47 protein-coding genes, 1 tRNA gene, 2 pseudogenes and 1 riboswitch (1 of these 51 running past the window's edge) are annotated in these 57,311 nt (G+C 70.9%); of the genes and pseudogenes, 21 read left to right on the forward strand and 29 right to left on the reverse strand.

All coding sequences use genetic code 11. From position 1 onward, the window contains the following. Positions 1-534: 534 nt before the first annotated feature. The 8 genes from ACZ60E_RS40425 to ACZ60E_RS40460 all read right to left on the reverse strand — a co-directional run bounded on the left by ACZ60E_RS40425 (position 535) and on the right by ACZ60E_RS40460 (position 9,982). A complete protein-coding gene (locus ACZ60E_RS40425) occupies positions 535-1,920 on the reverse strand; it encodes an NAD(P)/FAD-dependent oxidoreductase (protein WP_366788086.1) in 1,386 nt (461 codons plus the stop codon). Between the two features lie 460 nt (positions 1,921-2,380). Further along, on the reverse strand, positions 2,381-3,325 hold the full coding sequence (locus ACZ60E_RS40430; RefSeq protein WP_469447227.1) for a Ppx/GppA phosphatase family protein: 945 nt from the start codon (positions 3,323-3,325) through the stop codon (positions 2,381-2,383). 239 nt (positions 3,326-3,564) lie between these two features. Beyond that, positions 3,565-4,086: a DUF501 domain-containing protein gene (locus ACZ60E_RS40435; RefSeq protein WP_469447143.1), complete on the reverse strand. Its 522-nt coding sequence runs from the start codon at positions 4,084-4,086 to the stop codon at positions 3,565-3,567. Positions 4,087-4,115: 29 nt separating this feature from the next. Then, complete coding sequence (locus tag ACZ60E_RS40440; RefSeq protein WP_107015644.1) at positions 4,116-4,592, reverse strand: FtsB family cell division protein; 477 nt, start codon at positions 4,590-4,592, stop codon at positions 4,116-4,118. A gap of 90 nt (positions 4,593-4,682) precedes the next feature. Next, positions 4,683-5,969, reverse strand: a complete 1,287-nt coding sequence (gene eno / locus ACZ60E_RS40445) for a phosphopyruvate hydratase (RefSeq protein ID WP_384810512.1) — start codon at positions 5,967-5,969, stop codon at positions 4,683-4,685. A 483-nt stretch (positions 5,970-6,452) separates the two neighbouring features. Beyond that, complete coding sequence (locus tag ACZ60E_RS40450) at positions 6,453-7,160, reverse strand: transglycosylase family protein (RefSeq protein WP_384810511.1); 708 nt, start codon at positions 7,158-7,160, stop codon at positions 6,453-6,455. A gap of 4 nt (positions 7,161-7,164) precedes the next feature. Beyond that, positions 7,165-7,335, reverse strand: a riboswitch (cyclic di-AMP (ydaO/yuaA leader). Positions 7,336-7,554: 219 nt separating this feature from the next. After that, positions 7,555-8,457 carry a LysM peptidoglycan-binding domain-containing protein gene (locus ACZ60E_RS40455; RefSeq protein WP_384810509.1) on the reverse strand — a complete coding sequence of 301 codons (903 nt, stop codon included), beginning with the start codon at positions 8,455-8,457 and terminating at the stop codon, positions 7,555-7,557. A 229-nt stretch (positions 8,458-8,686) separates the two neighbouring features. Beyond that, on the reverse strand, positions 8,687-9,982 hold the full coding sequence (locus ACZ60E_RS40460; protein ID WP_469447145.1) for a cytochrome P450 family protein: 1,296 nt from the start codon (positions 9,980-9,982) through the stop codon (positions 8,687-8,689). A gap of 171 nt (positions 9,983-10,153) precedes the next feature. On the opposite strand from ACZ60E_RS40460, the gene ACZ60E_RS40465 reads away from it, so the two are divergent. Further along, positions 10,154-11,374, forward strand: coding sequence for a globin domain-containing protein (locus ACZ60E_RS40465; RefSeq protein ID WP_469447147.1), 1,221 nt, complete (start codon positions 10,154-10,156; stop codon positions 11,372-11,374). A 186-nt stretch (positions 11,375-11,560) separates the two neighbouring features. Here the strand turns inward: ACZ60E_RS40465 and ACZ60E_RS40470 are convergent, their stop codons facing one another. The 5 genes from ACZ60E_RS40470 to ACZ60E_RS40490 form a co-directional block, all read right to left on the reverse strand. Next, a complete protein-coding gene (locus tag ACZ60E_RS40470) occupies positions 11,561-12,547 on the reverse strand; it encodes a nucleoside triphosphate pyrophosphohydrolase (RefSeq protein ID WP_469447148.1) in 987 nt (328 codons plus the stop codon). 57 nt (positions 12,548-12,604) lie between these two features. Beyond that, a complete protein-coding gene (locus ACZ60E_RS40475) occupies positions 12,605-13,252 on the reverse strand; it encodes a SurA N-terminal domain-containing protein (RefSeq protein ID WP_384810502.1) in 648 nt (215 codons plus the stop codon). Positions 13,253-13,391: 139 nt separating this feature from the next. Continuing rightward, positions 13,392-14,873, reverse strand: a complete 1,482-nt coding sequence (locus ACZ60E_RS40480; RefSeq protein ID WP_384810600.1) for a serine/threonine-protein kinase — start codon at positions 14,871-14,873, stop codon at positions 13,392-13,394. A gap of 38 nt (positions 14,874-14,911) precedes the next feature. After that, complete coding sequence (locus ACZ60E_RS40485; RefSeq protein ID WP_469447150.1) at positions 14,912-15,511, reverse strand: hypothetical protein; 600 nt, start codon at positions 15,509-15,511, stop codon at positions 14,912-14,914. A gap of 143 nt (positions 15,512-15,654) precedes the next feature. Further along, positions 15,655-17,709: an N-6 DNA methylase gene (locus ACZ60E_RS40490; RefSeq protein WP_469447152.1), complete on the reverse strand. Its 2,055-nt coding sequence runs from the start codon at positions 17,707-17,709 to the stop codon at positions 15,655-15,657. 210 nt (positions 17,710-17,919) lie between these two features. On the opposite strand from ACZ60E_RS40490, the gene ACZ60E_RS40495 reads away from it, so the two are divergent. Further along, a complete protein-coding gene (locus ACZ60E_RS40495; RefSeq protein WP_469447154.1) occupies positions 17,920-18,645 on the forward strand; it encodes a hypothetical protein in 726 nt (241 codons plus the stop codon). 76 nt (positions 18,646-18,721) lie between these two features. Continuing rightward, entirely contained in the window at positions 18,722-19,468 is a 747-nt protein-coding gene (locus ACZ60E_RS40500) for a hypothetical protein (RefSeq protein WP_469447156.1), read from the forward strand. A gap of 133 nt (positions 19,469-19,601) precedes the next feature. On the opposite strand, the gene ACZ60E_RS40505 is transcribed toward ACZ60E_RS40500, so the two are convergent. The 3 genes and pseudogenes from ACZ60E_RS40505 to ACZ60E_RS40515 all read right to left on the reverse strand — a co-directional run. After that, on the reverse strand, positions 19,602-20,345 hold the full coding sequence (locus tag ACZ60E_RS40505) for an N-acetyltransferase (protein ID WP_469447158.1): 744 nt from the start codon (positions 20,343-20,345) through the stop codon (positions 19,602-19,604). A gap of 134 nt (positions 20,346-20,479) precedes the next feature. Next, positions 20,480-21,196 (reverse strand): HNH endonuclease family protein, encoded by a 717-nt coding sequence (locus ACZ60E_RS40510; RefSeq protein WP_384810491.1) that lies wholly within the window; start codon positions 21,194-21,196, stop codon positions 20,480-20,482. 221 nt (positions 21,197-21,417) lie between these two features. Continuing rightward, a pseudogene (locus ACZ60E_RS40515) lies at positions 21,418-21,999 on the reverse strand (SCO6745 family protein); the annotation flags it as partial. Between ACZ60E_RS40515 and ACZ60E_RS40520 the strand changes: the two are divergent. Beyond that, positions 21,997-22,104: pseudogene (locus ACZ60E_RS40520) on the forward strand (TetR family transcriptional regulator); the annotation flags it as partial. The pseudogenes ACZ60E_RS40515 and ACZ60E_RS40520 sit on opposite strands and share 3 nt — an antisense overlap. A 102-nt stretch (positions 22,105-22,206) precedes the next feature. On the opposite strand, the gene mfd reads toward ACZ60E_RS40520, so the two are convergent. From mfd to ACZ60E_RS40535, 3 genes are all read right to left on the reverse strand, one after another. Next, complete coding sequence (gene mfd, locus ACZ60E_RS40525) at positions 22,207-25,767, reverse strand: transcription-repair coupling factor (protein WP_469447160.1); 3,561 nt, start codon at positions 25,765-25,767, stop codon at positions 22,207-22,209. A 450-nt stretch (positions 25,768-26,217) separates the two neighbouring features. Next, positions 26,218-28,791, reverse strand: a complete 2,574-nt coding sequence (locus ACZ60E_RS40530; RefSeq protein ID WP_469447162.1) for an ABC transporter permease — start codon at positions 28,789-28,791, stop codon at positions 26,218-26,220. Then, the gene (locus ACZ60E_RS40535) at positions 28,788-29,576 is read right to left on the reverse strand and encodes an ABC transporter ATP-binding protein (protein WP_384816491.1); all 789 of its coding nucleotides are present in this window, start codon (positions 29,574-29,576) and stop codon (positions 28,788-28,790) included. Before ACZ60E_RS40535 ends, ACZ60E_RS40530 begins: the two co-directional genes overlap by 4 nt. 545 nt (positions 29,577-30,121) lie before the next feature. On the opposite strand from ACZ60E_RS40535, the gene ACZ60E_RS40540 reads away from it, so the two are divergent. From ACZ60E_RS40540 to ACZ60E_RS40550, 3 genes are all read left to right on the forward strand, one after another. After that, entirely contained in the window at positions 30,122-31,645 is a 1,524-nt protein-coding gene (locus tag ACZ60E_RS40540) for an MFS transporter (protein WP_384816497.1), read from the forward strand. A 236-nt stretch (positions 31,646-31,881) separates the two neighbouring features. After that, positions 31,882-32,349, forward strand: coding sequence for a DUF485 domain-containing protein (locus ACZ60E_RS40545; RefSeq protein WP_469447164.1), 468 nt, complete (start codon positions 31,882-31,884; stop codon positions 32,347-32,349). Positions 32,350-32,375: 26 nt separating this feature from the next. Beyond that, positions 32,376-33,953 (forward strand): sodium/solute symporter, encoded by a 1,578-nt coding sequence (locus ACZ60E_RS40550; RefSeq protein WP_469447229.1) that lies wholly within the window; start codon positions 32,376-32,378, stop codon positions 33,951-33,953. A 48-nt stretch (positions 33,954-34,001) separates the two neighbouring features. Here the strand turns inward: ACZ60E_RS40550 and ACZ60E_RS40555 are convergent, their stop codons facing one another. The 3 genes from ACZ60E_RS40555 to ACZ60E_RS40565 form a co-directional block, all read right to left on the reverse strand. Next, the gene (locus ACZ60E_RS40555) at positions 34,002-34,907 is read right to left on the reverse strand and encodes a cellulose-binding protein (protein ID WP_469447166.1); all 906 of its coding nucleotides are present in this window, start codon (positions 34,905-34,907) and stop codon (positions 34,002-34,004) included. Between the two features lie 77 nt (positions 34,908-34,984). Then, entirely contained in the window at positions 34,985-37,771 is a 2,787-nt protein-coding gene (locus ACZ60E_RS40560; RefSeq protein ID WP_469447167.1) for an SUKH-4 family immunity protein, read from the reverse strand. A gap of 7 nt (positions 37,772-37,778) precedes the next feature. Then, positions 37,779-38,774, reverse strand: a complete 996-nt coding sequence (locus ACZ60E_RS40565) for an SMI1/KNR4 family protein (protein ID WP_384815497.1) — start codon at positions 38,772-38,774, stop codon at positions 37,779-37,781. Positions 38,775-39,022: 248 nt separating this feature from the next. Between ACZ60E_RS40565 and ACZ60E_RS40570 the strand changes: the two genes are divergently transcribed. After that, a complete protein-coding gene (locus tag ACZ60E_RS40570) occupies positions 39,023-39,526 on the forward strand; it encodes a YwqJ-related putative deaminase (RefSeq protein ID WP_384815500.1) in 504 nt (167 codons plus the stop codon). Between the two features lie 121 nt (positions 39,527-39,647). Then, on the forward strand, positions 39,648-40,151 hold the full coding sequence (locus tag ACZ60E_RS40575) for an SUKH-3 domain-containing protein (protein ID WP_384815501.1): 504 nt from the start codon (positions 39,648-39,650) through the stop codon (positions 40,149-40,151). Positions 40,152-40,175: 24 nt separating this feature from the next. On the opposite strand, the gene ACZ60E_RS40580 is transcribed toward ACZ60E_RS40575, so the two are convergent. Then, complete coding sequence (locus tag ACZ60E_RS40580; RefSeq protein ID WP_384815503.1) at positions 40,176-41,513, reverse strand: sensor histidine kinase; 1,338 nt, start codon at positions 41,511-41,513, stop codon at positions 40,176-40,178. Between the two features lie 259 nt (positions 41,514-41,772). Here ACZ60E_RS40580 and ACZ60E_RS40585 point away from each other — a divergent pair. The 6 genes from ACZ60E_RS40585 (at position 41,773) to ACZ60E_RS40610 (ending at position 46,849) form a co-directional block, all read left to right on the forward strand. Beyond that, positions 41,773-41,844 (forward strand) — tRNA-Gln (locus ACZ60E_RS40585). Between the two features lie 117 nt (positions 41,845-41,961). After that, positions 41,962-43,455, forward strand: coding sequence for a bifunctional UDP-N-acetylglucosamine diphosphorylase/glucosamine-1-phosphate N-acetyltransferase GlmU (gene glmU, locus ACZ60E_RS40590; RefSeq protein ID WP_469447170.1), 1,494 nt, complete (start codon positions 41,962-41,964; stop codon positions 43,453-43,455). Between the two features lie 126 nt (positions 43,456-43,581). After that, positions 43,582-44,553, forward strand: coding sequence for a ribose-phosphate diphosphokinase (locus ACZ60E_RS40595; RefSeq protein WP_107015616.1), 972 nt, complete (start codon positions 43,582-43,584; stop codon positions 44,551-44,553). Positions 44,554-44,964: 411 nt separating this feature from the next. Beyond that, positions 44,965-45,546 (forward strand): 50S ribosomal protein L25/general stress protein Ctc, encoded by a 582-nt coding sequence (locus ACZ60E_RS40600; protein WP_384815509.1) that lies wholly within the window; start codon positions 44,965-44,967, stop codon positions 45,544-45,546. Between the two features lie 118 nt (positions 45,547-45,664). Beyond that, positions 45,665-46,276, forward strand: a complete 612-nt coding sequence (gene pth, locus ACZ60E_RS40605; RefSeq protein ID WP_469447172.1) for an aminoacyl-tRNA hydrolase — start codon at positions 45,665-45,667, stop codon at positions 46,274-46,276. Positions 46,277-46,351: 75 nt separating this feature from the next. Beyond that, positions 46,352-46,849 carry a hypothetical protein gene (locus ACZ60E_RS40610; RefSeq protein WP_384815515.1) on the forward strand — a complete coding sequence of 166 codons (498 nt, stop codon included), beginning with the start codon at positions 46,352-46,354 and terminating at the stop codon, positions 46,847-46,849. 108 nt (positions 46,850-46,957) lie between these two features. Here the strand turns inward: ACZ60E_RS40610 and ppc are convergent, their stop codons facing one another. Beyond that, on the reverse strand, positions 46,958-49,690 hold the full coding sequence (gene ppc, locus ACZ60E_RS40615; RefSeq protein ID WP_384815517.1) for a phosphoenolpyruvate carboxylase: 2,733 nt from the start codon (positions 49,688-49,690) through the stop codon (positions 46,958-46,960). 298 nt (positions 49,691-49,988) lie between these two features. On the opposite strand from ppc, the gene ACZ60E_RS40620 reads away from it, so the two are divergent. Genes ACZ60E_RS40620 through ACZ60E_RS40635 form a run of 4 tightly spaced genes read left to right on the forward strand, consistent with a single transcriptional unit; the run spans position 49,989 to position 52,205 of the window. Continuing rightward, positions 49,989-50,999: an acyl-CoA desaturase gene (locus tag ACZ60E_RS40620; RefSeq protein WP_384815520.1), complete on the forward strand. Its 1,011-nt coding sequence runs from the start codon at positions 49,989-49,991 to the stop codon at positions 50,997-50,999. Then, positions 50,996-51,667, forward strand: coding sequence for a TetR/AcrR family transcriptional regulator (locus ACZ60E_RS40625; RefSeq protein WP_055617961.1), 672 nt, complete (start codon positions 50,996-50,998; stop codon positions 51,665-51,667). Before ACZ60E_RS40620 ends, ACZ60E_RS40625 begins: the two co-directional genes overlap by 4 nt. Positions 51,668-51,708: 41 nt before the next feature. Next, positions 51,709-51,960: a type II toxin-antitoxin system Phd/YefM family antitoxin gene (locus ACZ60E_RS40630; protein WP_107015610.1), complete on the forward strand. Its 252-nt coding sequence runs from the start codon at positions 51,709-51,711 to the stop codon at positions 51,958-51,960. Continuing rightward, the gene (locus tag ACZ60E_RS40635) at positions 51,957-52,205 is read left to right on the forward strand and encodes a type II toxin-antitoxin system RelE family toxin (RefSeq protein ID WP_469447175.1); all 249 of its coding nucleotides are present in this window, start codon (positions 51,957-51,959) and stop codon (positions 52,203-52,205) included. Before ACZ60E_RS40630 ends, ACZ60E_RS40635 begins: the two co-directional genes overlap by 4 nt. On the opposite strand, the gene ACZ60E_RS40640 is transcribed toward ACZ60E_RS40635, so the two are convergent. Then, positions 52,180-52,563, reverse strand: coding sequence for a VOC family protein (locus tag ACZ60E_RS40640; RefSeq protein WP_469447177.1), 384 nt, complete (start codon positions 52,561-52,563; stop codon positions 52,180-52,182). The genes ACZ60E_RS40635 and ACZ60E_RS40640 overlap by 26 nt on opposite strands. A gap of 4 nt (positions 52,564-52,567) precedes the next feature. Then, a complete protein-coding gene (locus ACZ60E_RS40645; protein ID WP_469447179.1) occupies positions 52,568-53,386 on the reverse strand; it encodes a trans-aconitate 2-methyltransferase in 819 nt (272 codons plus the stop codon). A gap of 118 nt (positions 53,387-53,504) precedes the next feature. Between ACZ60E_RS40645 and ACZ60E_RS40650 the strand changes: the two genes are divergently transcribed. Continuing rightward, positions 53,505-54,002: a MarR family winged helix-turn-helix transcriptional regulator gene (locus tag ACZ60E_RS40650; RefSeq protein ID WP_469447181.1), complete on the forward strand. Its 498-nt coding sequence runs from the start codon at positions 53,505-53,507 to the stop codon at positions 54,000-54,002. Here the strand turns inward: ACZ60E_RS40650 and ACZ60E_RS40655 are convergent. Continuing rightward, a complete protein-coding gene (locus ACZ60E_RS40655; RefSeq protein ID WP_107015605.1) occupies positions 53,961-54,728 on the reverse strand; it encodes a LuxR C-terminal-related transcriptional regulator in 768 nt (255 codons plus the stop codon). The two genes, ACZ60E_RS40650 and ACZ60E_RS40655, sit on opposite strands and share 42 nt — an antisense overlap. A gap of 258 nt (positions 54,729-54,986) precedes the next feature. On the opposite strand from ACZ60E_RS40655, the gene ACZ60E_RS40660 reads away from it, so the two are divergent. Continuing rightward, a complete protein-coding gene (locus ACZ60E_RS40660) occupies positions 54,987-55,442 on the forward strand; it encodes a GNAT family N-acetyltransferase (RefSeq protein WP_453795690.1) in 456 nt (151 codons plus the stop codon). Positions 55,443-55,582: 140 nt separating this feature from the next. Here the strand turns inward: ACZ60E_RS40660 and galK are convergent, their stop codons facing one another. Next, positions 55,583-56,746, reverse strand: coding sequence for a galactokinase (gene galK, locus ACZ60E_RS40665; RefSeq protein ID WP_384811100.1), 1,164 nt, complete (start codon positions 56,744-56,746; stop codon positions 55,583-55,585). Further along, positions 56,746-57,311: the 3' portion of a UDP-glucose 4-epimerase GalE gene (galE, locus tag ACZ60E_RS40670; RefSeq protein WP_469447184.1), read on the reverse strand. The gene runs 409 nt beyond the window's last position; 566 of the gene's 975 nt are visible here — the last part of the coding sequence; its start codon lies beyond the right edge, outside the window; it ends in the stop codon at positions 56,746-56,748. The genes galK and galE overlap by 1 nt, the downstream gene beginning before the upstream one ends.

A 57,311-nucleotide genomic window follows, 5' to 3' on the forward strand; every position in this document is an offset into this window, starting at 1 on the left:
ACCACCCTCACCGGCCTCCACGTCTACGCAACCGCGCACGGCATCGCTCTCACGACAGAGACAAAACCACCGTGTTGATTCTTTACGAGCCCTAACCGGGTGGTGCCTGGGCCCCTGGGGGCTGCGCCCCCAGACCCCCCGTCGCGCTGAAGCGCTCGTCCTCAAACGCCGGACGGGCTGAAAGAGTCGCGGACGCCCCTAAGGCCTCGGTCCGTCGGGCGACATCCCAGCCGGTCCCGCGACATCTCGGTCCGTCCGGCGACACCTCAGCCGGTCCCCCGACATCTCAGCCTGTCCGGCGACACCTCAGCCCGTCCCGCGCCACCTCAGTCCGTCCCCCGACATCTCAGCCCGTCCGGCGACACCTCAGCCCGTCCGGCGTTTGAGGACAACGGGGGCGAGGGGGCGCAGCCCCCATGTGTGGACGGGAACGGGTAGGGGCGGCGGGGGCGAGGACAAACGCCGAAGGGGCCTCCCGCACCACGGATGGCGGGAGGCCCCTTCGGGGCAAGCAGGCAGAACGGTGACCGAAGGTCAGGAGGCCTTCGCCTTCTCCTCCGTCTTCGCGACAGCGGCCGGCGCGGGCGCCGGCTTCGCCGCCTCGTAGAACTCCTCGCGAGGAGTCTCCATCGCACCGAGCGAGACGACCTCACGCTTCAGGAACACGGCCAGCGTCCAGTCCGCGAAGACCCGGATCTTCCGGTTCCAGGTCGGCATGGCCAGCCCGTGGTACCCACGGTGCATGTACCAGGCCAGCCGCCCCTTGAGCTTGATCTTCATCTTGCCCACGACGATGAACGCGACGCCCTTGTGCAGCCCGAGCCCGGCGACCGCACCCTTGTTGGCGTGGCTGTACTCCTTCTGCGGGAAGCCCCGCATACCGGAGATCACGTTGTCCCCGAGGACCCGCGCCTGACGCAGCGCGTGCTGGGCGTTCGGCGGGCACCAGGCGTTCTCGTTGCCGGCCTTCCGGCCGACGAGGTCCGGCACCTGGGCGTTGTCGCCGGCGGACCAGATGTAGTCCGTGCCCTGCACCTGGAGGGTCGTCCCGGTGTCCACGTGACCACGGGGGCCGAGCGGCAGGCCGAAGCGGGAGAGCACCGGGTTCGGCTTGACGCCGGCCGTCCACACGATCGTGCTGGAGTCGACCTCGAGGCCGTTCTTCAGGACCACGTGGCCGTCGACGCAGGAGTCCATGGAGGTGGAGAGGTAGACCTCCACCCCACGTCCTTCGAGGTGCTCCTTGCCGTACTGGCCGAGCTTGGGGCCGACCTCGGGAAGGATCTTGTCAGCGGCGTCGACGAGGATGAAGCGCATGTCCTCGCGCGAGACGTTGTTGTAGTACTTGGCCGCGTCCCGGGCCATGTCCTCGACCTCGCCGATGGTCTCCGCGCCTGCGAAGCCACCGCCGACGAAGACGAAGGTCAGCGCCTTGCGGCGGACGTCCTCGTCGGTCGTGGAGTCGGCCTTGTCGAGCTGCTCAAGGACGTGGTTGCGCAGGCCGATGGCCTCCTCGATGCCCTTCATGCCGATGCCCTGTTCGGCGAGGCCGGGGATCGGGAAGGTGCGGGAGACCGCGCCCATCGCGATGACGAGGTAGTCGAAGGGCAGCTCGTACGCCTCGCCCACGAGGGGGGCGATCGTGGCGACCTTGCGGTCCTGGTCGATGGTCGTGACCCGGCCGGTGAGGACTTCCGCCTTGGGCAGCACGCGTCGCAGCGGGACGACGACGTGCCGAGGCGAGATGCTGCCTGCGGCTGCTTCGGGGAGGAAGGGCTGGTAGGTCATGTACGACCGGGGGTCGACGACCGTGACGGTCGCCTCGCCGTAGCGCATCTTCTTGAGGATGCGCCGAGCTGCGTACAGGCCTACGTACCCACCGCCTACTACGAGGATCCTGGGACGCTCCGTGGTGCTCATGCCATCGAGTATCCACCCGCCCCAGGGGGGTCGCTCGTGCGCCCCTTCACAAGCTCCTTCACACCCTCTGTTACACTGCGCGGCTCACGTGACCCAGGTCATGTCCCGGCAGGGGAACCAGTGCACGCCGCGACCCGTTGTCAATGCCGCCTGAGCTGCCACTTGGGCCCATTCGCACTCCTGGACCAGCCGCCCTCTTCATACGATCGCAGCACCCGCGAAACACCCCGTTGATCATGCGTCGGGGGCTGCCGGGGGCCCCGGCGTACCCGGAGGGAGCAAAACCTCCCTCAACAGGGCCCATTCTCTTGTGAAGAACTTCACGAAGTTTCTCGCGGGGCTGCCGCGAAGGTCGTTTCCAGACCCTCTCCGGGCCCCTCAACTGCGCTCATACGTCACCGAACCTGCTCAGCCGAGGCCGCCGGGGTGGGGCTGGAGGGGGCCTCGGCCTGGGACCGGTTCAGGCCAGCGACCATCCGATGCCGTCCAGGATGTCGTGTTCGCTCACCACGACCTCCTGCGCGCCGGTTCGTTCCATGATCGCGAGGAGTACGAGGGCGCCTGCGCCGATGACGTCGACGCGGCCCGGGTGCATCGAGGGGATCGCCGCGCGCTCGGCGTGCGTGGCGGCCAGCAGGCTCTCGGTGATCTCACGGACCCGGTCCACGGATACCCGGGAGTGGTGGATGGCCTCGGAGTCGTACTCCGCGAGCTCCAGGGCGATCGCCACGACCGTGGTGACGGAACCGGCGAGGCCGACCAGCGTCCGGGCCTCCCGCAGGGGCACGGACTCCTCTGCGAGGTCGAGGGCAGCCTCGATGTCGGCGCGGATCGCCCGGACCTGCTCCTCGGTCGGCGGGTCGGTGACCTCGCCGTCCCGGACGAGGTGGCGTTCCGTCATCCGTACGCAGCCGATGTCCACCGAGCGGGCGCCGCGCACGTGGTCGTCGCCGACGACGAACTCCGTGGAGCCGCCGCCGATGTCCACCACGAGGTAGGGCTTGGCCAGGTCGTCACGGCCCGTCAGTTCCTTCGTGGCGCCCGTGAACGAGAACTCGGCCTCCTGGTCGCCGGAGATGACCTCGGGCTCCACACCCAGGATGTCGAGGACACCGCGCACGAAGTCGTCGCGGTTCTCGGCGTCGCGGGAGGCGGAGGTGGCCACGAAGCGCAGGCGCTCCGCGCCGTGCTCCTTGATGACCTCGGCGTACTCGCGGCAGGCCGCGAAGGTGCGCTCCAGGGCCTCGGGGGCGAGGCGGCCCGTGCGGTCGACGCCCTGTCCGAGGCGGACGATCGTCATGCGGCGGTCGAGGTCGACGAGTTCGCCGGTGTCGGGGTCCGCGTCCGCGACGAGGAGGCGGATGGAGTTGGTGCCGCAGTCGACGGCGGCGACGCGAGTCTTGATGGTGATCTCCTGTAACCAGTCGTTCGTCCCACTCAGGGGCTCCGCCCCCGAACCCCCGTTTGCGCCGTTCCCCGCGCCGCTTTAAAGACTGCGCAGTTCCCCGCGCCCCTAGATGCCAGGGCCGGGGCGCAGCCCCGCCTTTCAGGGGCGCGGGGAACGGCGCAATCTTTTAGGGGCGCGGGGAACGGCGCGATCAGCCCCCACCGGGCCGCACCCCACAGCGCACCCCGCCCCCCGGTTCACCCTGCCGTCGGCACGACACACGCCCCCTTGCGCCACCACTCCGGCAGCATCGCGATCGCCTCGTCCCCCAGGGGGTTCACCCCCGGCCCGGCGGCCAGCGAGTGCCCGACGAGGACGTGCAGGCACTTCACCCGGTCCGGCATCCCGCCGGCGCTGGGAAACCCTTCGAGCACCTCGATGGAGTCACGGCGCGCGATGTAGTCCTCGTGCGCGGCCCGGTACGCCTTGGCCAGTTCGGGGTCCGTGGCGAGACGCTCCGTCATCTCCTTCATGACGCCGTTCGCCTCCAGCGTGCCGATGGCGGAGGCCGCACGCGGGCACGTCAGGTAGTACGTCGTCGGGAACGGCGTCCCGTCGGGAAGCCGGGGGGCCGTCTCGACGACGTCCGGCTGTCCGCACGGGCAGCGGTGCGCGATCGCGCGCAGCCCGCGCGGCGGCCGCCCGAGCTGCTGCTTGAAGGCCTCGACGTCGGCGTCGGTGGGCTCGGTGCGCGGTGTGGGCGGCGGGGGCGTTTCCATGCCTTGGCTCTGTGTCCTTCTGGTTCAGTTCACTGGTCGGAGGCGTCGGCCTTGTCGACGCCGTCCCAGACGTTGGCGTACCAGGCCCGGTCGGCGGCCGTCCGGTCCGTACGCGTCTTCTTCGCCGCGTCGGGGTCGATCACGATGAAGCCGGTCTCGCCCGGCATCACGTAGTGCAGCCGTTCCCGGATGCGCTGCTCGGCGTACGCGTCGTCCTGCCAGCGCGCCTTGAGGTCGCGCAGCTCCTCGACGCGTTCGCGGGCCTGTTCGCGCTCGCGCTGCAGGTCGGCGACCTCGGCACGCTGGGAGACGTACTGCCTTATGGGATAGGCGAGGGCCACGACGAGCGAGCAGAGTACGAGGGCGAGAAGCGCCGCACGGCCGGTCAGCCGCGAGCGGCGCGCCTGGCGTTTGGTCTGGGAGCGGTAGACGCGGGCGGCGGTCTGCTCACCGAGCACCCGCAGCCTGGTCGCGGTGGAGAACCGGTCACGGTCCTTCACGGCCATCTGTCCCGCCTCCCCGATACGTACGTACGTCCCCGCACACGGTACGGGACCGGGTACGGGGACGTACGTACGACGCTGCCTACGAGGGTGTCAGCCCTTGAAGCGGGGGAAGGCCGAGCGGCCCGCGTACACCGCGGCGTCGTCGAGGATCTCCTCGATGCGCAGCAGCTGGTTGTACTTGGCGACGCGGTCCGAGCGGGCCGGGGCGCCGGTCTTGATCTGGCCGCAGTTCACCGCGACCGCGAGGTCGGCGATGGTGACGTCCTCGGTCTCGCCGGAGCGGTGGGACATCATGCACTTGAAGCCGTTGCGCTGGGCCATCTCGACGGCGTCCAGGGTCTCGGTCAGCGAACCGATCTGGTTGACCTTGACCAGCAGGGCGTTGGCGGAGCCCTCCTCGATGCCACGGGCGAGGCGCTCGGGGTTGGTGACGAAGAGGTCGTCGCCGACGATCTGGACCTTGGCGCCCAGCTTCTCGGTGATGACGTTCCAGCCGGCCCAGTCGTCCTCGTACAGCGGGTCCTCGATGGAGACCAGCGGGTACGCGGCGACGAGCTCCTCGTAGTACTCGGTCATCTCGGCGGCCGAGCGGGACTTGCCCTCGAACTCGTACTTGCCGTCCTTGTAGAACTCGGACGCGGCGACGTCCAGCGCGAGGGCGACCTGCTCGCCGGGGGTGTAGCCGGCTTCCTTGATGGCTTCGACGATGAGGTCGAGGGCCTCACGGTTGGAGCCGAGGTTCGGGGCGAAGCCGCCCTCGTCGCCGAGGCCGGTGGACAGGCCGCGGCTCTTCAGGACCTTCTTGAGGGTGTGGTAGACCTCGGCGCCCCAGCGCACGGCCTCGGAGAAGGACTCCGCGCCGATCGGCGCGATCATGAACTCCTGGATGTCGACGTTCGAGTCGGCGTGCGACCCGCCGTTCAGGATGTTCATCATCGGGACGGGCAGCAGGTGCGCGTTCGGTCCGCCCAGGTAGCGGAAGAGCGGCAGGTCGCTGGCCTCGGAGGCGGCGTGCGCGACGGCGAGGGAGACGCCGAGGATGGCGTTCGCGCCGAGCGAGCCCTTGTTGTCGGTGGCGTCGAGGTCGATCATCGCCTGGTCGATGAGGCGCTGCTCGGTGGCGTCGTAGCCGACGAGCTCCGGGCCGATCTGCTCGATGACGGCGAGGACGGCCTTCTCGACACCCTTGCCGAGGTAGCGGTTGGGGTCTCCGTCACGGAGCTCGACTGCTTCGAAGGCACCGGTGGAGGCACCGGACGGAACGGCGGCACGACCCGTGCTGCCGTCGTCGAGGCCGACCTCGACCTCGACCGTGGGGTTGCCTCGGGAGTCCAGGATTTCCCGGGCTACGACGACGTCGATGGACGGCACGAGCATCTCCTTCTGGGATGTGACACAAGCTGTGCCGGGCCGGAGGCCCGGTTGCGCGCAGGCCGTGGTGGCCCCGCGGGATGAGCCTAACCGGCTGCCGGGGATCGGCCAGCCCTCGACCGCCCCCTGGACAGAACCGAGAGGAAATTGTTTCCGAACGGAACAAAGACACGAGCGGAAAGAACAGGCAGAAAGAACAGCACAAAAAAGCCCCGCCCCGGTGCGTACGGGGGAACACGCACCGGAGCGGGGAGCCCGTGGGGGACGGGGGTGGCCCTCACGAGGCCCCCACTATGGAGGACACGGATGTGAGGGCGCTGTGGTTCAGTCGCGATTCGGATGTGGGCCGGACGTCCGGTCGAGGCCGAGCGGCCAGTGCCTCGACCGGAGGTGATGTCCGCGGTGATGCCCGCGGTCATGTCCGGGCCGCCGAAGCGGGGACGCGACCGATGAACCGCCGAGGGCGGGCCGGCCGTGGTGCGGCCGTCGTCAGCTGAGGTGCAGCTGCTGACCCGGGAAGATGAAGTCGGCGTCGTCGACGATGTCGTCGTTGAGCTTGTACAGCTTCGCCCAGCCGCCCTTGACCTTCTCCTTCGCGGCGATCTCGCTGAGGGTGTCACCCTTGACGACCTTGTACTCGCCGTCGCCCTTCTTGACCTTCTTGCCGGTCGGGGTCTCGACGGTCTTCTTCGCCGCCGGACGCTCCTGCGAACGCGAGGCGCGCTCCTCGGAGGACTGCGAGTTCTGCTGCTGCGGCTGCGTGGTGCTCTGGTTGGAGCCGCTGGAGCTGTCGGAGCCCGACGGGGCGGTGGAGCCACCGGTCGAGGCGCCGGACAGGCCCACGCCACAGCTCGGCCAGGCACCCTTGCCCTGGCTCGCGAGAACCTTCTCGGCGACGGCTATCTGCTGGGACTTGGAGGCCTGGTCGGCGGTGGAGGCGTACGAGCTGCCGCCGTACGCGGCCCAGGTGGAGGACGAGAACTGCAGGCCGCCGTAGTAGCCGTTGCCGGTGTTGATCGACCAGTTGCCGCCGGACTCGCACTGGGCGACGGTGTCCCACTCGGAGGCGGTGGCGGCGGAGGCTCCCGTGGCGCCCATCAGCGGGACGGCGACGGCGGCGGTGGTGACACCGGCCAGCGTGGCGATGCGGGTGGCCTTGGACGGGCGACGGTGCTTGCCCTTGCTCGAAAGCAGCATGAAGTGATCCCCTCACCGACGCCTGCGAGGTGAGCTGTCGGGTTCGGGCCGAGTGAGTTGCCCGGCCGCGCGACACTGCTGTCACGCGGCTTAACCCCAAGCCGTATCCGGTCTCGACGACCGGCTCCGGCACTTACCTTGGGTCCCCCGCTCCTGCCTACGGCGCTTTACGCGACGACTGTTCCCGTACGGCCGTTGGCAGGATTCGGCGTGCGACCGTCGGGGCTCACCAATGGCGAGCGGTCACGACCGTAGACACGGGCCGCGCCGAATTTCAAAGACGATCAGGGGTGTTGAGATCCATGTCTCAATTCGCCAAATCGGACATTCAGCGCGAACTGCCGCTGCTTTTCGCCCGATTCGGCGCCTTGATCACTACTTGCTCGACACTCGCTCAGCCGTCGACCGCGATGCGCTGACCGGGGATGATGAAGTCCGGGTCGGAGCCGATACTGTCCTTGTTCGCGGCGTAGAGCTCGCTCCACCCGCCGTCGATGCCAAGGGAGTCGGCGATGCTGGAGAGACTGTCGCCGGAACGGACCGCGTACGAGCCTTCGTCGGCGAGGACGCGTGAGGTGCTGTCGCTGCGCGAGGCGTGCCGGCCGGCGTAGTCGTCCGCACGGGGGGCCATGTCGACCTCTTCGGCGCTGCCGCCCCGGTGGCGGCCGGAACTGTCCGCGGCCTCGTCGGCCGAAGCGTCGTCGTTCTGGGACGACTTGTCCGAGTCGTCACCCTTCGCCTTGGTATCGGCGGACGAGCTGTCCGTTCTCTGTGACTCCGAGGCGGAGTCGTCGTCGGACTTCGCGTCGCCGTCCGTGGACGAGTCGGACTTCGCGCTGTCGCTCCCCTTTGCCGTATCGGCGTCGGCCGACGGGCTCGTGGCGTCCTCGGCGAGGCCTGTGTCGACGTCGGCGGAGCCGGAGTCCTGCGTCAGACCGGCGACGAGACCACAGGTCACCCAGGCGCTCGTCCCCTGACTGGCGAGGATCTTCTCGGCGACGGCTATCTGCTGCGAACGGCTGGCCTGGTCGGCGCTCGGCGCGTAGTCGAGGCCGCCGTTCTGCTCCCAGGTCTCCTGGCTCATCTGGAGTCCGCCGTAGAGCCCGTTGCCCGTGTCGGCGCTCCATGAGCCGCCGCTCTCGCACTCGGCGACCGCGTCCCAGGTCGTACCGCTGGCGGCACTCGCGCCGCTCGCACCGAGCAGGGGGATCGCGATGGCCGATCCGGCCACGCCGGCGGCGACGAGGAGCGCCGGGGCCTGGCGGGGGCGACGATGACGGCCGTTCCCGGAGAGCATGCGATTGCCTTTCGCGTGACAGCAAGGAATACGCACGGGGCACGGCGGAAAGCCGTGCTCGTGACTGCTGCGACGGGCGGACCTGCCGCATTGATGGGTGAACGTAGCGGCACTCGAACTCTTGTCACAAGTCGGTGCAGCGTAGATAACGTGAAGATCACAGAGTTGACGGAGGCTCACCTTCCGTCGCCTTCGGTGCTACGGCCGCCATGACTTCGGTCGACTTCCGTCAAGACTTCGCGACCGGGGTGAACTCCACCGGAAGCGTGCGCAATCCACGCATGATGAGCCCGCCACGCCACCTCAAATCGGCCGAATCTCCCGCCAGTTGCAGGTCGGGCAGCCGGGTCAGCAGCGTGGCCAGCGCGGTCTGGCCCTCCAGCCGGGCGAGGGGCGCGCCGAGGCAGTAGTGGATGCCGTGGCCGTAACCGAGGTGTTGGTTGTCACGGCGGGAGAGGTCGAGCGTGTCCGGGTCCTCGAACCGGTCGGGGTCGCGGTCGGCCGCCGCGAGCACGACGAGTACGGGGTCACCGGCGGCGATGTCCTGTCCGCCGACGCTGAGCGGTTCGGTGGCGAACCGCCAGGTGGCCAGCTCCACGGGCCCGTCGTAGCGGAGCAGTTCCTCCACGCCGGTCGCGAGCAGGTCCGTGTGGCCGGCCGCGAGGGAGTCCTGCAGCCGCTGCCGTTGGCCGGGGTGGGTGAGCAGCGCGTAGGTGCCGTTCCCGATGAGGTTCACGGTTGTCTCGAAACCGGCGAAGAGGAGGATGAAGGCCATCGCCGCGGCCTCGTTCTCGCTGAGGTGCTCGCCGTGGTCGGAGGCCCGGATGAGGCCGGAGATCAGGTCCTCGCCCGGTGCGGGCACGTCCGTGAGTTCCTGGCGCTTGCGGTGGATCAGCTCGGCGAGGTAGCCGCGCATCTTCTTGACCGACCGGGCGACACCGCCCCTGGGCCCGCCCCCGTGCCGGATCATCATCCCGGCCCAGTCGCGGAAGTCGTCCTGGTCCTCGCGCGGGACGCCGAGGAGGTCGCAGATCGCGTAGATGGGGAGCGGGAAGGCGAAGTCGTGGATGAGGTCCGCCTCGCCCTTCCCGGCGAACCCGTCGATCAGCTGGTCCGTCAGTTCCTGCACGCGGGAACCGAATTCGGCCACTCTCCGGGGTGTGAACGCCTTGCTGACGAGCCGCCGCAGCCGGGTGTGGTCCGGCGGGTCGATGTTGAGCAGGTGCGTCATCAGCTCGGCTTTCCGCTCCCCCGGAATGCCGGTCCTGCCCTTCGCGTGCTCGGTCCCGTCGTGATGGGCGGGGTTCTTGCTGAGCCGGCCGTCGGCCAGTGCCTGCTTGGCGTCCGTGTAACGGGTGACGAGCCATGCCTCCACCCCGCTGGGCAGCTTCGTCCGATGCACGGGGGCGTGCTCACGGAGCCAGGCGTACGCCGGGTAGGGATCGGTGGCGAACTCCCAGCTGAAGAGTTCGGGGACGGGCTGCCCCGTGGTCGGCGCGGGCGGCTGTGCAGGCGTTTCGGTCACTCCTCGACGGTATCGGCAGGGGCGGCCCGCACCCGCCCGGCGTCCTGCCGGCCCGCGCCCACCCTCCCGCGCCGACCGCGACCATGACCGCCTTACGTGTTTGATGACGGGCTGTCCCTAAATGTTCCCCCTCTTGACTGTCCGGCTCCCCCGCTATCTACATTCGCGGGCGTGGACCCCGAAATACTCCGGACCAGTTTCGCGGTCGTCGAAAGGCGGGCCGAGTTCGCGCTCAAGTACTTCTACTCGCATCTGTTCTGGCACCACCCCGATGTCCGGGCCCTGTTCCCGCTGGACTCCCCCGAGGACAAGGAACGCCAGCGGGACCGGCTGTTCACCGCCCTGGCGCTCGTCGTCGCCCGCCTGGAGGGGCCGGGACTCCACGAGTACCTGCGGGAACTGGGGCGCGACCACCGGAAGTATCTGGCGCGCCCCGAGCACTACACGGCCGTGGGAGACAGCCTGATCGCCGCGTTCGCCGCCGTGTCCGGGTCGGCGTGGAACCCGGAGGTGGAGAAGGCCTGGGGCGAGGCGTACGCGCTCGTCACGGACGCCATGCTGGAGGGCGCGGACGAGTCGGAGAGCCAGGGGCAGCCGTCCTGGTGGGACGCCGAGGTCGTCGACCGCACCGGACTGCCCGGGAGCACCGGGGGCGGGGACGACCTCGCCGTGCTGACGCTCCGTCCGGACCGGCCCCTCCCCCATCTGCCGGGCCAGTACGTGAGCGTGGGCAGCCCCCGGGTCCCGGGAGTCTGGCGCCCGTACTCCGTCGGCAACGCGCCCCGCTGCGACGGCACACTCGATCTGCACATCAGCCTCGTCCCGGGCGGTGCCCTGTCGCCCGAACTCGTCCGCCGCACCCGGGAGGGCGATGTCCTGCGGCTCGGCGCGCCGGGGGGCAGGCTGACGCTCCGTACGCCCGTGGAGCGGCCCCCCACCTTCATCGCGGCCGGTACCGGGTGGGCGCCGGTGAAGGCGCTGCTGGAGCAGTTGGGGCGGGCGTCCGGGGCGTACGACGAGGCGCGGCTCTTCGTCGTCGCCCGCGATGTCGCGTACCTCTACGACCGGGCCGTGCTCGACGGGTTGCGCACGCGGCTGCCCTGGCTGGACGTCACCGTGCTCACGCCCGCGCCGGGGCGGCCGAAGGCCCAGGCCACGGAGCGGTTGCTGACGGCTCTGGGGAACCGGGCGAACTGGGCTCGGCACGATGTCTATCTGGCGGGGCCGCCGGGGTTGGTGTCGGGGATCTCCTCCGTGCTTGCCGGGCTCGGGGTGGAGCCGGGGCGGGTCTTTTGTGACGAACTCCCGACCACCGGGCCGGAACGGGACCGGGACGGGTGTCGGGCCCTTGGGCCCGGAGCGTGGCTGCTGCGGCGGCCCCAGCCGCGGTGACGCTCCGCTGGGGGGGTGGTGTGTTGTCTGCGGGTCCGTCGTGGCTGGTCGCGCAGTTCCCCGCGCCCCTGAACGGCGGGGCTGCGCCCCGGCCTTGTACGTCGGGTGCGGGTTCGGTGGGGGTCGGGCGCGCAGTTCCCCGCGCCCCTTTGGGGCGCTGACCTGGAGGGGGTTGGAAAGGGACGGTCAGGACTCTGTTGCTCGTATGGCGTCCCGGTAGGAGCGAGCCGCTGCTCTCAGGGATGCTTCCGGGTCCACGCCGGACTTCTCCGCCTGCGCTGCCAGGGCCAGGAGTTCGTAGCCGATGCCCTCGCCCTGGGGCAAGGGGGTGTCCAGGCCCGCCGTGCGTGCGCGGGAGACCAGTTTCGCGGCCAGTGCGAGGGCGGGCTGGCCCAGCGGGACGCCCGCCGTGACCGACGTCCGCTGCTTCTCCACCGCCTTGGTGCGCAGCCAGTGCTCCTTGACCTCCTCGGGTGTGGAGGCGGTCTCGTCGCCGAACACATGCGGGTGGCGGTGGATCAGCTTGGTGACGATGCCGGCCGCGACGTCGTCGATGGAGAAGGGCTCCGAGCCGTCCTCCGGGCTGCCCTCCTCGGCGATCCGGGAGTGGAAGACGACCTGGAGCAGTACGTCGCCGAGCTCTTCGCGCAGCTCGTCCCGGTCGCCCTCCTCGATGGCCTCGACCAGTTCGTACGCCTCCTCGATGCCGTACTTGGCGAGGCCCTCGTGGGTCTGCTGCGACGACCAGGGGCATTCGAGGCGGATGCGGTCCATCACCTGGACGAGGTCGAGGAGGCGGGCGCCCGGAAGGTCGTACGAGGCGGGGAGCAGTTCGAGGTCGGGCATCTGGACGCGTCCCGTGCCGGCCAGCCGGGCCAGGCCGTCGGTCAGGCGCGGTTCGCCCTCGCCGGTGGCGACGACGGTGACCGTGTGCCCCCCGGCGCAGGCGTCGACCAGCTCCTGGGCGCCGGGCGCGGCCTCCTCGACCTGGATGCCCGCCTCGCGCAGATACGGCAGCTGCGGGTGGGCGCCGTCCGCGCACAGGACGCGGTCGGCGCCGTGCAGCGCCTGCCAGGCGGGCCAGGACAGGAGTCCGGGCGCGACACGGTGGCTGGTGGTGAGCAGGACGATGCGCCCGGGGCTGGATGCGTTCACCCCTCGAACGTAACCCACGCCACTGACATCGAGGTCACGTGCGCCGGACGGTACGGGCTCACAGGCCTTCGGCGGTCACATCGTCTTCTGGCTCGCCGCCGCCGTGATGTCGCGCACCCACGGGAGCTTGGCGTCGACGCGGCTGCTCTTCTCGACGTCCCAGCTGCCGTACCGGGGGTTCAGGTCGACGTCCAGCTTCTTGGAGGCGTCGGACAGTGCCTTCCAGAAGGCCGGCTGGCTGGTGTCCGTGCCGAGCGCGGCGGCGAGCTTCTGGGCCTCGATCTGGACGCGGAGGTTGTCGTCGAGCCGCTCGGGCGGCACTCCGTACTGCTGGAGCCAGCTCACCTCCAGGGCCTTCGCGCCGCCGGCCTGCTGTTCCAGGCCGGTGCGGGCCTCCTGGATCTCCTTGCGGGTGACGCTCACGCCCGCGTCGTCGGCGGCCCGGTGCAGCACCCGGTCGAGGACCATGCCGTGCAGGGTGTCGCGGGTGAGGCCGCCGGACTTGGCGATGGCCTGCTCGTACTGCGCCTCACCCGTGGTGGCGGCCCGCTGCGCGGTCCGTACCTCGTTCACCCGGTTCTCCAGCTGGGAGACCGTGATGCGGTCGTCGCCGACGACGGCCGCGGCACCGGGATGCGCGTCGCTGCCACAGGCGGTCAGGAGGGGGGCCGCGGCGACGAGCGCGGCGGTGAGGAGGAACGCGGTGCGACGGCGGCGGTGCAAGGAAAACCTCCTGTAGGAGATTGTGCGACGGTGCACAAAGTCTTGCGGTGATCGATGTTAGGCAGGGGACCGGCTCTCGGCCACCCATTCGACCCAACGATTCGGCAGGACTTCGGGCACCGTCCCGGCGGTGCGCGGTTCAGCCGCGGACCTGTCCCAGCCACTGGAGGGTCCGGCCGATGTCGCCGACCAGTGGATGGCCGGGGCCCCGCAGCCGTTCGACGTCGTACTGGAGCCGGGCCAGCGTGTCGTGGGCGGCGGCCCGGTCGCCGAGCGCGAGAAGCAGATGGCCGATGCGTCGGCGTACCTCGAAGGACAGTTCGGCGTCCTGGGCGACGTACTGGTTCTCGTAGTACGGCAGCAGCGCGCGGTACTCGGCGAGTGCCGCCGCCGGTTCGCCGAGCTGTTCGAGGCACTGGGCGGCCTCGTAACGGAAGCGCAGGGACTGCGGGTCGGCCTGGCCCGCCTCGGTGGCCCGTTCGTCGGCGAGGCGGCGCAGTTCGGGCAGGGCGCGGCGGTACTGGCCGTCGTCCATCAGCGTGGCCGCGTACTGCTTGCGCAGGGTGCGCACGACCGGTGAGTGCTCGCCGTGCTGGGCGGCGGCGGCCGGGAGTATCTGGCCGAGGATGTCGACGGCCTGCGTGATGCGGCCCTCGCCGAGGAGCCGCTTGACCTCGTCGACGGCTCCCGCGACGTCCGGCTTCTCGACGGCGGGCGCGGCCTGCGGCTGCGCCGCGGGGGTGCGGGCCCGGTCCGGCCAGGGGGCGTGCGGACGCAGAAAGGGGCGCGTGGGGTCGAGTGGCCCGCCGGACGGGATCCCGCGCGCGGGGAGCAGCGGCAACAGCTGCTCGTACGTCTCCTGCGCGGAGTCGGGGCGGTGCTGCGGGTCCTTGGAGAGCAGCCGCAGGACGAGGGCTTCGAGCGCCTCGGGCACCTCGGGGCGCAGCCGGCGGACCGGCAGGGGCGGCTCGTAGAGGTGGCGGTGCAGCACGCCGAGGGCGGTCGATCCCGAGAACGGCACGTCCCCGCTGAGGAGTTCGTGCAGCAGCACCCCGAGCGCGTACAGATCGGTGTACGGGCCGACCGCGCCGCCCATCGCCTGCTCGGGCGCCATGTAGGCGGGCGATCCGATGGGTGAGCCGGTGTGCGTGAGGCGGGTGGTGTCGGTGTCCATCACGGACGCGACGCCGAGGTCGAGGACGGTGACCGTGCCGTCCTGCTTGATCATCACGTTCCGCGGTTTCAGGTCGCGGTGGACGATCGGCACGGCGTGCACGGCGGAGAGCACGGCGCACAGTTGCGCGGCGACCGAGACGGCCCACTGCCAGGGGTAGGGGTCGTGCTCGGCGAGATGGTCGGAGAGGTCGGCCCCGTCGACGTACTGCATGACGAGGAACAGCTCCTCGCCCTCGCTGCCGGCGTCATGGACCGTGACCAGGCCGGGGTGGTCGACCTGCGCGGTCACCCGGCACTCGCGCACGAAGCGGCGGCGCAGTTCGTCGGCCTCCTGGCCCGCGACCTTGTCGGGCCGCAGCAGCTTGACGGCGACGCGCCGGTCCAGACGCTGGTCGTACGCCGTCCACACCTGGCCCATGCCGCCCTGCCCGATGAGCGTGGACAGTTCGTAGCGGCCGGTGATCACCCGTCCCGACGCCACGGTCACCTGCCGTCCTCGTGCTTGCGGAGATAGTCACTCAGCTCGTCGAGCTCGGCGCGCACCTGGTCGATACGGGCGGGCGCGGGGCGCTGCGGCGGCGGGGTCGGGGTCGGCGTGGAGTTCGGGGGCCTGGGGATCGGGGCCATCTGCGGCACCGGCGTGTGCGGACCGGCCGCGGCGCTGTACGGCTGCTGGGGCTGCGGGTAGCCGTAGGCCTGCGCCGGGAGCCGGTGCGCGGCGTACGCCTGGTAGGCGTAGCCCAGCGCGTGGAAGTGGCGGATCTCCGCCGCGAGGTAGTACGAGATCACGGGCACGAGGGAGCCCAGGAGCAGGGCCAGGCCCGTCCAGCCGCCCGGCGTGTGGATCTCCTCGCCGGGCTCGGCGCCGAGCAGGACGAGACCGAGGGCCTCGGCCGCGAAAGTGGCCACCAACAGGCCCCAGTCGAGCGATTTACGGGTCACGAGCGCCAGACGCAGCATCATCACCCAGCCGAGCAGGCCGAAGCTGCAGACGGAGACCACCACGAAGAGCACGCGCAGGGAGACCAGCACCCCGGTCGAGGGTGGCGGCTTCACCGGCTGCGCCTGGCCGTGGCCTTGCATGGTTGCTCCTGGAGGCCTGATGGGGACGGACGGACGTACGGACGTACAAGTGCGGAGTCCGAGCGTATAGGCCGACAAGGACAACTGGTCCAGGGTTGTACCGAACCGTTGTCGTGCTGGTCACCGCGTCCGTCCCACGGGCCTCAGCCGGGCTCGACCGTGCCGTCCGTCAGACCGTCGTACATGCCCCGGACCAGCTGCTCCCCGAGCCGTCCCGCGAGCCGCAGCGTCTCCTCGAACTCGGCGAGCGCGCGGAACCGTTCGCCGTAGACACGCTGCTGCGCCAGGGGCAGCCTGGGCAGTTGGAGACGGCGGACGTCCAGCCGGGTCGCGGTGGACGCGTAGCTGCTGGCCTGGCGGTTGTTGGCGGTGCCCCGCAGGAAACCGGCGAGGAACCACGGGTCGAGCGCGGCCGGATCGGGCCGCAGCAGCGCGAGGTTGCGGCCGAGGGCCGCGCCCGCGGTCGCCTCGTCGACCACGCGCGCGATGGAGCCGCCGCCGAGCACGGGCACGACGACGTCCCCGGCCTCGGTGAGCACGGCCTCCTCGTCGCTCTCGGGCAGCGTCCCGGACGGCGCCGCACCGGCCAGCACGTCATGGTCGGTGAGGACGGGCACGCGCGCGTGCCCGCCGCTGCCTCCCGTACGCAGCTGGAGCGCACCCCCGCGGGCGAGTTCACCGATCGTGGTGAGCGGCCAGCGGACGGGCGCGCGCGGAGCGGCGGGCGGCGGGGTGAGGCGGTCGGTCAGCCGGAGGGTCTCGCCCAGGCCGTCGCGCACGTCGGCCAGTCGCTCCGCGCCGCCGCCGGCCGCGGAGGGCGGCAGATGGCGGGCCGGGGCCAGGTCGACGTCGTCGTCGAGGAGTTCGATGACCGGCACGCAGCGGCTGAGGCCCGGCTCCTCAGGCACGGTGCCGGTCCGGTCGAAGGGGCGCCAGGCGTCGAGGACGGCCGTGCGCACGGCCTGCCAGTCGAGGCCGCCGCGGCTGTCCGCGGTGTACACACCCGTGTCGGCGAGGAGCACCTCGGGCTGCGTGGCCTGCGCGCCGACGGCGGGCTTGCGCAGCACCCACAGATGCAGGGGGAGGTTGTACGGGGGTGCCGCGCCCGGCGGCAGGGCGATCACCGCGCGCAGGGCGCCGCGGCGCAGCAGATCGGCGCGGATACGGCGGCCGGAGCGGCGGGACGCGGCGGCGGGCGGCATCAAAAGGACGGCGACGCCACCTTCCCTGAGGCGGGCCAACGCGTGCTGCACCCAGGCCAGTTCCGACTCGGTGCGGGCCGGGAAGCCGTACTCCCAGCGGGGGTCGTAGGCCAGTTCGTCGTGCCCCCAGTTGCGCTCGTTGAACGGCGGGTGGCACACGACGGCGTCGGCTCTGAGGCTGTCGTACGCGTCCTCGCGCAGGCTGTCGGCGGCGGCGGTGCGGACGACCGCGCGGGTGTGGAGGGCGAGGCGCAGTGCCGTCAGGGCCGCCAGCTCGGGTGCGTTGTCCTGGCCGTTGAGGTGCTGCTCCCCGGGGGCGGGCGTGCCCTGTGCGGCGGCCACCGCGCGCAGCAGGGCGCCGGTGCCGCAGGCCGGGTCGAGGACGGTGGTGGCCGGTCCGGCGAGGTCTGCCATGAGGGCGGCGAGGCCGGGCGGCGTGAGCGTGTACTGGCGGGGGTTCGCGTCGAGATGCCTGCCGAGCAGGAACTCGTACGCCTTGCGCGCGTCCAGTTCGGCGGCGAGTTCGGCTGCGGCGCGCAACAGCGGTGCGGAGGGGCGCAGTCGGTCGGCGGTCGGGGTGGCGACGGCCCGTTTGCGGATCGCGCCGAAGCGCGGGGTGAGGACCTGGTCGAGGGGCGCGGGCAGCAGCTCGGCGAGGCGGTCGTCGGAGCCGGCGCTCACCTCCAGCCAGACCGTGGGCCGGTCGTGGACGAGCAGGAGGGCGCAGCCGACGTGGATCAGTGCGGTGACGGGGCCCTGCGGGTGTCCGGCGACCTGCTGCCAGACGCGCTCGCGCAGGGGGACCTCGGCCAGTTTGCCCTGGGCGCGCAGCCAGTCCTCGATCTCGGTGAGCGCGAAGGAGGGGCTGGTCTCGGTGCCGCCGACGGGCTTGGGGAAGTCGGCGTGGCGGCGGCGCCAGTTGCTGACGGCTGCGCGGCCGACTCCGGCGAGCCGGGCGATCCCGGCCGCGGTGACCTCTGTCCCGTTCTCCTGCACCCGCTCGGCTCCCCTCGTCCGGTGTCTGACGTCCGTCTGGTGTGTGGCGCCGATCATAGCGACGTAGGCAAGGTCTACCCATTCACGCCCGTGTACACAACCATCCTTGTGAACCGTGTTGACTCGGTTCACAAGCTCTGCTGTGATTGACCCATCGGATGAACGACCGCCGGGTGGAGGCGGTCGTCAGCCTCTGGGGAGGGGACTGTCATGGGCGCCAAGGGAAAGATCGCGCTGGGGGTTGTCGTGAGCGTCGTCGTCATCGGCGCGGTGTCGGCGAACGCGGGCGACGACGGCGACAGCGGTTCCGGGAACGGCAAGGGCGCCTCCGCCTCCGCCGGGCGTGAGTCCGGCAAGAAGGCCGAGAACGACGCCGGTTCGGACACGGACACGAAGAACGACACCAAGGCCGGCAAGGCGGCGGAGCCCAAGAAGAGAGCGGCGTTCGAGGGGGACGGCGACTTCCAGGTCGGCACCGACGTACAGCCCGGCACCTACCGCACCACCGGCAACGCCGACGCCCTCTGCTACTGGGAGCGCTCCAAGGACGCCTCGGGCGAGATGGACTCGATCCTCGCCAACGACAACGTCAGCGGCACCAGCTACGTGACGATTCTGAAGAGCGACAAGCTCTTCAAGTCGAGCGGCTGCAAGGACTGGGAGGCCGTGGACGCGAAGGCGTCCGGCACCCCGGCCACGGCGATCAAGGGCGACGGCGGGATGCACAGGGTGGGCGCCGACATCGCCCCCGGCACCTACCGCTCCACCGGCAACACGGACGACCTCTGCTACTGGGAGCGCACCAAGGACTCCTCCCACTCGATGGAGTCGATCATCGCGAACAACAACGTGTCCGGCTCGGCCGTCGTGACCGTCGCCGCCGGGGACGCGTACTTCAAGACCTCGGGCTGCAAGGACTGGAAGAAGACGGGCTGACGCCCCCGCCCCCTCCCCTCCCTCCCCCACCCCACCCCACCACCACCGCTCCACCTCGACTTCGAAGGAAACCGTCATGCGTCGCACCGCACTTGCCGCCCTCTGCCTCGCCGCCGCGGCCACCGCCTCGCTCACCGGCTGCCTGCCCGGCGAGGACAAGGCCGACAGCAAAACGAAGGGCCCCTTCGCCGGGCTGACCGGCGGCGAGATCGCCGACCGGGCCGTGAAGGCCACCTCGAACGCCTCGTCGCTGCGCATGAAGGGCGACATCATGGACGACGACGGCAGCCGCATCGACCTCGACATGGCCCTCGACAAGAAGGGCCGCTGCGCCGGCACGATGAGCGCCGACGGCCAGGGCGAGGCCCAGCTGATGATGACCGGCGACACCCTCTACATGAAGTACGACGAGGAGTTCCTCCGCGCCCAGGACGAGGACGCGCCGAAGGAGGAGACCGACGGCGTGGTGGCCATGCTGGCCGGCAAGTGGACCAAGATGTCCGCGAAGGGAGCGGACGCCAAGGACATCGCCGGCTTCTGCGACCTCGACACCGTCCTCGCGGACTTCGAGGACGTCAGCTCCGACGCCACCCGCGGCAAGGCGACCACGGTCGACGGCACCCCGGCGATCGTCCTGCACGAGAAGGACGGCAAGGACACGTACACGCTGTCCGTCGCCACCGAGGGCAAGCCCTACCTGCTGAAGGTCGTCAGCAAGTCCGCCAAGGACCCGGGCACGATCACCTTCAGCGACTTCGACACGCCGGTCCCCGCCGAGACCCCCAAGGGGAAGATCCTCGACCTGGACGCGCTGGGCGGCTGACGGGCCACGGAGGCCCGGCGCGAAAGCCCGGCGAGAGAAGCCGGCGGGGCGTGTCCACGGGGGGCATGCCCCGCCGGGCATGCCCGGGTGCCGGACCGGTTCCGCGCACGCCCCAGCCGGTTCCGCGTCCACCTCAAAGGACGTGCCGCACCCACACGTTGGGCTCGACGTACACCGCGTACCCGAGCGCCGGCTCGCACTGCACCGGCACCAGCGCGCCGGGCACCTCCACCCGGCCCTCCTTGTCGAACGGCAGCCCCGTCCACTCCCGCCACTCGTCCAGCGACGCGGCGACGGTCATCGACGCCGGAGCCACCGCCTCGATGCGCCCGCCCGCCCGGACGTGGACCCGCAGCCACGGGTCGTGCGGCAGCCCGTCCTCACGCGTCCGGAACGCGTACTCCTCCATCGCCGCCCACGGCTCCCGGTGCTTCGCGCTCGGCCGCACCGGTGCGACGACCTCGCCGAAGCCCTTGGCCCGGGCGTTGTCACGCATCGCCGAGAGCATCCGCGCCGACAGGCCGGTGCCCTGGGCGTGCGGGGCGACGACGATCGAGATGGCGCTCACGGTGTCGGGTACGACGCCCTGGCGCAGGTCCCCGAACGCCCACACCACCACCTCGTCCCAGCCCCGCGCCGGCAGCGCGCCCGGCCCCTCGTCCCCGAGGGCGAACGGCACGCTGTAGGCGTGCGCGACCACCTCGCCGCTCCCGTCCTCGGCGAACAGCACGTACTCCGGCAGTTCCCTGGCGATCCGGCCGTAGTGCGCGTTGCCGACGAGGTCGTTGCGGACGAACTCCGGCCAGGTGTCGGCCATCCCCGTCACCGCGTCGTACATCTCCGGACGCTCGGCGAGGCTCGCGATTCTCAGCACCATGCCGAACACGGTAGGCACCGCACCGGCCCCGGTGAAACCGCTTTTCCGGCACGGAGTCGCCCCGCGCGGAGCCCGCACGGAACCCGTACGAAGCCGGCCCGGAGCCCTGCCGGAACCCCTCCGCAACACTTCCGTCAGTTCGCGTGGAACCGGCTCGGCGCCTTTGTCGGCGTGCCACCCGTGGGGAGCTTCTGCCCCGGGCACCCGGACAGCACCTTCTTCATCGCAGCCTTCTCCGCGTCGGTGACCCACAGCTCGTACTTCTTCTTCACGGCCACCTGCCGGGCCACGTACGTGCAGCGGTACGCCTTGTGCGGCGGGAGCCAGGTCGCGGTGTCCCCGTCACCCTTGCTGCGGTTGCGTCCGGCGTCGACGGCGAGGAGGTTCAACGGGTCGTTGGCCAGTGCTATCCGCTTGCTCGCGTCCCATTTCCCGGCGCCCTTCTGCCAGGCGTCCGACAGGGCGACGAGATGGTCTATGTCGACCTCGCTGCGCCCGCCGCGTACGAAGGTGACGTCCTTGTCGGTGTAAGGATCGGGGTCGAGCCTCCCCGATTTCACGCTGCAGTCGCCGTCGCTGAACTTCACCTCCTTCAGGTCCCGTTTGAGGATGTCGTCGCGGGTGTCGCAGCCGTTCGAATCGGTGTCCGCCCAGGCGGTGCCGAACTTGTCCCGGTCGTACCCCGTCTTGGGTGCCCTCCCCTTGACGGTCAGTGAGTCGACCGCGGTGAGGGCGGCTCCGCCCGCGCCCGCCGGCTCCTGAGGTCCGGCGGCACCGGTCGTCTCCGCGGTACAGCCGGTCGCGGCGATCAGCAGAACCGCGACCCCTGCGGTCCTGGTCCAGAACGTCACGGGCGCTCCTTCTTCTTACGTGCCCTGCCCGCCCCGAGGGGCGGTCTTCCGTCATCTCACCGTACTGGCCCGACGGTTGGGAGAGAACGGCGTGAAAGGTACTTATGGTGACTTTGGTGAGCAAGTGGCGCACAACCGGCGTGACGGAGGTGGTGAGACACCCTCAGCCCGCGGTGAGGCGTCCTCGGCTCCCGGAGACCGGCTGTCCCGGATCGCGCCCCTCACACCTTTCCGATCCCCAGCGTCGTCTCCGACGGCAGCAGCCCCGATCCGAGCACCGCGACCCAGAACTCACCGAGCAGATCGGCGAGTCGGCCGGTCGCGTCGGGCCCCAGCGCCCGCCATGGCGCGACGGCCAGCTCGTCGGTCTGCCGCTCCACCGCCTGCCGCAGGGCACGGCCGGCGTCCGTGGCCGTGCCGTCCTCTGCCAGCAGCCCTCGCGCGACGAGCCGTTGACGCGCGGCCGACCGCTCCTCCGCACTCCACCCGCGGCTCTCGAACCGCTCCACGGAAGCGGCGCCGATCGCAGCGAAGGAGACGAGCGACTCGACCGGATCGAGGCCCGCGACGAGCAGCGCGGCGAGGTGGCCGTCGCCGCGGTGCTCGCGCAATATCGTCGCCGCGTGCCACAGCTGCCGATGCGGTGACTCCGGCCAGGGCAACTCGGCGTTGGCGGCGGCGAGGGGCCGGCCGGCCGGGTCGACGGACTCGGCCGCGCGGCGGGCCAGGTCCGCGGCTTCGACGAGTTCGGGGCTGTCGACCCGGTCGCCGAACATCTCCCGGTACGCCCGGTCGATGCCGGCTTCGCGACGCTCCTCCTGAGCCACAATCTGAACGGCCCGGTGGGCGACCAGGACCCGGAGGAGGTGTTCCACGCGCTGACGGGGCTGCTCTTCAGGTCCACGTGACACCGGCCCACCGGCCGGCCCACCAGCACCTCAAGCCCTCAACCCTCAGGCCAATCCGGCCCTCAGCCCGATCAGCCCTCAGCAAGCCGTGGAGGTGACCCTCTACGACCCCAGGATCGAAGCCAAGAACTCTCCGGTCCATCCCAGCAACTCCCGGCCGACCAGCGGCTTTCCGCCGACCTTCGCCGTCTTCGGGCGCGGGACCAGTACCTGGTGGGCGGACGGCTTGACGACGGTGCCCGGGTACAGGCGCTGGAGGCGGAGTTCCTGCGACTCCCGCAACTCCACCGGGGCGAACCGGATGTTGTTGCCCTGGAGGACGACCTCGCCGACCCCGCACGCACGCGCGAGCATCCGCAGTCCGGCCACCAGGAGCAGGTTCTCCACCGGCTCGGGCAGCTTCCCGTACCGGTCGACGAGTTCCTCGCGTACGGCCTTGATGTCGTCCTCGGAGTTGACCGAGGCGATCGAGCGGTAGGCCTGCAGGCGCAGCCGTTCGCCCGGCGCGTAGTCGTGCGGGACGTGCGCGTCGACCGGGAGCTCGATCTTGACCTCCAAGGGCGCCTCCTCGACGACACCGCCCTCCATGGAGGCGCGGTAGTCCGCGACCGCCTCGCCCACCATGCGTACGTACAGGTCGAAGCCGACTCCGGCGATATGGCCCGACTGCTCGCCGCCCAGCAGGTTTCCGGCGCCGCGGATCTCCAGGTCCTTCATGGCCACGTACATGCCCGCGCCCATCTCCGTGTGCTGGGCGATGGTCGCGAGGCGTTCGTGGGCCGTCTCCGTGAGCGGCTTCTCCGGCGGGTAGAGGAAGTAGGCGTAACCGCGCTCGCGGCCTCGCCCCACCCGGCCGCGCAGCTGGTGCAGTTGCGAGAGGCCGAAGTTGTCGCCGCGCTCCACGATCAGCGTGTTCGCGTTCGAGATGTCGATGCCCGACTCGACGATCGTCGTGGAGACGAGGACGTCGAACTTCTTCTCCCAGAAGTCGACGACGACCTGCTCCAGGGCCTGTTCGGACATCTGGCCGTGGGCGGTCGCGATCCGCGCCTCCGGCACGATCTCGCGCAGCCGCGCCGCCGCCCGGTCGATCGACTCGACGCGGTTGTGGATGTAGAAGACCTGCCCCTCCCGCAGCAGCTCCCTGCGGACCGCCGCGCCGATCTGCTTCTGCTCGTAGGGGCCGACGAAGGTCAGGACCGGGTGCCGTTCCTCCGGCGGGGTGGTGATCGTCGACATCTCGCGGATGCCCGTCACCGCCATCTCCAGGGTGCGCGGGATCGGGGTGGCGGACATGGTCAGAACGTCCACGTTCGCGCGGAGCTTCTTCAGCTGCTCCTTGTGCTCGACGCCGAACCGCTGCTCCTCGTCGACGACGACCAGTCCCAGGTCCTTGAACTTGGTCTCCGAGGAGAACAGCCGGTGCGTGCCGATGACGATGTCCACGGAGCCTTCCCGCAGCCCCTCCAGGGTGGCCTTCGCCTCGGTGTCGGACTGGAAGCGCGACAGGGCCCGTACGTTGACGGGGAACTGCGAGTAGCGCTCGCTGAACGTCCCGAAGTGCTGCTGCACCAGCAGGGTGGTGGGCACGAGGACGGCGACCTGCTTGCCGTCCTGGACCGCCTTGAAGGCCGCGCGGACCGCGATCTCCGTCTTGCCGTAACCGACGTCGCCGCAGATCAGGCGGTCCATCGGGACCGTCTTCTCCATGTCGTCCTTGACCTCGGCGATGGTCGTGAGCTGGTCGGGCGTCTCGGTGTACGGGAACGCGTCCTCCAGTTCGCGCTGCCAGGGCGTGTCGGCGCCGAAGGCGTGGCCGGGGGCCGCCATCCGGGCCGAGTACAGCCTGATCAGGTCCGCCGCGATCTCCTTGACGGCCTTCTTGGCGCGCGCCTTGGTCTTCGTCCAGTCGGCGCCGCCGAGGCGGTGCATGGTCGGGGCCTCGCCGCCCACGTACTTAGTGATCTGTTCCAGCTGGTCCGTGGGGATGTAGAGGCGGTCGCCGGGCTGGCCGCGCTTGGCGGGCGCGTACTCGACGACCAGGTACTCGCGGGTCGCGCTCTGCACGGTCCGCTGGACCATCTCGATGTAGCGGCCGACGCCGTGCTGCTCGTGGACGATGTAGTCGCCCGTCTCCAGCGTCAGCGGGTCGATGCTCTTCCTGCGGCGGGCCGGCATCCGGGCGCCGTCCTTGCCGGCGGCCTTCTGCCCGGTGAGGTCGGTCTCGGTGAGCACGGCGAGTCTGAGCGCCGGGTCGACGAACCCGTAGTCGATCGAGCCGCAGGACACCTGCACGACCGAGGGTGCCAGCGCGCCGAGGTCCGACTCCAGGCGGGCCGCGATGCCCTCCCCGCCGAGCACCTCGACCGTACGGGCCGCCGGGCCGTGCGCCTCGGTGACGAAGACCGTGCGCCAGCCGTCCGCGAGCCAGCCCTTGGTGTCGGCGAGGGCCTTCGCGGTGTCGCCGCGGTAGGTCTCGGGCGCGTGCATCCCGAGCTTCAGCGTGTCCGCGTCACCCGCGGCGTCGTCCGCGAACGTCTCCGTCAGTGCCTCGTCCGCCGCGAACTGCGACACCGACCACCACATCATGTCCAGCTCGCGCGCCCGCTCCCGGACGTCCGCGATGGACCACAGGGACGCCGCGTCGACGTCGATGGGGGCCTCGCCGCCGCCCGCCGTCGCCGCCCAGGACGCCTGGAGGAACTCCTGCGAGGTCGCCACCAGGTCGGCGGCGCGCGTACGCACCCGCTCGGGGTCGCACACGAGGGCCATGGAACCCTTGGGCAGGACGTCGATCAGCAGCTCCATGTCGTCGACGAGGACCGGAGCGAGGGATTCCATGCCCTCGACCGCGATGCCCTCGGCGATCTTGCCGAGCAGCTCGCCCAGCTCGGGGTGCTCCTCCGCCAGCGCCGCCGCCTTGGCCCGTACGTCGTCCGTGAGCAGCAGTTCACGGCAGGGCGGCGCCCACAGCCCGTGCTCGGCGACCTCAAGGGACCGCTGGTCGGCGACCTTGAAGTAGCGGATCTCCTCGACGTCGTCGCCCCAGAACTCCACGCGCAGCGGATGCTCCTCGGTGGGCGGGAAGACGTCCAGGATCCCGCCGCGTACGGCGAACTCGCCGCGCTTCTCCACCAGCTCCACCCGGGCGTACGCCGCTGCCGCCAGGCCCTTCACGATGTCACCGAGGTCGGCGCTCTGGCCGGTCCGCAGGGCGACGGGTTCCAGGTCGCCCAGGCCCTTGACCTGGGGCTGGAGGACCGAGCGCACGGGAGCCACCACCACGGAGACGGGGCCGGTCTCCGGGTCGTCGGGGCGCGGGTGGGCGAGCCTGCGCAGGACGGCGATCCGGCGGCCCACGGTGTCGCTGCGCGGCGACAGGCGCTCGTGCGGCAGCGTCTCCCAGGACGGGTACTCCACGACGGTGTCGGCGGGCAGCAGTGAGCGCAGGGCCGCCGCCAGGTCCTCGGCCTCGCGGCCCGTGGCGGTGACCGCCAGGACCGTGCGGCCGGCCTCCCTGGCCAGGGCCGCCACCGCGAAGGGCCTGGCGGCGGGTGGGCCGACCAGGTCCACGTGCATGCGGTTGCCGTCGCCGGCGGCCTTCACCGCTTCGGTGAGTGCGGCGTCCTTGACGACGGCGTCGAGCAGACCGTGCAGGCTCATGAAGGGGTTTCCGTCCGAGGAGCTGAGGGGGGTGGGAGGGGGTGGGAGGGGGTGGGTGGCGTGGGCAACGCGAGCCGCCCGACACGTGTGACGGGCCGGGGGTGTCCAGGGTACGACGCCGGGGTCCTCCCCGCCCGCCCCTGTGGACAGAGGGCCCTTTCCTCGCCCCCGCCGCCCCTACCCGTCCCGTCCACGCATGGGGGCTGCGCCCCCTCGCCCCCCTTTGCACAGTTCCCCGCGCCCCTGGGGGGTGGGGGTGGGGGTAGGGGGGAGAGTGCGGAAGGTCGGGCGGGGGAAGGGCGGGCGCAGCCCGTTTTTCAGGGGCGCGGGGAACTGCGCAATCCTTTGGGCCCGCCCCCCACCCGGCCGCACCACACCAAAAAGCCCGGTGCCCCCGAGTCCGAAGACTCGACGGCACCGGGCTCCCCCCGTTCCCTCAGCCGGCGGCAGCTAATCCGTCGCGATGGCGTTGAGGACGTTCATCCGTCCCGCCCTGAACGCGGGGACCAGCGCCGCGAACAGGCCCACGAACGCCGAGCCGATGAAGACTCCGATGATCGTCGGCCACGGGATGTCGAGGACCTTCAGGCCCTCCAGAGCCAGGAGCTGCTGGGCGGTGGCGCCCCAGCCCATGCCCAGGCCGAGGCCGAGCAGCGCTCCGAAGAGGGCGATGACGACCGACTCCAGGCGGATCATGCGGCGCAGCTGGCGGCGGGAGAGGCCGATGGCGCGCATCAGGCCGATCTCGCGGGTCCGCTCGACGACCGAGAGGGCCAGGGTGTTGACGACCCCCAGGACCGCCACGATGATCGCGAGGGCGAGCAGGCCGTAGACCATGTTGAGGAGCTGGCCGATCTGGTCCTTGAGCTCCTGCTTGTAGTCGGTCTGGTCACGGACCTGGTACTGCGGGTACGCGTCCAGGGACTTCTTGAGCGACGCGTACGCCGTCTTCTCCTGGCCGTCCTTGGCGGTGGCGAACATCATGTCGTTCGGCGGCATCTTGTCGGCCGGGACGTAACTCTTCAGCGTGCTGATGTTCAGGTAGCGCGCGCCCTTGTCGAGGGCCGTGTCGTCGCTCGTGATCGCGGCGACCTTCAGCTTCGCGCTCTGTCCGCCCTTGAAGGCGACGGTCATCGTGTCGCCGACCTTCACGCCGTGCTTCTTGGCGTAGTCGGAGCCGACCGACATCGCGTTCTTGCCGTACGCCGCCGACAGCTCGCCGGAGATCGTCTCGCGGCGCAGGTCGCTGGCGTACGTGGGGTCGGCGGCCGTGACCGCGCTGTCCTCGGTCTTCCCGTCGGGGGAGGTCAGCTTCGCGTCGACGATCTTGTAGCTGGTGACGTGCTCCAGGCCGGGTGTGTCCTCGATGGCCTTCTGGGCCTGCGGGACGATCCGCTGGTTGCCCTGGACGATGAAGTCCGTGCCGACCGACTTGTCGAGTTCCTCCGTCGCGGAGGCGACCATCGAGGAGCCGACCACGGAGAGGCAGGCGACCAGCGCGAGGCCGATCATCAGGGCCGCGCCGGTGGCGCCGGTCCGGCGGGGGTTGCGCAGGGCGTTGCGTTCGGCGAGGCGTCCGACGGGGCCGAAGCCGCGCAGCAGGACCGCGCTGAGGGCCCGGACCACACCGCCCGCGAGGAGCGGGCCGATGATGACGAACCCGATCAGCGAGAGCACCACGCCGATGCCGAGCATCGACGCGCCGTCGGCGGCCTTGTCGGCGCCGGCCGCCGTGAAGAGGGCGGCGCCGCCGGCGCCGGTGAGGAGCAGGCCGATGATGCCGCGGATCCAGCCGGCCTTGCCGTCGGCCGGCGTACCGGCGTCGCGCAGTGCGGCCATCGGGGAGACCTTGCCGGCCCGGCGGGCGGGCAGGTAGGCGGCGAGGACGGTGACGACGACGCCGAGGACCAGGCCGATGACGGGGGTGGCGGCCTTGACCGTCAGGTCGGCGGTGGAGAGGTTCATGCCCGCCATCGACATGAGTTTCATGAGGCCGACCGCGATGCCGACGCCGGCGGCGACGCCCAGGATCGAGCCCACGATGCCGAGGAACAGTGCCTCGATGAGCACGGACCGGTTGACCTGCTTGCGGGAGGAGCCGATGGCCCGCATGAGGCCGATCTCGCGGGTGCGCTGGGCGACCAGCATCGAGAAGGTGTTGATGATGAGGAAGATGCCGACGAGGAAGGCGATTCCGGCGAAGCCGAGCATGGCGTACTTGATGACGTTCATGAACTCGCCGATGCCTTCGCGGCTCTCGTCCGCGTACTCCTTCTGCGTCTGGATCTTGAACGTCCCGTCGGCCGCGGTGAGCTGCTTCGAGACGTTCTGCTTGAGCTGGGCGTCGGTCACCCCGGCGGCGGCCGTGACGTTGATCTGAGTGAACCGGCCGGTGGAGCCGAGGAGTTCGCGCTGTGCGGTGGGGGTGTCGTAGTAGACGACGGCCGCACCGGGGTTGGTGATCTTGAAGGTGGCGATACCGACGATCTTCGCCTTGAAGTCACCGGTGACGGCTATGGTGCGCAGCTCGTCACCCATCTTGAGGTGGTGCTTGTCCGCGGTGTCGGCGTCGACCATCACCTCGGTGGGGCCGCGCGGGGCGTGCCCGGAGGTGATCTCCATCGAACGCAGGTCGTTCTTCGTCCAGTTGCCCGCGATCGTCGGGGCGCCGGTGCTGGACCCCATGTTCTTGTTGTCGCTGTTGACGACGGTCACGTTCATCGAACTGACCGCACCCTCGGCGGACTTGACGCCCTGCGCCTTGAGCGTCCGCTCGACGGTCGAGGCGGGCAGCGATTCCGGCTTGCCGTTCTGCGGGGTGTCGTCGGCCTCGGCCGCCTTGGGCGAGACGGTGACGTCGGAGGAGGTCGTCGCGAAGAGCTTGTCGAAGGTGGTGTTCATGGTGTCGGTGAAGACGAGCGTGCCGCACACGAACGCCACCGACAGCAGGACGGCGACGGCCGAGAGGGCCATGCGTCCCTTGTGCGCGAAGAAGTTGCGCATCGAGGTCTTGAAGACGGTCATGACGTGCGCCCCCGGGCGTCGAAGTCCTTCATGCGGTCGAGAACGGCGTCGGCGGTCGGCCGGAGCATCTCGTCGACGATCCGGCCATCGGCCAGGTACAGCACGCGGTCCGCGTAGGAGGCGGCGACCGGGTCGTGCGTCACCATCACGATGGTCTGGCCGAGCTCGTCGACCGAACGGCGCAGGAAGCCCAGCACCTCGGCGCCGGCACGGGAGTCGAGGTTCCCGGTGGGCTCGTCGCCGAAGATGATCTCGGGCCGCGCGGCCAGGGCGCGGGCCACGGCGACGCGCTGCTGCTGGCCGCCGGAGAGCTGGTTGGGCCGATGCTTCAGCCGGGAGGCGAGCCCGACCGTCTCGACGACCTGGGCCAGCCACGCCTTGTCCGGCCTGCGGCCCGCGATGTCCATCGGGAGCGTGATGTTCTCCAGGGCGCTCAGCGTCGGCAGCAGGTTGAACGCCTGGAAGATGAAGCCGATCCGGTCCCGGCGCAGCTGCGTGAGCTTCTTGTCCTTGAGCCCGGTGATCTCGGTCTCGTCCAGGTAGATCTTCCCGGAGGAGACGGTGTCGAGGCCGGCGAGGCAGTGCATCAGGGTGGACTTGCCGGACCCCGAGGGGCCCATGATCGCGGTGAACCGGCCCCGCGCGATGTCCACGTCGACCTGGTCCAGGGCGACGACGCGGGTCTCGCCGGACCCGTACGCCTTGACGACCTGCCGTGCCCGCGCGGCAACGGCCGTACGCTCTCCAGTGCCCCCGTGCCTGGGAATGGTTACAGCCGATGTCACGGTATGTCTCCTAAGTCGGTCACTGTCAGGACGGTGACGGTCTGCGATTGTCTTGCGATGCCTGTGTTCCGCGGTTGTCCGCGGTTGTCCGCGTCGAGCCGTTCACGTACGTCGTCAAGCCGTTCACGTACGCCGTCGCGCTGTTCAAGTACGTCGTGCGGTGCGGCGGTGCGGTCACGCCGCCCGGTCACAGCCCTAAGTCTGGTGGCGCTGGGTGGTCCGCCGCGCTGGTGCCCAGCGCAGTCTTCTGCTGGGGAAAACCCCACCCTCGAAGGTGCGGGAGACCGCCCCCGGCACCGCCCTCCGCCCCCCCCTCAGCGGCATAAAGCCAGGTTAAGGACGGCACCCGTACGGTCTCGTCCTCCGCCGGGACGAACCCTCCCCGAGCCGTAGTACGGAGGTTCCCCTAGGGGGTGTCCACCCGTCGGTGGAGTCCTCCTCGGGGATGCCTCCACCTTCCGGCTCTCCCGGCGTCCGCCCTCCCGCGACGTGAGGCTCAAGTGGGAGAGTGGCCACGGCAGATAGGTGCAAGGGGAAGGAATCCTGTGGGCCAGGGGGACACCGAGATACCGGCGGTCACGGAGGACGGGCCGGCCGCGGCGCGGGCCGGGGCCAGGAACCGCCGGGCCGTCGTCGCCTCCCTCATGCTCTGCATGGGGCTGGCCGCGCTCGACTCCACGATCGTGTCGACCGCCGTCCCGCAGATCGTCGGCGACCTCGGCGGCTTCTCCGTCTTCTCGTGGCTGTTCTCCGGCTATCTGCTCGCGGTGACCGTCACCCTGCCCGTCTACGGCAAGCTCTCCGACACCTTCGGCCGCAAGCCGGTCCTGATCGCCGGCTGCGTCCTGTTCCTGCTCGGCTCCCTGCTCTGCGCGCTCGCCTGGAACATGGCCGCGCTGATCGCGTTCCGGATCGTCCAGGGCCTCGGCGGCGGCGCCCTCCAGGGGACGGTCCAGACGCTCGCCGCCGACCTCTACCCGCTCAAGCAGCGCCCGAAGATACAGGCGAAGCTGTCCACGGTGTGGGCCACCTCGGCGATCGCGGGCCCCGCGATCGGCGGGCTGCTCGCCTCGTACGCCGACTGGCGCTGGATCTTCCTCATCAACCTGCCGCTCGGCGCGGTCGCCCTGTGGCTGCTGGTCCGCCACCTCCACGAGCCCGAACGGGCCGCCCCCGCGCGCCGCCCGCGCATCGACTGGGCGGGCGCGCTCACCGTCTTCGCCTGCGGCGGCGTACTCCTGACGGCCCTGGTGCAGGGCGGGGTGGCCTGGCCGTGGCTGTCGGCGCCCTCGACAGCGCTGTTCGGTACGGGAGTCGCGCTCATCGGCGCCCTCGTGCTCGTCGAACGCCGGGCCGCCGAACCGATCATCCCCGGCTGGGTGTGGCGGCGCCGCACCATCGCCGCCGTGAACCTCGCGCTCGGCGCGCTGGGCCTGCTGATGGTCGCCCCCACCGTCTTCCTGCCCACGTACGCGCAGTCGGTGCTGGGCCTCACCCCCATCGCCGCCGGATTCGTGCTCTCCGTATGGACGTTGAGCTGGCCGGTGTCGGCGGCCCTCAGCCAGCACGTCTACCGGCGTATCGGCTTCCGCAGCACGGCGATGCTCGGCATCGGCACGGCCACACTGATCCTGTTCGCCTTCCCGTTCCTGCCCTACCCCGGCGCGGCCTGGCAGCCCGCCGTCCTGATGCTCCTGCTCGGCGGGGCGCTCGGCCTCTTCCAACTGCCCCTGCTCATCGGGGTCCAGTCGACCGTCGACTGGGCGGAACGCGGTACGACCACCGCCTCCGTCCTCTTCTGCCGGCAGAGCGGCCAGACGATCGGCGCCGCGCTCTTCGGCGCGGTCGCCAACGGCGTGCTGGCCTCCCGGCTGGGCGGCGCGGGCGACCTGGACTCGGTGACCGCGTCCCTGGAGTCGGGCGCACCGGCCGAACACGTACGCCGGGCGGTCGCGGAGGCGGTCCACGCCGTCTACTTCGGCGCGGCCTGCGCGGCGGCACTCGCCTTCCTGGTCCTGCTGTTCCTGGCCCCACGCCGCTTCCCGGTGCTCAAGACCCCCGGCGACTGAGGGTCACCCGGCGATCCGGAACCACGGGGCACTTCGACCGCAAGTGGACACCCTCGAGACGGACGTAAAGAAGTTAACTCGGGTAACACCCCAGGTCAGCGAAGTAAGCGCATACCGACCAATCAGTTTGTCAAAACCCTCGCGTCGCTCGGCTACCTGCGAGTAACGTGCGTCGTCGTTCCACCCCCCGCTCCCTGCGGTCCGTTTCGGGCCCGAGCCACGCAAGGAGAACCGGGATGTCCTACGACACGTCCCCGTCGTACCCCGTTCCACCGCACCGTCCGCCGCACCAACCGCCGCACAGCTCCTCGCAGTCCTACTCCACCTACCCCTGGGCGCCGCAGCAGCAGCCGGAGCCCGGACCCGCCGGACCGCACCGGGCCCGGCACAGCGCACTCGGACAGCACAGCGACATCCGGGTGCTGCGTTCCGCGTACCGGCTGCAGCGGCGGGTCGCGACCCTGACCGCCCTCGGCTACTTCACCCTGTTCCTCGTCCTGTCCGCGACCGCGCCCTCCCTCATGACGGACGAGGTGACCGACGGCCTGACCGTCGGCCTGCTCCTCGGCCTCCTCCAGGTCCCCGTCACCGGCGCCGCGATCGGACTGTACGAGTACACCGCCCGCAGGACCGTCGACCCGATCGCCGAGCGGCTCAGAAAACAGGCCGAGCTGGACACCAGGCACACGGAGGCACACCGGTGACCGGCTTCAGCAACTCCGCCCAGGCGATGTCCCTGGTGGCGTTCACCGTCGTGGCCACCATCACCCTGCTGCTCTGTGTGATGACCGGCCCCGACCGGGACGACCTCGACGAGTTCTACACCGGCTACGGCAGCCTCTCCCCCATGCGCAACGGCCTCGCCATAGCCGGTGACTACATCTCGGCCGCCACCGTCCTCGGCACCGGCGGCGTGATCGCGCTCTTCGGCCACGACGGCGTCGTACTCGCCCTGAGCACCGCCCTGTCCCTCATGCTCCTGATGTTCCTGCTGGCCGAACCCCTGCGCAACGCGGGCCGGTTCACCATGGGCGACGCCCTGGCCCGCCGGATGCCGGGCCGGGCCGTACGGATCACCGCGTGCGCGGCGACACTGACCGCGCTGCTCCCGCTGATGCTCGTGCAACTGGCCGGCACCGGTGACCTGCTCGCCTTCATCCTCGGCTTCTCCAGCGAGGGCCTGAAGACCGGCTGCATCATCGGCCTCGGCATCCTGATGATCAGCTACGCGGCGATCGGCGGGATGAAGGGCACCGCGCTGATCCAGATCCTGAAGATCGTGATGCTGCTCGGCTCCGGCGCCGTCGTCGCCCTGCTCATCCTCGCCAGGTTCGACTGGAGCCTGGGCAATCTGTTCGGCCAGGCCGCCCAGAACAGCGGCGCGGGGTCCGCCTTCCTCAGCTCCGGCCTGCAGTTCTCGGCCGGACCCAACCCACGCCTCGACATGATCAGCGCCCAGCTCACCGTCGTACTCGGCGGCGCCTGTCTGCCGCACATCACCATGCGCATGTACACGGCGGGCAGCGCCCGCCAGGTACGCCGGTCGATGTCCTGGGCGGTACCGGCCGTGGCCCTGTTCGTCCTCGTCATCACGGTCGTCGGCTTCGGCGCGACCGCGCTGATCGGCCGCGAGGCCATCGCGGGCGCCGACCCGCAGGGCAACACGGCGTATCTGCTGGGCTCCCGGGCCGCGTTCGGGACGGACGTCTCCACCGCGGAGACGTTCCTCTTCACCACCGTCACCGCCGCGCTCTTCCTGACACTGCTCGCCTCCGTCGCCGGCATGATCCTCGCCTGCGCCAACTCCCTCGCCCACGACGTCTTCGCCCACCGCAAGGAACCGCTCACGCCGCGCCGCGAGATGACACTGGCGCGGGCGTCCGCGGCGGCCGTCGGCATCCCGGCGATCGTGCTGGCCACGCTCGTCCAGCACCACAGCCTGCAGCCGCTGGTCACGCTGTCGTTCTGCCTGGGCGCCTCCGCGATCGCGCCCGCGCTGGTCTACAGCCTGTTCTGGCGGCGGTACACCCGGGCCGGGCTGCTGTGCACGCTCATCGGGGGCTCGCTGGGCACGCTCATCCTGATGACCGGTACGAATCTCGTGTCCGGGTCGCCCATCTCGGCGTTCCCCGACCACGACTTCACGTGGTTCCCGTTCACCACGACCGGCATCGTCTCCATCCCACTGGGCTTCGCCCTCGGCTGGTTCGGCACGGTCGCCTCGGGGCGGCGGGCGGGCGAGGAACACCGACGGCAGTACGAGTCGATGGAGGCCTGGATCCTGGCGGGCACCGCACGTAAGCAGTGACCTCCCGGGGGGGCGGGGGGCGTGAGCAGGCTGCGGCCCGGTGGGGAACTACTCCGCCGCCGCCCGCCCCGTCAGCGCAGCGAGACTGCTGCGGACATGGTCCATGTGCGCCTGCACCTCGTCCCACTGCTCGCCGTGCTCCCGCAGGACCCGTTCCGTCTCGCGGGCCACCCGTTCCTCCCGGACCCGGGCCTCCGCGAGGAGCTCCGCGGCGCGGGCGTCCGCGTCCTCCTGGAGGTGACGCGCCGACTCCTGCGCGGAGGCCAGCTCCCGGCCCGCCGCGGCCACGCCCTCCTCCGCGCGCGCGACGAGCTCCTCGTGGCGCGCGTCGAGCGAGGCCTCCCGTTCGGCGGCCTCGCACCCGGCCCGCTCCCAGCGCTCCGCGTGCTCCTTCTCCTGCTCGGCGACGAGGTTCTCCCCGCGCCGCCGCGTCTCGCGCAGCGCGGCGAGGGCCTCCCCGCGCCCCTCCTTCACCTCGCGCCGCGCGGAGATCCGCATCTCGTCGGCCTCGGCCTGCGCCGCCAGCAGCCGGTGCCGGGCCCGGTCGTCGGCCTCGCCGCGCACCTCGTCGGCGTCCGCCCGCGCGGCCTCGCGCACCCGTTCGGCCGCCGCCCGCGCCTCGTCCGCGGTCCGGCGCGCCTGCCGTACCGCGTCCTCGCGCAGCTCGGCGGCCTCTTCCTCACCCAGTTCGAAGAGCCGCCGGGCCCGGTCGCCGAGCGTCTCGTACGTCTGGGGGGCGAGCCCCGTCACGACCTCGCGCAGCCGCAGCGCCTCGGACTCCATCTCCCTGGCCAGCACGGTCAGCCGCGCGGCCCGCTCCCAGGCGGCGTCGCGCCCCTCCGAGAGCGCCGCGGCGTACGCGTCGACCTGCGCGGGGCGGTAACCACGCCCCCGTACGGCCTCGAAGCCCTGAGACGACACCGAGGACACCGACGACATCGATGAGCTGCTCATGCCGCTCATCTTGGTGGATCAGACGGAAGTGTTCATAACACGACACTCCGCGCATTCCACCGCCCGAATGCGGTCCGTCAGAGCAGGCCGTCCCACATCTGCTCCAGCAGCACCGACCACCAGCTCTCCGGCGACCCGAGGGCCGCCGGGTCGATCGCGGCCAACTGCGCCTGGAAGTCGACGGTCCAGCGCCCCGCCTGCTCCTGGTTGAGCCCGAAGCGGAGCCGCCACATACGCCCCAGCAGCGCGAGACTGCGCGCGAACTCGGGCAGCCCCGTGTTCACGAACTGCGGCGGTACGGGAGCACCGCCAGGGCCCGCCTCCACCGGCACGGCCACGATGTTCGCGGTCCCGTACTGGACGCAGATCGCCTTGCCGAAGTCACTGCCCATGACGAGGTACGAGCCCGCGTCGGCGCCCGGCTGGATGCCACGCTCCTGCGCCAGTTCGGCGAGCGTGGGCACCGGCCGGCCCGGCTGGGCCTGCGCCCAGAAGAACGGGTTCATGTCGACGGGCAGCCCGGCCACCACCAGGGTGTGCGCCACGATCGGCGGTACCCCCTGCCGGGACACGGCCGCCTGGTCGAACCGGAACAGGCCGGGCCCGAAGGCCGCCGCCAGCTCCTGCCCGATGGCCTCCGGCGGGATCGGCGGCGCGGACTGCACCGGCGGCAGCGGCGCCCGTACGGGACCGGGCCGGGCCGGACCGTCCGCGACCTGGTGCAACTCACCCTGGTGCGCGAGCAGTTGGGCCATGCCCTGCTGACGGCTCGCATGGTCGGTGCCGTACGAGGCGATGCTCGTGATCCGCGCCTGCGGCCAGCTCTCCCGGATCATCCGCGCGCAGTACGCGCCCGGCAGCTCGCAGGACTCCAGCTCCGTGTGCAGTTCGAGCACCTGCTGCGGCGGCACGTTCATCGCCCGCAGCTCGTGCAGGATCTGCCACTCCGGGTGCGGGGTGCCGGGCGCGGACCGCCGGATCAGCTGCTGCTCGCTGCCGTCCTGGGCGCGGTAGCGCAGCACCGCCTGGTAGCCGGGGCCGACCGTGGGCTGCCCCTGCTGCGGATAGCCGTAGGCCGGGGGCTGCTGACCGGGACCGGGCTGTCCGGGCATCGACTGGCCCGGGAACGGCTGCTGCTGTCCCGGGAACGGCTGCTGGCCGCCCAGGTGCGGGGCGGGCGGCGGCATACCGGGCGCACCGGGCGCGGGGGGCGGCGGCGGAGCCGTACCGGGCCCACCGACCGGCGGACCGGCCAGCATGGTCGCGGCATGGTGCACACCACCGGGCGGCGTACCACCCGGAGCACCGGGACCACCCGGAGCACCCGGGGCGCCAGGTGCACCCGGGGCGCCGGGCGCACCGGGAGCGCCCGGGGGCTGCGGAGCACCGGGGCCGCCGACCGCAGGCCCGGCGAGCATGGTCGCGGCATGATGCACACCACCGGAACCACCCGAACCGCCCGGAGAACCGGGGGAGTTGGGCGCACCGGGAGCACCTGGAGCGCCGGGAGGCTGCGGAGCACCCGGACCGCCCTGCGCACCCGGCACCTCCGGCCCGTCCGGGCCGAGCTGCGAGACGAACTGCGTCGGTACGTATCCACCGGCCGGTACGCCCGGCGCACCGGGCCCGGACGCCGGAGCGGGACCGCCCGGCCGCGCACCCGGCGTACCGGGCGCCCCGGGAGGCGGCGGCGTACCGGGCGCGTTCGCACCCCGCGCGCCACGCGGCGGACCCTGCGCCTTGCTGGTCGCCGCGTCCGCGATGTCACCGGCGCCCGGCGGCAACGGCCGCCCCGGCGCACTCGGAGCGGGCGGCTGCCGCGAAGCGTCGGCGGCGGGCGGCTGCGGAGCGCCCTGCGGATAGCCGTACGAGGGCGCGCCCGGAGGGGGCGTACCCGGCGTACCCGGCCCGGCGTTCTGCGGATGGCCGTACGAGGGGGGCCCGGCCGGCGCCGCACCGGACGGTGCCGGCTCGCCGAGGGCGGGCGTGACACTCGTGCGCGGCAGCTGACTGCCGCCCGAGATCAGCTTGGTCCTGGCCTCGGGCTCGGCCTCGGGCGGCGTACCCCCGGGCCCGACATCGCGGATCTGCGGCGCGTACACCGTCGCCGGCAGCGGCACGGAACGGTCGTCCCCCGCCTCGGCGTTGGTGTCCGTACCGGCCCACGGAGTCGCGTCCGCGGGCACGGCGGCGGCACCGGAGGCGCTCCCTCCGGCCGCGGGCCACGCCGTGCCACCGCTCGGAGCGGCGGGCGCAGGCGAACCGGCGGGCGGCCCCGGCAGCGTCTCGGGCAGCGAACCCACGGAACCACCATGAGCGCCAGGAGCGGCAGGGGCCGCGGGAATCGCGTCGGACGGCGGAACGGCGTCCACCGGAGAAGCCGCATGAGCGGCGGGAACCGCGTCACTGACCTCGGCGGCGGGCCGCGACCCGGCACCGTCCGACGGCCTGCCCGCAGCCCCGCCGGACGTGGCGTCCCGGCGGTCCGGGATGCCCATCCGGTCCGCCGCCTCCTGCAACCACTCCGGCGGAGTCAGCAGGAACGACGTCTGGTTGAGGTCCACACGCGCGGGCGGCGCGGGCGCCGGATCGGGCACCCCCGCCGACACGCCGTACTCCTCCTCGTACCGGCGGATCACCTCGCCCACCGGCAACGAGGGCCACAAGGTGGCCTCCCCGCTGTCGCGCGCGATGACGAGCCGCTGGGCGCCGCCGTCGGAACGCGGGCCCTCGGCCCGGTCCTCCGCCCACACCACGAAACCGAGTTCGAACTCCCGGACCCGCACCTCACGGTGCTGGTAACCGGGCACGTCTGCGTTGATCCATTCCTCGGCGCGCTCCTGCGCCTGCGCGAAGGTCACCATCGGACGCTCACTCCCCCACCGAAGACACGGCGGACACCGGTACCGCCGTCGCGAAACCGCCGTCCACCATCAGGTTCGCCACCGTCTCCAGCTCGGGCGGATTGCCCGCGAGCCGGGACAGGAACTGATCGAAGTCGTCACCACAGGGCAGCAACAGCCGCTGTACGCGCTCCGCGGGCGGCCACTCGTCCTGGTCACGGGCGTCGTCGAACGCGCAGAACCACACCGAACCGATCCGGTCGCCCTTCACCTTCACCGCGAGCAGCCCGCCCTGCACGAAACCGACTCCCAGATAGTCCTTGGTGAGATGGTCCCGCAGGCACTTGTTGACATAGACGAGGTCGTTGACGGCCGCCTCGTCCCGCACCGTGAAGAACGGCTGGTCGACCAGCAGCCCCAACTCCGCGTCCAGCGCGGCCCCCACCGGCGCACACCCGCCGGCGGCCTTCAGGAAGGAACGGTACGCCCCCGGCAGCCGGTAGCCGAGATCCTCCTCGACGCCCTGCACCTGCTGCTCGGTCACGGCGACCGCCGCCTTCGGCAGCCCGAAATGCGCGGGACGCGTCTCCTGCAGCGGCCGGGTGCCACGCTTGTCCTGGTCGACCACCGCGGTCGCGAGACCGCCGTGATGCCGCAGCAGCGCCTTCACCTCGACCGGCACCAGCTCCAGCCGGCGCGTGCGCGGCACGTGGTGCCACGTCCAGCCGTGCGGAGTCGCCACCGCCGGGATCGTGTCCCACAGATCATGTCCGGAAGCCGCCAGCGCGGCGTTCGCCGACACGTAGTCGGTCAGCCGCAGCTCGTCGACACCGAACCCCTCGGGCGGTTCGGCGATCTCCGCGGCCGCACGTGCGTAGAACGAGAAGTCGGGGTAACCGACCTCGTCAACACGTACCCCTCTCGGGTGACGTGCCGCCCGCACCGGATCCGGGAAGTGCACGACCTGCCCGGCATAGGCCGCGTTCGGCGGCGCGGCCTGTTGCCCGAGCCGACCTGTCGTCATGGCGGTTGCCCCCTGCGGCGTAATGAAGGATCGCGGATGTCGACAGCCTATGCGGTGCGGCGACACCGGTCACCGGGCCTCCTGTTCCATACCGGCCAAGGGCCCTCCGGTTCCGTGACCTGCCGTCATCGAGCCGTGACGGTACGACGAGACCGCGCGTGTCGCACCGCCCCAGCTTCCGCACCAGCCCCGGAGTTTGGCACTCTGTCGGAGCACCGGGGGATGCGGTAAGGGGAGGAAACAGGACGATGAGCGCAACACACATGGGTACCTCCGGGGATCCGCGGGTCGGCTGGAGCAGCAGCGAGGCGCCCGCCGCCCCGGTCCTCCTGCACCGGCGCGACGGCATACTCCCGACCATCGCCGCCGCGCTCTCCGTACGGGGCGCCACCCTCACCGGCACCGCGGGCCGCGGCGACCAGCCACCACCCCTGCACCCCCTCGTACGGGACTTCCTCGACACCCTCACCAGCGGCCAGCGCGACCGCTTCACCGGCCGCTGCGCCGAGGCGATCCTCATCTCCCGCCACCTCTCCACCGCCGACGCCGCCCGCTCCAAACGCGCCATCCGAAAACCCATGACCAACGGCGAGGCCAGAAAATCCCTCAAGCAGGCCAAACTCACCGCCCGCCGCATCCGCGAGGACGGCGACCCGCTGCACGGCAGCTTCGCGCAGCCCTGCCGCGCCTGCACCGCGCTCAGCGCCCACTTCGGCGTACGCATCGTCGACCCGACCACCCAGGAGAAGTGACGGCGCAGCCACCACCGACAGCGGCCCCCGACCCGCACGAAGGCGCCGCCGACACCACCAGAAACAGCCGACCGGAACACCGCACCACCACACGGCGGCTCAGACCGATCGCGAAGGGCAGATGCACACCGACCGCACCGCCGCCACCTCGACCACCCGCTTCTCCGTCCAGGTCGACGCCTCACTGCGCGACGCCGGATGGCAACCGGGCCGCTGGGACATAAAGCAGGCCGAATTCTGGGCCGACGCCCTGCGCGGCCACGAGTCCCCCGCGGGGCACCGCCACGCCGTGTTCCCGGCGGCGGTCGAGGCATGGGCGGAATTCGGCGGGCTGCGCATCAGCACGGCCGAGGCGGGCCGCCAGATCGCCTCGTCCCCCCTGCACGTGGACCCCCTGCACGGCCTCCACATGGCCCGCACCCTCGCCGACCTCGGCAGAGCCCTGGACACCGAGGTCGCCCCCCTCGGCGAGGAGACCGACAGCAGAGCCCTGCTCGCCATCGACATGGAGGGCCGCGTGTACACCCTGGACCACACGGGCGACTGGTACCTCGGCGCCGACATGGACCAGGCCCTGGCCACCCTCATCGCAGGCCGGGAACCGGTCCGCCTGACCGCGGGCTGAACCGGCACCACCGCCCGTCCGGGCTCAGCCCCCGGCCGGAATGACCGCCGACACCCGGAACCCGCCCGCGTCCGTCGGCCCGGACACGAACACCCCGCCGAGCCCGACGACCCGCTCCTTCATCCCCAGCAGGCCGTTCCCCCCACTGGGCAGCCTGGCGTCGGACGCGGCCCCCGGCTCCGGCGGCGGACCGTTCTCCACCTGCATCGCGATCTCCGCACCCCGATGCGCCAGCCGCACCCGGGTCTTCGCCCCCGCCGCATGCTTGTGGACGTTCGTCAGCGCCTCCTGCACCACGCGGTACGCCGTCTGCTCCACCATCGCCGCGTACACCCGCGTCTCCCCCTCCACCGAGAGATCGACGACCATGCCCGCCGCGGCGGACTGCCCCACCAACTCGTCCAGATCGTCCAGACACGGACCGTCCGACTCCTCCTCGGCGGCCCGGGACGCGGCGGCAGCGGCGGCGGCAGCCGCCCCCACGGCCGCCAGCGGCACCGCCTGCACCGGCCCGGACCCGTACCCCGCACCCCGCACCGACCCGTCGCCCGACCGCAGAACCCCCAGCATCTCCCGCAGCTCGGTCAGCGCCTGGCGCCCCATGTCACCCACCAGCGAAGCGTTCTTCACCGCCTTCTCGGGATCCTTGCGGGCCACCGCCTGCAACGCCGCCGCGTGCACCACCATCAGACTCACCCGGTGCGCGACCACGTCGTGCATCTCCCGGGCGATCCTCGTCCGCTCCTCGTTGCGGGCCCACTCCGCCCGCTCCTCGGCCCGCTCCGCCAGCAGCTGCAACTCCCGCTCCAGGGAATCGGCCCGCTCCCGCAGGCTCTCCATCAACCGCCGCCGCGCCCCCACGTACAGCCCGAGCAGTACGGGCGGAGCCGTCATCCCGAGCGACGTCGTGATCGACACGAAGGGCACGAACCAGTCCCCCAGCGCCACATCCCCGCGCACCATCCCCTGATGCGCCCGCACATACGTGACGATGAGCATCCCCACCATCGACATCCCGGCCAGTGCCCCGATGATCCGCCTCGGCAACTCGGACGCCGCCAGCGTGTACAGCCCGACGAGTCCCATCAGGAACCCCATCTGGGCCGGCGTGATCGCGATCGACACCAGCACGACGGCGATCGGCCACCGCCGCCTGAACAGCAGTACGGACCCGGCGACGGCCCCGAACAGCATCCCCACGGGCACCGGCACCCCCGCCGCCCCCGCGAACGGAAATCCCTCTATCGCACACTCCACGGACGACACCAGCGCGAGGCTCCCGTCGAGCACCGCGCTGCGCCACCTCGCCCACCACCACGGCCCCGCCAAGGCCGCGGTGTGGTCTTCCCCCGTCGTGGTCATGACTCCAGCCTACGGTCGCCGCCCGCCCCTTTTCCGGTGAGTTTCCCGTACTGGCCTACACCACTCCCCGTAATCGAACAGAAGCGAAACGGCCCGTTATCCCTCGAACTGCTGAATCGCTCGCCGTTCGACCCGGAACCCGTGATCCACTCACCCCCGGTGTACCGATCCGTACCGTCGCACCGAAGGGTCTTGGTACGGCATAGTGTTGGGTGCCAACTCGACGGCCGACCATATGTCCGGCTCCCGTCGGTTTCCATCCCCCGTGGTGTAATTGGCAGCACTGTGGCTTTTGGTGCCATCTGTCCGGGTTCAAGTCCTGGCGGGGGAGCTGTGGACGTCCGGGCCCTGACAGCACTGTCAGGGCCCGCTCTCATGTCGCTCCTGAAACGCCCCGGTATCCTGCGGATGTCCGCACCCCAGACACCAGTAGCCGAAAGGCATATCCGTGAGCGCCAACCTTCCCCAAGCTCTCGGCTCCGGAGCAGGGGAGACCCCACCCGCAGCCGTCGTCGTTCTCGCAGCGGGTGAGGGCACCCGTATGAAGTCGGCCACACCCAAGGTCCTGCACGAGCTCTGCGGCCGTTCCCTCGTCGGTCATGTGCTCGCCGCGGCGGGCGAGTTGGATCCCGGGAACCCCGACAAGATCGTCGTCGTCGTGGGTCACGCCCGCGAGAAGGTCACCGATCACCTCGCCGGAACCGCTCCCGGCGTCCGGACCGCCGTACAGGCCGAGCAGAACGGCACGGGGCACGCCGTGCGGATGGGCCTCGAAGAGCTGGGCGGCGTCGTCGACGGCACCGTCGTGGTCGTCTGCGGCGACACCCCCCTGCTCACCGGCGCGACCCTCCGGAAGCTCGCCGCGACCCACACGGGCGACGGCAACGCGGTCACCGTGCTGACCGCCGAGGTGCCGGACGCCACCGGCTACGGCCGGATCGTCCGCGACAGCGCCTCCGGCGCCGTGACGGCGATCGTCGAGCACAAGGACGCCTCCGACTCCCAGCGCGCGATCCGCGAGATCAACTCCGGTGTCTTCGCGTTCGACGGGCAGCTCCTCGCGGACGCGCTCGGCAAGGTCCGTACCGACAACAGTCAGGGCGAGGAGTACCTCACGGACGTCCTCGGCATCCTCCGGGAGGCCGGGCACCGTGTCGGCGCGGCCGTCTCGGACGACCACCGTGAGATCGCCGGCATCAACAACCGCGTGCAGCTCGCGGAGGCCCGCCGCATCCTCAACGACCGGCTGCTGCGGGACGCGATGCTCGCCGGCGTGACCGTCGTCGACCCGGCCTCCACGTGGGTCGACGTCACCGTCACCTTCGAGCAGGACGCGATCGTGCACCCGGGCACCCAGCTCCAGGGCGCCACGCACCTGGGCGAGGGCGCCGAGGTCGGCCCCAACACCCGCCTGAACGACACCACGGTGGGCGCCGGCGCCCGCGTCGACAACACGGTCTCGAACGGCGCGGAGATCGGCCCCCAGGCGAACGTGGGCCCCTTCGCGTATCTCCGCCCCGGCACCCGCCTCGGCCTGAAGGCCAAGGTGGGTACGTATGTGGAGACGAAGAACGCCACCGTCGGCGAGGGCACGAAGATCCCGCACCTCTCCTACGTCGGCGACGCCACCATCGGCGAGTACTCGAACATCGGTGCCGCGAGCGTCTTCGTGAACTACGACGGCGAGGCCAAGCACCACACCACGGTGGGCTCGCACTGCAAGACGGGTTCCGACAACATGTTTGTGGCTCCTGTCACCATCGGGGACGGCGCCTACACCGCGGCCGGCTCCGTGATCACGAAGGACGTACCGCCCGGTTCGCTGGCCGTGGCCCGTGGCCAGCAAAGGAATATCGAGGGCTGGGTGGCCCGCAAGCGTCCCGGCAGCGCTGCCGCGAAGGCCGCGGAGGCGACATCCCGGGAGGCCGGCGGCGAAAGCTGACCGGAAAAGGTCGGGTCTGACTCGGGCTACCGTGATAGACGCACACCCGCACATCCAGCTGAGACCGCAACTGAGAACTCAACTCATCTCGACATCCAGCTGAGACACCTCTGAGGAGACAGTGCTGTGACCGGGATCAAGACGACCGGCGAGAAGAAGATGATGTTCTTCTCCGGCCGCGCCCACCCCGAGCTTGCCGAGGAGGTCGCCCACCAGTTGGGTGTCGGGGTCGTTCCGACGAAGGCCTTCGATTTCGCCAACGGTGAGATCTACGTCCGCTACGAGGAGTCGGCCCGCGGCGCCGACTGCTTCCTGATCCAGAGCCACACCGCGCCGATCAACAAGTGGATCATGGAACAGCTGATCATGATCGACGCTCTGAAGCGGGCCTCCGCCCGGAGCATCACCGTGATCATGCCGTTCTACGGTTACGCGCGCCAGGACAAGAAGCACCGTGGGCGTGAACCGATCTCGGCACGTCTGGTCGCCGACATGATGAAGACGGCCGGTGCGGACCGCCTCCTGACGGTCGATCTGCACACCGACCAGATCCAGGGCTTCTTCGACGGCCCGGTGGACCACCTGTTCGCGCTGCCGCTGCTCGCGGACTACGTGGGCCACAAGGTGGACCGCTCGAAGCTCACGGTCGTGTCCCCGGACGCCGGCCGGGTGCGGGTGGCCGACCGCTGGTGCGACCGCCTCGGCGCGCCGCTGGCGATCGTGCACAAGCGCCGCGACAAGGACGTCGCGAACCAGGTCACCGTCCACGAGGTCGTGGGTGACGTCGAGGGCCGCGTCTGTGTCCTGGTCGACGACATGATCGACACCGGTGGCACGATCTGTGCCGCGGCGGACGCGCTGTTCGCGCACGGCGCGGAGGACGTCATCGTGACGGCGACGCACGGTGTGCTGTCGGGTCCGGCGGCCGACCGGCTGATGGCCTCGAAGGTCAGCGAGTTCGTCTTCACGGACACCCTGCCCACCCCGGGTGAGCTGGAGCTCGACAAGATCACGGTCCTGTCGATCGCGCCGACGATCGCGAACGCGGTCCGCGAGGTGTTCGAGGACGGCTCGGTGACGAGCCTCTTCGACGAGTAGTCGAGGACGGGCCGGACCGATCGGTCGCGGACCGGCCTAGGCCCTGTCGTCAAATTCCCGCCTGCCGGGCGACGCCTGGCACGCACTCTCGCTGCACCGGGCGAAAGCCCAAGTACGTCCAGTACGAGGCCTTCCGCCCGGCACTCCCCCAGCCTCCGGCCGGGGGGACCCCCAGAGCACGCACCAGACGCCGCCCGGCCCGCCCTCCGGGCGGACGTCGGGAATTTGACGACAGGACCTAGATCAATTTCTTGTGCGGCCTCCCCGCCGCGTAAGCTGTCACAGTTGCTCGGCGAGGGAGGCCGCACTCTTTGGTGCGGCGGTCCGTTATCGACGCGCTCTTCGTAGCAGGCCGATGGTTCGGCCGGGTGACTTCCTTTCCCTGGCTTCCCTGTTCTACGAGGAGTGACCATGCCCGAGGTCAAAATCGCCGCTGAGACCCGCACCGAGTTCGGCAAGGGTGCGGCGCGCCGCATCCGCCGTGAGGCCAAGGTTCCCGCCGTTGTGTACGGCCACGGTGGCGACCCGGTCCACATCACCCTGCCGGGCCACGAGCTCCAGCTCGCCCTGCGTACCGCCAACGTCCTGCTGACCCTGGACATCGAGGGCAAGACGCAGCTCGCGATCCCGAAGGCCGTCCAGCGTGACGCCATCAAGGGCTTCCTCGAGCACGTCGACCTGCTTCTGGTGAAGAGCGGCGAGAAGGTCAACGTCGAGGTCTACGTGCACACCGAGGGCGACCTGGCCCCGGGCGCGTTCCTGCTCGAGCACGTGCTCAGCACCCTGACGGTCGAGGCCGAGGCCACGCACATCCCCGAGTCGGTCACCGTCTCCATCGAGGGCCTGGAGGCCGGCGCCTCCATCCTCGCCAAGGACATCCCGCTGCCCGAGGGCACCACGCTGGCCATCGACGAGGACGCGGTCGTGCTGCAGGTCCTGGCCGCCCAGGCCGAGGAGGCCGACGACTCGGCCGCCGAGTCCACCGAGGCCTGATCCCGCACCGGATCACCACTCACCGGCCGCCGCTCCTCCGGGGGCGGCGGCCGGCGCGCATCTACGCTCAATGACGGCCTGACGACGACCGTCGATCGATGACTGCGGTCAAGGACCCATGGGAGTGACGGACGTGACCACGGAACCAGGCGCCCCCTGGCTGATCGTGGGGCTCGGAAACCCCGGCCCCGAGTACGCCATGAACCGCCACAACGTGGGCTTCATGGTGGCCGACCTCCTCGCCGGGCGGATCGGCGGCAAGTTCAAGCGGGCGGGCAAGGCGCAGGCCCAGGTGGTCGAGGGGCGGATCGGCCCGCCGGGTCCGCTGAACCGCCGGGTGATCCTGGCGAAGCCGATGTCGTACATGAACCTGTCGGGTGGTCCGGTGACGGGTCTGCGGGACTTCTACAAGGTTCCGACGGCGAACATCGTGGCCGTCCACGACGAGCTGGACATCGACCACGGCGTGCTGCGGCTGAAGCTGGGCGGCGGCGACAACGGTCACAACGGGCTGAAGTCGATGACGAAGGCGATGGGTCCGGAGTACCACCGGGTCCGTTTCGGGATCGGGCGTCCGCCGGGGCGGATGCAGGTCGCCGACTTCGTGCTGAAGGACTTCTCCGCCGCGGAGCGCAAGGAGCTGGACTACTTCGTGGACCGGGCCGCGGACGCGGTGGAGGCTCTGGTCGTCGAAGGCCTGGAGCGGGCGCAGTCGGCGTACAACTCATGACATTGCGGTAATTGACCCCTGCCTGAATCCGGCGGGAGTTGACCGACCGCACAAGCATGGCCAAGGATCGCCGCCATGCCCGCCCATTCCCATGCCCGCGCCTCCCGCCCGAAAGCGGCCACGGCGCTGCGGTTCGGGCAGCTCGCGGCGATGGGTACGGTCGCGGCGCTGATCCTGATCGCGGGCGTCTGGGCCTCCTGGGGCACCGCCCAGCACGTGATGCTCAGCAAGGGCCGTGAACGCGGCACGATGACGGTCACCAAGTGCGCCGACGACCACTGCACGGGCCCGTACCGGCCCACGTCGGAGGGTTCCACGGCGCGGGACCGGGTCGTCCTCGACAGCGAGGTGGCCGTGGAGAAGGGCCGCACGTACACGGTCGTGGTGAAGCCCGGCACCGACGAGGTCGTCCGCGCGGGCACCGGCGGTCTGCTCTACGCCTGGGTGCCGCTGGGCGGCGCGCTGATGCTCGCCTCGGTGGTGGTGGCGGGCGGTCTGGGCAGGACCCGGCTGGGCTGGGTGCTCGGCGGGGCGGGCCTGACGCTGGTGACGACCGCGTTCCTGGCACTCTGACACCCTCCCTTCTCCTCTCCTGCCAGCAAGCAGGCAGGCAGGCAAAAGGGCGCCGGGGTGGTCCGTTGAGGACCACCCCGGCGCCCCTTGTTCGTGCCGTCCGGCCGGTCAGCCGGTGTTGCGCAGGCCCGCCGCCACACCGTTGACCGTCAGGAGCAGGGCGCGGGACAGCAGCGGGTCCGGCTCGGAGCCGGCCGCGGCGGCGTCGCGCTGCCGCTTGAGGAGGGCCACCTGGAGGTAGGAGATCGGGTCCAGGTAGGCGTCGCGGACGGTGAAGGTCTGCTTGAGCACCGGGTGGGCGTCGAGGAGTTCGGCCTCACCGGTGATGCGCAGCACCTCGCGGACGGTCAGCTCGTGCTCGGCCTCGATGGTGGCGAAGACGTGCTGGAGCTCCTCGGGGACGAGGGTCTCGACGTAGTGGCGGGCGATCCTGAGATCGGTCTTGGCGAGCGTCATCTCGACGTTGGAGATGAAGTTGCGGAAGAAGTGCCACTGCTCGTGCATCTCGTCCAGGACGCTGTCGAGGCCGGCCTCGCGCAGTGCCTTGAGGCCGGCGCCGACGCCGAACCAGCCGGGGACGATCTGCCGGGACTGGGTCCAGCCGAACACCCACGGGATGGCGCGCAGGCCGTCGAGCGAGACGCCCGAGCCGGGGCGGCGGGAGGGCCGCGAGCCCAGGTGCAGGTCGGCGAGCTGGTCGACAGGCGTGGAGGCGAGGAAGTACGTCGGCAGGTCGGGGTCCTCGACCAGCCGGCGGTAGGCGGCCTCGGCGGCCTCCGAGACGACGTCCATGGCGGCGTCCCAGCGGGCGAGCGCCTCGTCGGACTGCCGCGGGGAGGTGTGCAGCGCGGACGCCTGGAGGGTGGCCGCGACGGTCAGTTCGAGGTTCTCCCGGGCCAGCGACGGCACGAGGTACTTGTCGGAGATGACCTCGCCCTGCTCGGTCACCTTGATCTCGCCTTCGAGCGTGCCCCAGGGCTGCGCGAGGATCGCGTCGTGCGAGGGGCCGCCTCCGCGGCCGACAGTGCCGCCGCGGCCGTGGAAGAGCCGCAGGCGTACGCCGTAGCGGTGGGCGACGTCGCGCAGGCGGCGCTGGGCCCGGTGGATCTCCCACTGGCTCGTGGTGATGCCGCCGAACTTCGACGAGTCGGAGTATCCGAGCATGACCTCCTGGACGTCGCCGCGCAGGGCGACGAGCCGCCGGTAGGAGGGGTCGGACAGCATGTCCTCAAGGATGGTGTCGGCGGCCTTGAGCTCGTCGGTCGTCTCAAGGAGCGGCACGATGCCGATCTTCGCCCAGCCGGCGTGCAGGTCGAGGAGTCCGGCCTCGCGGGCCAGGACGGCGGCGGCGAACACGTCGTCGGCGCCCTGGCACATCGAGATGATGTACGACTCGATGACCTCGGGTCCGAAGACCCTGAGGGCCTTCTTGACGGTCTCGAAGACACCGAGGGTCTTCGCTCCGGCGGCGTCCAGGGGGGCCGGGGTCGGTCCGAGGGGCCGGCGGGAGCGGAGTTCCTTGGCGAGCAGCTTGTGCCGGTACTCGCGCGGCATGTCCTCGTAGCGCCAGGACTCCTCGCCGAGCCGGTCGAAGAGCTGCCCGAGCGCGTGGTGGTGGGCGTCCGCGTGCTCCCGTACGTCCATGGTGGCGAGCTGCAGGCCGAAGGCGGCGAGCGTGCGGATCGTACGGTTCATGCGGCCGTCGGCGAACAGGGCGCCGCGGTGCGCGCGCAGGGAGGTCTGGATGAGCGTGAGGTCGCGCAGCAGTTCGGCGGTGCCGAGGTAGTCGCGGCCGTCCTCGTGCGGGATGCCCTTGGCGAGGCGGAGCTTGGTGTTCTCCAGCTTCTGCCGGATGCAGGTGGCCTTGAGCCGGTAGGGCTCCTCGGCGTTGAGGCGCTTGTAGCGGGGGCTGATCTCCGGCAGCAGTTCGAGGTCGGCCTGCAGGGAGGAGAGCAGTTCCTCGGTGGCACCGGTGTAGCGGATGGAGTTGGAGAGGAAGTGACGCAGTTCGTCGATCAGTTCCAGCGCGTCGTTGATGCCGTGCTCGTGCTGGAGGATGAGGACGTCCCAGGTGACCTGGGGGGTCACGTTCGGGTTGCCGTCGCGGTCGCCGCCGATCCAGGTGCCGAACGTCAGGGGGCGGGTCTCGTCCGGCAGCTCGACACCGACACGCTCCAGTTCCGCGGTCAGATCCTCCAGGACGTCTCCGACGGCGCCGGCGTGCAGTTCGTCGAGGTAGTAGATGGCGTTGCGGGCCTCGTCGGCCGGTTCGGGGCGTACGACGCGCAGCTCGTCGGTCTGCCAGACCAGGTCGATGTTCTCGGCCAGACGGGTGTCGTAGCGGCGCCGGTCGGCTTCGATGACCGGGGTCTCCAGCAGGGCGGCGATGCGGCGCAGCTTGTTGAGGACCGAGCGTCTGGCCGCCTCGGTGGGGTGCGCGGTGAAGACGGGGCGGACGTTGAGGTTCTTGACGCTGACGCGCAGGTGCTCGGGGTCGGCGTCCTTGAGCCGGTCGGCCGTGCGGGCGAGGAGTCCGCCTTCGGCGGCACGCCGGGCGCGCAGCTCGCGGCCGCGGTGCACCTGCTCGGTGACGTTGGCGAGGTGGAAGTAGGTGGAGAAGGCGCGGACCAGCTTGGCCGCGGTCTCCAGTTCGGTGCCGCGCAGCAGCTCGGCGGCGGCTTCACCGTCCTCGCGGGTGAGGCGGCGGACCTTCTCGACCAGCTCCAGGAGCTCGGGTCCCTCCTGCCGTACGAGGGTCTCGCCCAGCAGATCTCCGAGGCGGCGGATGTCGGCGCGCAGTTCACTGCCCGTTGTCGTGTTCTGGTCGTCGGCACTGCTCACAGGTGCGGCTCCTTGCAGTGTTGAAGCTCGTCTGGAGGGGAACCCGTCGGCCCGAGGCGGCAAGCGCCGCATCAGCGGCTGGGCATACGGGAATGAAACAGAGCGGACCGCGCTGTCCGACCGAGACCAAGGATAGGTGTCCATCCGGACGCGCAGTCTCTCGGGCTCTTGCCCCGGCGCAACGCGCTGCCATACTTACGACGCCGTAGGTTACGGAACCGTAAGCGCTGTTTCCGGCTACCCACAGCCACGCTTACCGGCCACACCCACCCTCCTCGACCCCACAGGGGACGCCCCCATGACCGCAAGTTCCGACGTGATCGATGACGCCCCGAGGGCGCACGACGACTCCCCCGTCCCGTCCGCCACGCTGGGCGGCGAGAAGAAGCGCTCGATCGAGCAGATCACCCTTCTCCTCTTCATCACCGTCCCGTTCCTGGCCGTCCTCGCGGCGGTTCCGCTGGCCTGGGGCTGGGGTGTGAGCTGGCTGGACCTCGGTCTGCTGGTGTTCTTCTACTTCCTGGGCTGCCACGGCATCACGATCGGATTCCACCGCTACTTCACCCATGGCGCCTTCAAGGCGAAGCGGCCCCTGCGTATCGCGCTCGCCATCGCGGGTTCCATGGCCGTCGAAGGGCCGCTGGTCCGGTGGGTGGCCGACCACCGCAAGCACCACAAGTACTCGGACGCCGAGGGCGACCCCCACTCGCCGTGGCGCTTCGGTGAGACGGTCCCGGCTCTGATGAAGGGCCTGTGGTGGGCCCACATCGCCTGGATGTTCGACGAGGAGCAGACCCCGCAGGAGAAGTACGCGCCGGACCTGATCAAGGACCGGGCGCTGCGCACGATCTCCCGCCAGTTCCTCCTCTGGGCGGGCCTGTCCATCGCGCTGCCCGCGCTGATCGGCGGTCTGGTGACGATGTCCTGGTGGGGCGCGTTCACGGGCTTCTTCTGGGGCTCCCTGGTCCGGGTGGCGCTGCTGCACCACGTGACCTGGTCGATCAACTCGATCTGCCATGCGGTGGGCAAGCGCCCCTTCAAGTCGCGTGACCGCTCGGGGAACGTGTGGTGGCTGGCCGTCCTGTCCTGCGGCGAGTCCTGGCACAACCTCCACCACGCGGACCCGACGTCGGCCCGGCACGGTGTGGAGCGCGGCCAGGTGGACTCGTCGGCCCGTCTGATCCGCTGGTTCGAGCGCTTCGGCTGGGCGTACGACGTGCGCTGGCCGTCACGCTCGCGTATCGATTCCCGCCGTAACCCGGACGGGAAGGGCGCCCGGCGCAAGCCGGAGACGGCCGAGGCGGCATGATTGACGGCGTGGCCGACTCCAGCACACCCAGCAATGAAAAGCCGCGGCGCGCTCGCCGTACCCGGATGACGGGGGCGGAGCGACGGGCCCAGTTGCTGGAGATCGGCCGCACCCTTTTCGCCCAGAAGGGCTTCGAGGCGACGTCGGTGGAGGAGATCGCGGCGAAGGCCGGCGTCTCCAAGCCGGTGGTGTACGAGCACTTCGGCGGCAAGGAGGGCCTGTACGCGGTCGTGGTGGACCGTGAGATGCGCCGTCTCCTGGACGGTGTGACGAGTTCCCTCACCGCGGGCCATCCGCGCGAACTCTGCGAGCAGGCGGCGTTCGCCCTCCTCGACTACATCGAGGAGTACACGGACGGCTTCCGCATCCTGGTCCGCGACTCCCCGATCCCGCAGTCGACGGGCAGTTTCGCGTCCCTGATCTCGGACATCGCCACGCAGGTGGAGGACATCCTGGGCCGCGAGTTCAAACGCCGCGGCTTCGACCCCAAACTGGCCCCCCTGTACGCCCAGGCCCTGGTGGGCATGGTCGCCCTCACGGGCCAGTGGTGGCTGGACGTCCGCCGCCCCAAGAAGGCGGAGGTGGCGGCCCACCTGGTCAACCTGGCCTGGCACGGCCTGGACGGCCTGGAGGCGAAGCCCCGGCTGATAGGGCGCCGAAAGAGTTAATGCATGGGCCACAACATGAACCTTGTGATATCAATACGCCCATGACTGAGATCGCGATCAGCGCCGCCCGTTCCCAGCTCGGTGACCTCGTCCGCCGCGCGGCCCACGGCCGCGAGACCATCGCCCTCACCGACCACGGCCACGTGGCGGCGCTGCTCGTCTCGCCACAGGTCATAGAGGACCTGGAGGACGCGCTCGCGGCCGCCGACTACCAGCGCCGCAAGGCGGAGGGGACGCTGGGAGAGGGCGTAAGCCACGAGGAAGTCGGGCGCATGCTGGGGCTGCGGCCATGACCTACCGAATCACCTGGGAGCCGAGCGCCACGAACGCGGCCGTGCGGTTCCTCAAGGACGACCCCGCGGGACTCGCCGTCGTCTACGAAGCGGTCGACACCCTCGCCAAGGAGCCGCGCCCCACCAGCTCGACCGCCTACGGACCGAACATCCGCCGTCTCCGCGTCGGTGACTACCGCGTCCTCTACGTGATCGACGAGGACGTGATCCGCATCCTCGTCACGAACCTGGGCCGCACACCCTGAGACACGGCTCCAGGAACTCCAGCCGGTTGCCGACGGGGTCCTCGGAGTAGAACCGCCGATGCCCCGGAAGCGCGGTGTCCCAGGTCACCGGGCCCCCGCCGGCGACCAGACGAGCCGCGTACGCCTCGATATCCACCACCCGCAGCCCCGGATGCGCCTTCTTCGCGGGGCGGAAATCCGGGTCGATCCCCAAGTGCAGTTGCACGGCTCCCGCCTGGAACCAGCAGCCTCCGCGGGCGGCGAGTGCGGGCGGCTTGGGGATCTCGGTCATGCCGAGGGCGTCGACGTAGTAGTCGCGCAGGGCCGGCTCCGAGCCCGGTGGTGCGGCGAGCTGGACGTGGTCCACGGCTGTCAGCATCTGCTCAAGAAGCCTTCCGTGCCACCACGAACAGCCGCCGGAACGGCAGGACCGTGCCGTACGGGGCCGTCGGGTAGGCCGTGCGGAGCAGGTCGCGGTATTCGGCGGTGAAGGCGTCCCTGGCCTCCGGGTCGTCGGCGAGGGCTGTGAGGGCCGGCCGCATCCCCGTCCCCTTGGACCAGTCGAGGACGGCGTCCTCCCCCTCCAGGATCTGCAGGTACGTCGTCCGCCAGACGTCCACCTCGCACCCCAGCCGCGCCAGCCGGTCCAGGTAGACGAGCGGTTCGTGCACCGAGTCCGGGCGCCGGAGGACTCCGCCCAGCCGCCCCTTCCACCGCGGGGAGGCGGCGAGTTCACGCATCAGCGCGTGCAGCGGCGCGTCGATGTTGTCGGGCACCTGGAAAGCGAAGGTCCCGCCGGCGGCGACCGCGTCGAGCCAGGCCCCGAACGCCTCCAGATGCCCCGGCACCCACTGGAGCGCGGCATTCGAGACGATCAGGTCGTACGTCTCCGCGGGCGCCCACTGTGTGAGGTCCGCGTGGGCGAAGTCCAGGCCGCCGCCACCGGCGGTCGGCCCCGCGTGCTCCTCGGCGCGGGCCAGCATCTCCGGGGAGTTGTCGTACCCGGTGACGTACGCGCCCGGCCACCGTTCGACGAGCTGGACCGTGACGTTGCCGGGTCCGCATCCCAGATCGGCGATCCGGGCCGGTTCGCCGGGCAGGGCGGGAACGCGGCCGAGCAGTTCCGCGAAGGGTCGCGCGCGGTGCTCGGCATGGCGCAGGTACTGCCCGGGATCCCAGGTGGGAGTGGTGGTGGCGGACATCGGGTGCCTCCTAGGAGTGAGGGCGGGCCGACCTCCACCCTCACACCCCGACTATCTCGTCGTCAAGATACTTCACATCAAGAGACTTCACATCGACACAACCACTACACTGATCGCCATGGAGGACGAGGTCGATCGGCTGGTCGCAGCATGGCGCCGGGAGCGCCCCGACCTCGACGTGGAACCACTCGAAGTACTCAGCCGCGTGAGCAGGCTCGCGCGGCATCTGGACCGGGCCCGGCGCATCGCGTTCGCCGAGCACGCCCTGGAACCCTGGGAGTTCGACGTGCTGACCTCACTGAGGCGCGCGGGAGCCCCGTACCAGCTCTCCCCCGGGCAGTTGCTCACCCAGACCCTCGTCACCTCGGGCACGATGACGAACCGGATCGACCGGCTCGCGAAGAAGAGCCTGGTCGAGCGGCTCCCCGACCGCAGCGACCGCCGGGGCGTGCTCGTGCGCCTCACCGAGGAGGGCCGCGACCGCGCCGACCAGGCACTTGCCGGACTCCTCGACCAGGAGCGCGCGATCCTCGCGGAGCTCAGCCGGGCGCAGCGCGGCGAACTGGCCGGGCTGCTACGCCAGTTGACCGCCCCGTTCGACAACATCCCCGGCTAGGTCCACCGGACCGACCCCGGCCCGGCGGGCGAGCGCCACGGCCGCGAGGGTCGAGTGCACGCCCAGTTTGCCCAGCACGTTCTGCATATGCGTGCGGACCGTGTGCGGGGAGAGGAACAGCCGCTCGGCGACCGCCTTGCGCCCCAGCCCCGCCACCATGCACCGCAGCACCTCGCGCTCACGCGGAGTCAGCGACTCCACCAGCCGCTCGCTCTCGGTGCGGTGCTTGCGGGCGGCGGTCAGCTCACGCAGCACACCCGTGAGCAGGGCGGGCGGCAGATGTGTCTCGTCCCTCAGCACTCCGCGGATGACGGTCAGCAGGCGGGACAGCGAGCAGTCCTTGGCCACCCAGCCCGAGGCGCCCGCCTGCAGGGCGAGAGCCGCACGGCGCGGATCGTCCTTCTCGGCGAGTACGACGGTACGGACACCGGGCTGGCCCGAACGGACGCCCGCCACCAGCGAGATGCCGTCGACCAGGCCTTCTTCGTTGTTGTCGTGCACGGGCACGGCCGGGCGGACACCCGGCACGTTGCCGCCGAGGTCGGCGTCGACGAGCAGCACGTCGAACCGGCGGCCTTCCGCGACCGCCCGCTCCAGGCAGCGCAGCGCGGCCGGGCCACTGCCCGCCGCGGAGACGTCGACATCGGGCTCGGCGGCCAGGGCGGCGGCGAGCGACTCGGCGAAAATACGATGGTCGTCGACGACCAGAACACGGATGCGAACCACAGAAACCCCCACTGGTCGGGGGACGGACCGGCGCAGGTACGGCGCCCGAGGTGTTCCCGAGCCTCCTGTCGGCTCACGAAACGGGGTGCCGCAGTCGCACGGCCGCCGCCGTGCTGAGACTGCTACCCCCACTTCGGGCGTCGTACCCGACTGTCTCGCCCCCTGATCGGCACCGGCCCCCACCGGTGCTGCTCATCAGAGTAAGGCCGTGCGGCAGGAGCGGAAGGTGATTTGCAGAACTGATTGGCCGACGCGTTTATGGTGAGCCGTATGTTTCGTATTGAGACAGAAGTCGACAAAGAACGTAGCCAATTCCTGCGGTCTCGGCTGCGGGAGGCCAATACGGCGGCGTCTCCCGTGCTGCGTTCTCTGAGCGGAACGCCTGGTGAACGGGAAGTTCCGCTCCACGTGTGGGCGTTGGAGCCGGGGGGATCGATCGCGGGCGGACTGATCGGGCACACGTGGGCGACGTGGCTGCATGTCGCCTATCTCTGGGTCGACGAACGCCACCGCGGGACCGGGCTCGGGTCGCATCTGCTGTCCCGCGCGGAACGTCTGGCCGTCTCGTCGCGGGAGTGCCGTGCCTCCCGGCTGGAGACGTGGGACTTCCAGGCGCCGGACTTCTACCGGAAGCAGGGGTACGAGGTGGTGTGCGCGATCCCCGACTACCCGCCGGGGATCACGGAGTACACACTGACGAAGCGGCTGCGCTGACCGGGCCTTTTCTCGCCCCCGCCGCCCCTACCCGTCCCGTCACTGTGTCCTCAAACGCCGGACGGGCTGAAAGATGTCTTTCAGCCCGTCCGGCGTTTGAGGACCGGGGGTTCGGGGGCTGGCCCCCGAGTCGGTGACGGTCAGCCCACCCGCCGCGCCCCCTCCGACGGCACCGCCGGGAACACCCGCGGCGCCGTGTAGCCCGCAGCAGCGAACGCCTCCTCCACGGCCTTCGTGACCGTGTCCGCGTCCGCCGCCTCGACCAGGACGACCGCCGAGCCGCCGAAACCGCCGCCCGTCATCCGCGCCCCCAGCGCCCCGGCCTGGTTCGCCGTGGCGACGGCGAGGTCCAGTTCCGGGCAGGAGATGCGGAGGTCGTCGCGGAGCGACTCGTGGCCGGCCGTCAGGACGGGGCCGATGCCCCGGATGTCCCCCGCGTCGAGGAGCGCGATGACCTCCTCCACCCGGTGGTCGTCCGACACCACATGGCGTACGTAGCGCCGCACCCGCTCGTCCGAGAGGCGGGCGAGCGCCGCGTCGAGGTCCTCGTACGCGAGGTCCCGCAGGAAGGGGACGCCCAACTGCCGCGCACCCTCCTCGCAGCCCTCCCGCCGCTCCGCGTACGCCCCGTCGCCCAGCGCGTGCTTGACGCGGCTGTCGACGACGAGGAGCTGGAGTCCCTGGGCCGGGAGGTCGAAGGGGACCTGCCGGATCGACAGGTCGCGGCAGTCGAGGTGGAGGGCGTTGCCCTCCGTGCAGCAGGCGGACGCGGTCTGGTCCATGACCCCGCACGGCACGCCCACGAAGTCGTTCTCGGCGCGCTGGGCGACGCGGGCCAGTTCGGGCCCGGTGAGGCCGAGTTCGTACAGGTCGTTCAGGGCCAGGGCCGTGACGACCTCAAGCGCCGCCGACGAGGACAGGCCGGCGCCCGTCGGGACCGTCGAGGCGAGGTGGATGTCCGCGCCGGTGATCGCGTGCCCGGCCTCGCGCAGGACCCACACGACTCCGGCGGGGTACGCCGCCCAGCTGGTGTTCGTCAGCGGGGCGAGGCCGTCGACGTGCAGTTCGACGACCGGGCCCTCGATGTCGGCCGAGTGGATGCGCAGTACCCCGTCGTCGCGGCGCGAGACCGCGGCCACCGCGGTGTGCGGCAGCGCGAGGGGCATGACGAAGCCCTCGTTGAAGTCGGTGTACTCGCCGATCAGGTTGACCCGGCCGGGCGCCGCCCAGATCCCCTCGGGAGGCGTCCCGTACAGCTTCTCGAAGCCGCCGCGAACCTGCTGAACCTCTTCCTGCGTCCCCACTAGTGCCCCTCCGCCTTCGCGTTGTTCTGCGCGAACTCCCACGCGTCCGCGACGATTCCCGCGAGATCCGCGCGGGACGGGTTCCAGCCGAGCCGCTCGCGGGCCGTGGCGGCGGACGCGACGAGGATCGCCGGGTCGCCGGCCCGGCGGGGGGCCGCGACCTCGGGGATCGGGTGTCCGGTCACCTTGCGGACGGTCTCGATCACCTCGCGGACCGAGAAGCCGTTGCCGTTGCCGAGGTTGCAGATCAGGTGCTCACCGGGCTGCGCGGCGGCGACCGCCAGCAGGTGCGCCTCCGCGAGGTCGGCGACGTGGATGTAGTCGCGGACGCAGGTGCCGTCGGGCGTCGGGTAGTCGTCGCCGTAGACGGAGATGGCGTCGCGGCGGCCCTGGGCGACCTGGAGGACGAGCGGGATGAGGTGCGACTCGGGGTCGTGCCGCTCACCGCTGCTGCCGTACGCGCCGGCCACGTTGAAGTAGCGCAGCGAGACGGCGGCCAGCCCGTGCGCGGCGGCCTCGCCCGTGATCATGTGGTCGACGGCCAGCTTCGAGGCGCCGTAGGGGT

Source organism: Streptomyces sp. NPDC102514, from assembly GCF_055584525.1.

Excerpts from the sequence above, each read along its gene's own strand:
- ACZ60E_RS40425 (WP_366788086.1), bottom strand. The coding sequence starts at position 1,920 with ATGAGCACCACGGAGCGTCCCAGGATCCTCGTAGTAGGCGGTGGGTAC.
- ACZ60E_RS40435 (WP_469447143.1), bottom strand. The coding sequence starts at position 4,086 with ATGGAAACGCCCCCGCCGCCCACACCGCGCACCGAGCCCACCGACGCC.
- ACZ60E_RS40440 (WP_107015644.1), bottom strand. The coding sequence starts at position 4,592 with ATGGCCGTGAAGGACCGTGACCGGTTCTCCACCGCGACCAGGCTGCGG.
- eno (WP_384810512.1), bottom strand. The coding sequence starts at position 5,969 with ATGCTCGTGCCGTCCATCGACGTCGTCGTAGCCCGGGAAATCCTGGAC.
- ACZ60E_RS40450 (WP_384810511.1), bottom strand. The coding sequence starts at position 7,160 with ATGCTGCTTTCGAGCAAGGGCAAGCACCGTCGCCCGTCCAAGGCCACC.
- ACZ60E_RS40455 (WP_384810509.1), bottom strand. The coding sequence starts at position 8,457 with ATGCTCTCCGGGAACGGCCGTCATCGTCGCCCCCGCCAGGCCCCGGCG.
- ACZ60E_RS40485 (WP_469447150.1), bottom strand. The coding sequence starts at position 15,511 with ATGCAAGGCCACGGCCAGGCGCAGCCGGTGAAGCCGCCACCCTCGACC.
- ACZ60E_RS40495 (WP_469447154.1), top strand. The coding sequence starts at position 17,920 with ATGGGCGCCAAGGGAAAGATCGCGCTGGGGGTTGTCGTGAGCGTCGTC.
- ACZ60E_RS40500 (WP_469447156.1), top strand. The coding sequence starts at position 18,722 with ATGCGTCGCACCGCACTTGCCGCCCTCTGCCTCGCCGCCGCGGCCACC.
- ACZ60E_RS40505 (WP_469447158.1), bottom strand. The coding sequence starts at position 20,345 with ATGGTGCTGAGAATCGCGAGCCTCGCCGAGCGTCCGGAGATGTACGAC.
- mfd (WP_469447160.1), bottom strand. The coding sequence starts at position 25,767 with ATGAGCCTGCACGGTCTGCTCGACGCCGTCGTCAAGGACGCCGCACTC.
- ACZ60E_RS40530 (WP_469447162.1), bottom strand. The coding sequence starts at position 28,791 with ATGACCGTCTTCAAGACCTCGATGCGCAACTTCTTCGCGCACAAGGGA.
- ACZ60E_RS40545 (WP_469447164.1), top strand. The coding sequence starts at position 31,882 with ATGTCCTACGACACGTCCCCGTCGTACCCCGTTCCACCGCACCGTCCG.
- ACZ60E_RS40550 (WP_469447229.1), top strand. The coding sequence starts at position 32,376 with ATGTCCCTGGTGGCGTTCACCGTCGTGGCCACCATCACCCTGCTGCTC.
- ACZ60E_RS40555 (WP_469447166.1), bottom strand. The coding sequence starts at position 34,907 with ATGAGCAGCTCATCGATGTCGTCGGTGTCCTCGGTGTCGTCTCAGGGC.
- ACZ60E_RS40560 (WP_469447167.1), bottom strand. The coding sequence starts at position 37,771 with ATGGTGACCTTCGCGCAGGCGCAGGAGCGCGCCGAGGAATGGATCAAC.
- ACZ60E_RS40565 (WP_384815497.1), bottom strand. The coding sequence starts at position 38,774 with ATGACGACAGGTCGGCTCGGGCAACAGGCCGCGCCGCCGAACGCGGCC.
- ACZ60E_RS40570 (WP_384815500.1), top strand. The coding sequence starts at position 39,023 with ATGAGCGCAACACACATGGGTACCTCCGGGGATCCGCGGGTCGGCTGG.
- ACZ60E_RS40575 (WP_384815501.1), top strand. The coding sequence starts at position 39,648 with ATGCACACCGACCGCACCGCCGCCACCTCGACCACCCGCTTCTCCGTC.
- ACZ60E_RS40580 (WP_384815503.1), bottom strand. The coding sequence starts at position 41,513 with ATGACCACGACGGGGGAAGACCACACCGCGGCCTTGGCGGGGCCGTGG.
- ACZ60E_RS40600 (WP_384815509.1), top strand. The coding sequence starts at position 44,965 with ATGCCCGAGGTCAAAATCGCCGCTGAGACCCGCACCGAGTTCGGCAAG.
- pth (WP_469447172.1), top strand. The coding sequence starts at position 45,665 with ATGGGAGTGACGGACGTGACCACGGAACCAGGCGCCCCCTGGCTGATC.
- ACZ60E_RS40610 (WP_384815515.1), top strand. The coding sequence starts at position 46,352 with ATGCCCGCCCATTCCCATGCCCGCGCCTCCCGCCCGAAAGCGGCCACG.
- ACZ60E_RS40620 (WP_384815520.1), top strand. The coding sequence starts at position 49,989 with ATGACCGCAAGTTCCGACGTGATCGATGACGCCCCGAGGGCGCACGAC.
- ACZ60E_RS40625 (WP_055617961.1), top strand. The coding sequence starts at position 50,996 with ATGATTGACGGCGTGGCCGACTCCAGCACACCCAGCAATGAAAAGCCG.
- ACZ60E_RS40630 (WP_107015610.1), top strand. The coding sequence starts at position 51,709 with ATGACTGAGATCGCGATCAGCGCCGCCCGTTCCCAGCTCGGTGACCTC.
- ACZ60E_RS40635 (WP_469447175.1), top strand. The coding sequence starts at position 51,957 with ATGACCTACCGAATCACCTGGGAGCCGAGCGCCACGAACGCGGCCGTG.
- ACZ60E_RS40640 (WP_469447177.1), bottom strand. The coding sequence starts at position 52,563 with ATGCTGACAGCCGTGGACCACGTCCAGCTCGCCGCACCACCGGGCTCG.
- ACZ60E_RS40645 (WP_469447179.1), bottom strand. The coding sequence starts at position 53,386 with ATGTCCGCCACCACCACTCCCACCTGGGATCCCGGGCAGTACCTGCGC.
- ACZ60E_RS40650 (WP_469447181.1), top strand. The coding sequence starts at position 53,505 with ATGGAGGACGAGGTCGATCGGCTGGTCGCAGCATGGCGCCGGGAGCGC.
- ACZ60E_RS40660 (WP_453795690.1), top strand. The coding sequence starts at position 54,987 with ATGGTGAGCCGTATGTTTCGTATTGAGACAGAAGTCGACAAAGAACGT.